The following is a 57,594-nucleotide window of genomic DNA, read 5'->3' as shown; positions in this document are numbered from 1 at the left end:
GTGAGGGAACGCTCCACAGCCGACCAATCGCTCAAAACCTACCCTTGTAAGGAGGGGGTCGGGGGGTGAGAGCATGCACCACAACAAACCGCCAATAAATCCCAACCAAGCTAAAATTTCCATCGTGTTAATCCTTATAAGCCTAATCAGGTCATGAGACGCATTCAAGCGCTTAAAAATAGCTAAAAACACTAGAGCTAATTTGATTGAGTTCGCTGTCTGCGACTGCGATACTGAAACCAACTTCCACTACGTCCCCGCCATGGTTTCGTTCCACCCCCGTGTAAGGAGGATTGTATGTCGTTGGTTCTACGTCGTTTTGGCATGATCGCATTTATGGTCATGTTCATTTTAGCATTAGCAATTGGCAGTTCTGCCAAAGCCGCGCCGCAGGCCCAGGCCGATGCGGAAAGCCTCGATCTTGGCGATGCGCCATCGTCGAACAACAATTTTGGCTTGCTGATGGATGCCTACAGCGGTGTGCCCGCCAAGTATCCAACCGTCTTCTCGACCGTGCCCAATGGCCCTTCGCACATCTTTGCCAAGCTGATTCACCTTGGCCCTGGTGTAAGCCCAGAAGCAGAAGCCGATACGGGCTTTGATGCTGATGGCCCGAATAACATCAACCCCAGCGCCAACACGCCCAACCAAGATCGCTACGACAACGCCTTCCTTAGCCCGTTGGACATCAATAGCTTGCCCAACTGCCAGCCAACCCAAATCCGCTATCAAGTAACGGTCGATCCAAGCTGGACTGGTGGCACGATCAAGCTGTACACCAACCTGTGGTTCGATTGGGATCGCAGCGGCTATTGGGGTAGCGCAAGCTTCTTCTGTAATAATACTCCCACCACCGAATGGTCAGTTCAAAATGATCTTAACGTGATCACGGGGCCTGGAACCTATATTTTTAGCACCTCGGCCTTCTTGCCAGTCAACACCAACAGCAACAAGCCATTGTGGATGCGGATTTCGCTGAGTGAAAGCCCAGCAACCAACGACGATGGTCGTGGTCCAGCCAACCGCTGGAAATATGGCGAAACCGAAGATTATTTATTGACTGGCACTGATCAGCCAACCCCAGTGCCAACCCGTACCTTTACCCCAACTCCAGTGCCAACCCGCACCTTTACCCCAACCCCAACCGCAACCGCGACGGCAACCAATACCCCAACGCCGCCACCAACCCGGACATTTACGCCAACCCCAACGCCTGCCAATGATATTATCTCCGATCTTGGCGATGCGCCGGATTCGACCAACCACTTCTCTACCAGCATGTTGGCCTATGCCCCAGCGACTGGTGCACGCTACCCAACCGTGTTCGACCCTAGCACTGGCTTGCCCGAAGGCCCGTTCCACTACGATGCCAAACAAGTTGTGCTTGGTAATTTAGCAACCTTCGAGCGTGAGGCCGACACTGGCCCCGATGCTGATGGGGTCAATAACATTCAGCCAAGCACCAACTTCCCCAACCAAGATAAAGCTGACGATACGTTTTACTTAGGCGTGCCAACTGTCAACAGTTTCTTGCCTGCCTGCCAAAGCGAAACCCTCGATTATCGCGTAACGGTCAACAGCGTGCCATCAGGTGTCAACCGCTTGTATGTCAACGTCTGGATCGACTGGAACCGCAGCGGTTTCTGGGGCGGTTCGGTGCAATGTAATGGTGCATTGGCCAATGAATGGGCCGTGCAAAACCAAATGATTCCAGTCACGAGCGGCAACTATGTTTCAACCAGTTTCCTGAGTGGCTTGCAAGCCTCGAACCCTGGCGATCTCTGGTTGCGGATTACAATTAGCGAAAGCCCAGCAACCAACGACGATGGCCGTGGCCCAAGCAGTGGCTGGAAATATGGCGAAACCGAAGATTATCTGTTGCGCTATACAACCGATGTTACGCCAACCAATACCCCAACCAATACCCCAACCAATACCCCAACCCCAACCATTACGCCGAGCATTACGCCGAGCATTACGCCAACCCCACCGCCTGCAATCAGCGATTTGGGCGATGCTCCCGATTCAACCAATAACTTCGGGGTCAACATGACGACTTACGTCAGTGGTGTGATTGCGCGCTTCCCCACCGTGTTTAGCGGTGCTGCGCCAATTGGCCCCTACCACCGCGATGCGCGCCGCTATCACCTTGGGCGCAAAGTAACCTTTGAAAAAGAGGCCGATGTTGGATTCGACATCGATTATACCCATAACATCTCGCCAACCCTCAACATGAACGACCAAGATCGCGCCGATGACGGATTAGTTAGCCCACGCACCTTGCAGGCGTATCAAAACTGTAGTGCTACGCGGTTTACATATACCGTCACCAATAATACGGCATCAAACATTACCGTCTATTTCAATTCATGGTGGGATTGGAACCGTAGCGGCAATTGGGGCGGCACGTTCCAATGCCCCAATGGCTTGTCCAATGAATGGGCTGTGCAAAATCAAGCGATTGTGCTGGCTCCTGGAGTCAATACCTTTACCACGCCAACATTCTTCCCCTACCATCCACCACAACGGGCAGGTATTTGGTTCCGCATGACGGTCAGTCCAACTCCAGCTGGCGCTGCTGATGGCCGTGGTCCAACCAGTGGCTGGGAGTTTGGCGAAACCGAGGATTATATCTTTATGCCCGATTTGGGCGATGCACCTGATAGCAATAACAGTGCAGCCGCTAATATTCTGGCCTATTCGCCAGCAACCCAAGGCTTCTTCCCAACGATTTATAATCGCGTGCCAGCAGCTTTGCCCAAAGGCCCATTACACCAAAACTTAGGCTTGCCCTATATGCTTGGCAAGACCCTGACCGCCGAAACTGAGGCCGATGTTGGGCTTGATGACGACGCGACGACCAACATTCAAACCGCGCTCAACCGTGGCAATTACGATCGGGCCGACGATGCCTTTAGTGGCGGCCCACCAACCGCCAACAGCCTTGGCCATTGCCGCGCCAACCGACTGCCCTACACCGTGACCTTGCCCCACAATCCGCCACAAACTGGCTCGATGACGGCCTATGTCAATGTGTGGATCGATTGGGGAGTCAATGGTCAATGGGGTTCAACCTATAGCTGTGTCGATGCCTTGGGCGTAACCCGGACTGCCAACGAGTGGGCGGTCCAAAACCAAGTGATCAATCTTAGTGGCCCGAATGCCTATAGCTTGTTCACATCGACGTTCTATTCGTATCAGCCAACCATGCCCTACAAGCCGCTTTGGCTGCGAATTACGATTAGCAATACGCCAGCAACCGCTGCTGATGGCCGTGGCCCAACTGGTGGCTGGGCCTATGGCGAAACCGAGGATTATCAACTCAAGGTCTTGTTGACCCACGTGGTTGGCGGCCATGTGCGCGACGTAGCTGGCTTGCCAATCGCCGATGCCAATGTCTACTTGTATCGCCGTAGCACGACTGGCAATCCAAGCCCTGAGTTTGTTGCCAGCACCCAAACCGACGAACAAGGCAATTACGAAGTGAGCGCCGAAGCCAACGGTGAATACTTGGTCTTTGTCGAGCAGGCTGGCTACCAATCAATTTGGTACAAAAATGCAGCTACCGCCGACCAAGCCCAGCCAATTTCAGTCGCCGAGCCTGGAGTCAGTCAAATTGACGTGACCCTCGTTGCCAATGGTGGAACAGAGCCAGACCCCGATCCAGAACCAACGACCCGCAAAAAATAACTGGCACTGCTCGCCAATTTAAACAATGAAGTTACCAACGCTTGCTCGGCCAATTTTGGCTTGGGCAGGCGTTGGCGTTTGCGGAGGATTATTCGATGAAAACGCGTCTGCTTCGGTGTTGCTTGCTAATCGGTTTACTTCTGAGTGCCATGCTCCCGCCAATCGTGAGCCATGCAGCACCCCAAGCAGCGCCATTGGTGGCCATCTATATTTTGGCCTACGATAATCGGCTTGATAGCCCAATGAATTTAACGCCCTACTATGCCCAAACGCTCACCAGCATTACCAATGCAACCGTCGGCCAGCCCAACCTTACCGCGATTGTGTTGACCGACCTGAGCGGCATGGGCGATACCCATGTGCGGGTTGTGCACAACGGCAATGTCAATACATTAATTGGCCTGCCTGATTACGATGGCAGCATCAATAGCACGCTTAAAGAATATGATGTGACCGATGGCAAAACCTTAGGGGGCTTCTTGCTTTGGGCCAAAAGCAGCTATCAGGCCCAAATCTATACCCTCAGTTATATTGGCCATGGCGTGCCAGTGATGCCCGATATTGAGATTGCCGCGATCACTGAGCCGGAACGTCCAGCCAGCATTAATTTGCCACCCTTGCCCACGCGCATCGGAGCTAACGCCGATGTAACCGACCATACCTTAACCATCAGCAGCACCGACTATAGCGCGCTCTCGCCTAACGATTTGGCCTTGGCCTTGGCAATTGCCGCCCCAGTTGGCCCACGCTTTGCAGTAATCGATGTGCTGATGTGTTTCGCTGGTTCGGTTGAGGCCTTGTATCCGCTTGCACCATATGCCGAATATCTCACTGCTTCGCCCAATTATGCCTTCTTCGACCCAACCATGCCCGGCAATGCCTTGATTGGCTTAAACAGCAACCCAACCTCATTGCAAATGGCGCAGCATATCGTCAACACCTACCATAATCAATTACCCAGCACTGATCACCCACGGATTTTGAGCGTGATCGCTGCCGATCAATTGGCTGGCTTCAAAACTAGTTGGGATACGCTCTCAAATGCAATCTATCTGAGTTTGCTCAATCCAAGCCAGCGCCCAGCAACCCGCACGGCCTTATACAATGCCTACATTCAAAGCAAAAAATATGATTTAACCTACTGCGAGCCAAGCGATTGGCAGCTCGATGCGCCTGATGGCTTGGTTGATCTGCGGACATTTGCCCATGCGCTGAGCCAAACATTTAGCAATCTCAATTCGCAGATTGCCAACTTGGCAATCCAAGCCCGCAACCGAATTCGCAATAGCTATGGCGATCCAATGGTTGTGGTCTATCGCGTGGTTGATAACGATTACCCGTGGTTTGACCCAACGCCAAGCCAATGGATGTTTGATGGCCCAAGCGCACTGAGCATCGACGATGATGCGGCTGGATTAAGCTTATACGCCGACTTGCAAGGCTTGCCCGTAACTGGCGCGACCGAATTAAGCTGGCATGCCCATTGGTATCACGATGATGCGACCCAGCCCGATAATCCCAACCCACTGGCATTTTTGGCCGATCTCAGCCAGCGCAATGGCTGGGATGAAGTGTTTCAGGAATATTGGCGCGATATTGATTTGCAAACTGCGTTATGTACGCCAAGCTTGCCTGCAACCCGTGATCAAGGCTTGCCACGCGCCGACATCAGCCTCAGCCAACTTGGCCCAAGCGAAAGCAGTTTGGCGCTCAATGAATCAATTCGTTTGAATGTGGGCTTGAATGTCAGCCGCGCTGTGCAACGCAGCGATTTACGCTTCGAGGTAATGAGTAGCGGAACAGTGGTATTTAGCGATAGCTTGCAATTAACCAACCTGAACCCTGGCAGCCAACGCATCTTTGCCCAAAAAATTTGGCAACCAACCACAGCTGGAGTTTATAGCGTGCGGGTCGTTGGCGATAGCGGCCAGCATGTGCAAGAAAGTAACGAGAGCAATAATCTGCTCAGTCGCTCGATCAGCATTAGTGCTAGCACACTGCGCCGCCCAATTATCAATGCCAGCAGCCAAAATAACCTGCAATTATCGAACAGCCCAACCCTCACCTTGAATGTGCAACAACAAACCAACAGCGGCAAGCCAATTTCAAGTTTGCTCATCCAAGCCTATCAATATCAAGCGAGCGCTGGCAATCCACGCGTGCAAACTCCCGTTTTACGTGCAACAACCACGATCAATCAATTAAATTTGCCCACTGTGCAGCTGAGCCTTGCGGGCTTGGAGCCAGGCGCGGTGCTGTTGTATGTCTGGGGAACATCGGCCAACGGCTCAAGTTTGATTCCGGCGATTGTGCGGACGAATTATGCGCCCTTGCCAGCGACGATCAATCCAAGCCAGAAACACGTTTTTCGCTTTACACTCAAACGCCAGCAAGTTCAAGCTTTTAAACTGCAAAGCCACGTTGGCAACAGCAACCTACACGCATGGGAGCCATATATTTGGACTGCGCCAACCCAACAAGCAACCAGCAACGGCATTGATCAGATCAGCTATAACCCAACGCCGTTAGCTGGCGAATATATTATCCAAGTTAGCAGCAGCGATAACAGTCGCTATCTATTTACCGCCATGCCCAACCCACCAACTGGGCGCACGCTGGAAGTCGTAAGTAGCAAACAACCACGCCCAAGTTTTGAGGAGCCAAATCCATTTTTGCCAACCCATCAGGTATTTATGCCCGCTGTGCAGCAGTAGCTACGGTTGGGCATTCCCTCACCCCCCAAACCCCCTCTCCCACTGAACGCGGGCGAGGGGGAGCAACCGTTTTTACCGACGCAGGGAGCAAGAACCATGGGATTAAAGCCCCGCGCACGGGAGAGGGGTTGGGGTGAGGGGATCTTAACACCTACCCTTGTAAGAAGCCCCCTCGCCCGAAAGTGGACGCGGGCGAGGGGGCTGACGGAGCCATAACAAGCTAGAGGATTATTTCCGGATTGATGAGACTGCCACCACGGGCCATACCTTTAGCAATCTTGACGGGATCGCCGTTGTAGAGCACGGTCAACGGGCCAGCCATCGCACTAAAGCGCTCGCTGGTAACTTGCCATTCATGCATGCGGCTGCCACCAAGGTAAATTGGCGAACCAGAGCGCAGCCAGCTAAACAAGTCGCGCATCAAATCGAGCACGGTTTTCGCGCCTAGCTGAAACGGCACCAACATCACGGCCAACGACCACGGCTCGGTTGGGAAGCCATCAGGATCGCGTAGTTCGGCCAACTCTTGCAAGACGGTTGCATTGGTAAATTTTGCCAAGGCTTCGCTGGCAGCTTGCCAACGATCATATTCGCTGGTGATCAGCACCAACTGACCATCGGGAATTTTGGGCGCGAGCTGCAACGCCAAATCAACCAGTTCATCACCAAATAAAATAATGCGATCGGCTGGCGATTCGGGCACAACCAACCCTTTGAAATGGGGAGCAACCAAGGTTGCATATTCGTTGCGCCGATCAGCCCGATTCTGTTCGCGCGCACCACGTCCCTTTTGACGGGCCATGAAAACTCCTTAAACTTATTGTTGTTGAGCGAGTAAATTAACTTCCAGCCGAATATCCTCGGCAGGAATTTCGACAACCATGGTTAATGCAGTCGGATTCTTGATCGGCAACGTCAGATCAAGCGTCGTATTGGCGTTGGGTGGCAAATTGGCCGCTGCATCGCCTTGGGCAGCAAAAACAGTGCCGGATTGGTCGGTAAAGCGAAATGCCGACAATGGCACGCGCAATTCTTGCTTACTAATATTGGTAACGACACCTTTAATTTGCAAACCATCGCCTACTTGTTGGAGCGATTGAATATCGACTTTGAGCTTATCATTAGTTACGACAGGCGTAATTGGCACCACAGCCTCGCCACCTTGCAAACGGGCAATCGCCGTCGAACTCCATTCCTGGACTGGCGCAGGCAACGGCAAAATCGGCGTACCAAGATCTTGGCTGGCCACTTGGGTTGCGTTGGCTTCGGCGAAGCGGCTGCGCAGCGTTTGCTCGCTATCAGGGTTACAAGAACGAGTTGAAACCAAAAAAATCAGCACCAGTGCGATAATCACCCCGATCAGCGCCGGTGGTGGGCTATTGAGTCGCTGTGAAAACATGATCAACCTCCAGCACAATCGTACCAAGTATTGTACCGTGCTTTTGCAAACCGGCGTTAATCAACGAAGGTCATACCCGCAGCATAGGACAAAAATCCATGTTTTCGTACAGCCCGATTAACGCTACAATACGCGCATCGCTCCCTGCACCCAACTTTTGCAAAAAGGAGTTCCACGCTAATGAGCTTCGAAACATACGACGACCTCTTTGAAGCGGTATCGGAGCTATACACGGCTCAGAAATATCGCGAAACGCTCGATTTACTTGATGCAGAGGGAGCGAAATTTCCCGAACATGCATCGATGATTTCCTACCTGCGCTCGTGTATGGCGGCCCGCATCGGCTTGCCCGAACATGCAATTCAGATTCTTAGCGAGGCGGTTGCCCGTGGTTTTTGGTATGGCGCAGAAACGATTCGCCAAACGCCCTCGTGGATCAGCCTCCAAGGCGACCCTGAGTTCGAGCGCTTGGCAGCGGTCTGTTTTCAACGCCAAATGGAAGCAGTCAAAGATCCCAAGATGTATATTTTGGGGCCAGATGAGCTAGGGCCGTATCCGCTGTTTTTTGCTTTGCACGGCAACGGCGATAATAGCATGCACACGCTGTATGGCTGGAACAATCTGATCGATATTGATTGGATTTTGGCCGCGCCGCAATCGGCGCAAGCAGAATCATCCGATGGCTATGTTTGGAACGATCAAGCGGTGGCGTTGCGGCAGTTGGTGCAGCAATTCACCGATGTTTCCAATGAATATCAGGTTGATCCCGAACGAATTATTTTGGCGGGCTTTTCGATGGGTGGCGAAACGGCCTTGCGCTTGGCCTTGATTGGGCCAATTGAAGCGCGTGGGTTTGTCTTGCTTGGCCCAGGCGGCCCAACCATCGACGACCCTGAGGAATGGTTGCCTGAAATTCGCGAGGCCAAAGGCCGCAATCTGCGTGGCTATATTTTGGTCGGCGAACACGATCGTACAATTCCCCACGACCAAATCAAACGCATGGTCACATTATTGAATGATAACGGAATTCCCTGCGAGCTGGAAATTATCCCGGGCCTACGCCATGCCTATCCCAGCAATAGCTTGGAATACCTGCACCGAGCGTTTAAATTTATTGGAGTTGCCTAATGCGTTTAGGGTTGCTAGCCGATATTCATGGCGATGGTATCGGCTTTCAACGGGCTTTGGATTGGTTTGCCAGCCACGCGACTGATACAATTTTGTGTGCTGGCGATGTGGTTGATCGCGGGCCTAATGCCGATGCCATTGTCCAAGAATTAATCAAGCGCGCAATTCCCTGCATCAAGGGCAACCACGAATTTACCTTGTTGCGCGAGCATAGCCGTTGGAGCCAAAGTAGCCAGCGCGAACGCTTAGCCAGCAGAGGCCGGATTGTCAGCCAAGCCACCTTAGATTATGTTGCCGCGCTGCCAACCAGCCTGCGTTTGCCAGTTGAAAATCAGCGTTTGGTGCTGGCTCATGGTGCGCCATGGAGCGATGTGGTTGATATGTTGCCCGAAGCGCGCAGCAGCAAATGGCAACGGCTGCTCAACGAACATCCGCATGATCAGATCATTGTGCTTGGCCATACCCATCGCCCGATGCATGTGCGTTGCGGCCATCTGACGGTGCTCAATCCCGGCTCGGTTTATGGCGTAACCATCCGCGATAGCCACAGCTGCGCCATCTACGACACGCACAGCGATAGCATGACCCTCTACGATCTCAAAACGCAACAAACCAGAATTTGCCCCGTGGTCGAACTTGATCATTAAACATAAGTAGCCTGCCCAAAATCCTACCCTGAATCAATCATCAATTGAGCCATTATTTCAAATACGGTAATTAATTTGTGATTAATTCACACCGAAAGGGGATACTCTATCCCATTCGACAAGTTGCAACGAGTTTGTTAGAATAGCGTTAGATTGAGAGAGCGAAGTGGAGCAAGGTTTTGCTGCGTACCGATGTGCGTAGGATTGACATATCCCTTTGTGCTCATCAGTCTTGGATTGTTTTGAGTGAAAGGGCTTTTTTATGCCTTCATCTCGTCCGTCACGCATGCTGGCCATGCTGCTGTTGACCTCGGTGCTCACCAGTCTGCTGCCGCACGCAGCCGCTGCCGCACCGACCACCCTTACCCCAACGGCCCGCGCCATTCCAGCGGTGCCAACAGTGCTCGACGAACCCCCGCCCGGCCATCGCCCGGCTGCGGCCACCTCTATTCTTACGCCTGAGGAGTATGCCGAGATCGTCAATCGCGCGATTGAGGAGACCCATCAAGCCCAGTTCGATGGCACGTTTTCGGGTGGCATCCAACACGAGGTCTTCACCCATAACACACTGTATGAAGTTACCTCCCAACAAGACCCACAACTCGAGACCAGTACAGCCTTGCCGATCATTATTCCGGCCTATGCCCACGATAGTTTTAAAGTCGATCTCGCCTTTAAAGCCTCAACCATTGGCCCCTATTTTGATGCCGCTCGCGCCGTCGTCTTTGTGAAACCCGTGGGCAGCTCTACCTGGATGCCCGCAAGCACTATTGCGGAACAATTCGATCCCATCAGTACCGACCCCACACCCACGACCACGTTTCATGTGACGTTTACGGGTGTCAACCGACTGCCCGCTGATCAGCCGATTGAAATGCGCATCGCCTGTAATTCGTTTTTTAGTACTGCTGGCTGGTGTCGCTTCAGCAACTTTCGGTTTTATGATGACGCCCCTGGTTGGACTCGCTATGAGTCTGAGTCTGAGACTGATTCGTGGTCATCAACGACCTGGACCGAACGGATTGGGGTGGTCAATGATTCATCAACGAGCGACGGCCCGTTTTTCCTCGTTGATATTCCCTCCGGTACCCGTACGGGTATTGGCCCTGGTAATGGAATAACCTATCGCGGTGGGCGGATGCGCATGCCACCCCTTCAATCTGGCGATACCTTGCAGGGAACCCTGCGCTGGGCGGAAGATTCGCGGCAACCAGTCGCCCCAGTCCTCCCACGGGGCGAAATTCGGATTGAGTTTTTGCCTGATAGTCCTCCCGGTGCGCAGCCGGTAACCTTAGCGATGGTACCTGGACGACCCAATACCACGCCATCGTCGTTGTGGCATCAAGGTGATTTGCTGACCATTCCGGTTGCAGATGTGGCCAACAAAACGGGAACCTTTGCCATTCACATTGAAACCGGTGCAAGGTCCCCTGCCTTTGTGGGGATTGATAGTTTCAAACTGTATTTGAACGGCCAAGAACTGATCTGGTCTAATACACATAATGACCAAAGCTATAATTGTAAATGTAGCAAAACCGCCGCTGGTGGATATCAATTGGTAATTGGCGATCCGGTCAACACGCTCTCTGGGGTATTGATTGAATCGGCCATCGATGCCACGATTGCCACCGCGAGCACTCCGTTGAGCATGCAACGGACGTATGTCTCAGGTTTAGCCGATCCGGCAACCGTTCCCCAAAGCCCGCTTGGCTTTGGCTGGCGCTTTAACTACGGCGAAACCCTGACCTTGCCGAGTGCAAGCGTTGGCGCTGAGCCAAACACGATTATCTATGAATCCGCTGAAGGTAACCGCTATCGCTTCCGCGATTATGGGGGAGTGTATTCTGCGGCTCCTGGGATTCGCGCAAGCTTAAGCGCGGTCAGTGGTGGCTATCGCATCACCTTCCCCGATCAAAGCTGGCGCGAGTTTGATAGTGCTGGCCGCCTCGTCAAATTAGCGGATAGTGCTGGCCGGACGCAAACCATCAGCCTCAGCATGAGTGGCAGCACCAAAGATTATCCGCTCGCGGTCACGGATGATTTCAGCGGACGCACGCTCGATTTCAGCTATACGACGGTCAGCGGCGTTGGGCTACGGCTCCAGACCGTCACTGACGATCTGAATCAGGTCACGACCTATGGCTATGATACGGCAGGCCATCTAACCTGGGTGACCAGCCCCCAAGGCACAATCACCCGCTACGAAACCAATAGCCTGCATCAAATCATTGGCATTGCCAAAGGCTTGACCAGCTACGACACCACCGCCAGCCGCCGCGATTTGGTGATGACCTACACGGCAGGCAAGGTGACCCAGCAAGTCGAACGCGATGGCCGCACATGGCAGTATGCCTACGCCACCACGCCAACTGGCGAACCGCAAACCACGATCACGATTCGGCGCAATGGCGTGATTTTGGATACCCAAATTGCCCATTATCGTAGTGATCGGACGTTGCGCTGGGTTGAACACAATAACACCTTCAGTGGCTACCAAACGAATGATATCCAGTTTGCAGCAGCAGCGCAGGCGAACCCCAATGGCACAACGGTGCGCAGCACCGCCAATGCAGTTGGCTTAACAACGCGGATCGAAGCTGGATCAATTGGTAGCAGCAACCAGCATAGTCTGAGTGGGATCGCCACCACCATTAGCTATGGCAGCAACAATCAGCCAGAAACAGTAACCGCACCGGGTAATATCGTCACCACAACCCAATATAATGCTGCGAACCAACCGATAAGTGTCCAACTTGGCAATATGTCAGCGACAACCATGACCTATCTTGCGGGCAGCAAGCTGCCCGAAACCGTCACGAGTCCCGATGGGGTCGTGACCAAATATAGCTACACAGCGTTGGGCCAAGTCAGCCTTGTCGAAGTCGGCTATGGCACCAATACGGTCCAAAAAACGGCCTATAGCTACGATGTTCTTGGCCGGCTGACTGATGTCACCATTGGGTATGACACTAGCTTAGCCACCACCACCCATAGCGACTATCGCGCCGACAACCAAGTCTGGAAAGTCACCCAGAATTATAAAAATGGCGGAACTCCTAGCACAGCCACCCAAAATGTGGTGACCGAGTATGGCTATGATAGCTATGGGCGTGTAATCTGGACTAAAGGCCCCGATGGCCGCTACCGCGATGTCACCAGCTATGATAGTGCTGGCCGCGTCCGCTGGATCGTTGATAACGCGCTCACTGGCAGTGGTGTACCAACCATCCCAACCCTCACCGGCAATCCACCAGCCTTCAGCCCCAGCTATCCCAGCGGCAATGTGGCCACCCTCTTTGGCTACGACTGGCTGGGTCGCACGACGCTCGTGACCCAAACTGGTATTCTGACCGGTACCTTCAATCCCAGCACCTTGCTCTGGAGTAGCAGCACGACCCGTGTGACCCGCACCGAGTATGATGCGCTCAGTCGTCCAGTGACGACTACCTTGAACTATCGCGCCGATATCAATGGCGGTCAGTTCAGCCCGCAATATACCGATGTCAATGTCCAAACCTATACCTACTACGATGGGGCGGGCAATGTCACCTGGACCCGTGATGCTCTGCGGCGCTGGACCCGCTTCGAGTATGATGCGCTGAGTCGTCCGGTCACCACCACGCTCAACTACGAAAATGGCAATCCGTTGACCATCGACAGCGCCAACAGCAGTTGGGCGAGCCTGAGCGATACCGATATCGTCCAGGTGACCCGCTATGACAGCGCAGGCCGCGCCGATCGCACGATTGACAACTATGTTAATGGCGTGCAAGCAACCTTTGCCCCCAATCCGACGCTGCCATGGCAGATCAGCGATGTCATCACCGACCGCATGACCCTGACCACGTTCGATAATCTTGGTCGGGCCACGCAAACGACGAACAACTCTGTAACCGCCAATCCCGGCGCGCTTGCGGAACTGAATCAAACCACCGGCACGATTTATGCGCCCAATGGCAGGGTCGTCGCAACCTATGATGTGACAGGCCAATTCACCGTACCAATCTATGATACGCTTGGTCGCGTGACCAAATCGGTCGAGAACTGTCGCAATGCGAGTGGCGTAAAAGTCAGTAGTTTCTGTAGTACGCAAACCAGCGACCGCAATGTGCTTAGTGCGCAAGTCACCTATGATGCGCTTGGCCGGGCATTTGATGTCATTGAGACCAGCAATACCCGAACCCGCACATTCTATGATGGGCTGGGCCGTGTGACCAGCGTCATCCAAAACGAGCAGCCTGGGGTAGCACCGACGTCAACTATCAATGTCACAACCCTGACCAGCTATGCCGATGCCGCAGGGATTACGGTTACTACCACCGACCCAACCGGCAAGGCCACGACCACCACTCGTAACCTCGATACAGGTGTCACCAGCACGACGGCCCCGAGTGGCTTGATCACCCGCACTGGCCCGCGCTGGAGCAAAACCCCCGATGGTCAAATCAGCGTCAGCATGATCGACGGCCTTGGGCGCACGATCCAAAGCGTGAGCAACTATCAGGATGGGCTGATCACCGGTGCTGATGGCACCACCCGCGATTTGATCAGCCGCACCAACTATGATGTGGCGGGCCGCACGGTTGCCAGCAGCGACACGGTGGGGATCATCACCCATTATCGCTATGACCTGCGCGACAACCTGATTCAGGTCATCGAAAACGCCGATGGCCCCTGTAGCCAAGTCGAAGCCAGCGACTGCCAAGTTACGACCAACTATCGCTATGACCGCGCCGGCAATCAAACCGCCGTGATCAATGGCAAGGGCATTACCAGCCGCGTCCTGCGCTACGATGCCCGCGACCAACTGCGCAACCAAGAAGATGCGCTGCGCAATGGCACCAGCACCACGTACACCGTCCGCGGCGCGGTTGCCAGTGTCCAACCAACTGGAGCCACCGCGATCACGACCGGCTACGATGAACTGGGCCGCCCGATCAGCAAAACTGGGGCCGCTGGTGCTAGCCAAAGCTGGACCTATGATAGTGCTGGCCGCATGGCCACCGCCTTTGATGCCTCGGCCCAAAACACCGCAACGGGCAAAACCGGGGTCTTGACCTATAACTACGATGCCCTCAATCGGGTCAGTGGCATCCAACAATCGTTGGCTGACGATCCCAATGCCACTTGGACCTTGGGCTATACCTATGATGCCGCTGGTCGGGTCACCCTGATTGGGGGCAATAGCTACGGCTATGACAGCGCAGGCCGCCTGCAAACGGTTGGCCGTGGTGGCTTCACGATTGCCCAATACGGCTATAACAGCACGACCGGCTGGGCTGAAACCCTGACCCGCTCGGAAGCGGGCACCAGCCGCGCCGTCGAAACCACCCTGTACGACACCCTTGGTCGGGTGAGCAGTATCACGGTCAATGGGGCAACCGGCAGTGGCACAACCCCCACCGCCCAACTAACCCAATTTGGCTATACCTATGACCGCGCCAGTCGTCGCGTTACCTTCAGCGAAGTTCAGCTAAATGGCAGCGGGACGACAGTAACCGAAAACCATAGCTATGGCTACGACAATCTGGGGCGCTTGGCGAGTGAAACCGCCGGCAGCACCACGACCGGCTATGGCTACGACCGTGCTGGCAACCGCGTGCGCGTGGGCAGCACGAATCTCGACTATCAAAACAACGACCGCCGCACGGGCTGGAGCTACGATGCATCTGGCAATGTGCTGAACAATGGCACCCAAAGCTATACCTACGATGGCTTCAACCGCCCAACCACGGTCACGATTGGAGCGAATAGCTATAGCTACCGCTACCACGATGAAAGTTTGGTCAGCAAAAGCACCAACGGAACCCTGACCAATGCCTTTGTGACCGATCGCGTCGGCACATCGTACAGCAACCTCTTACGGATCAGCACCTTTGTGGGTAGCGACCAGTACGACACGACTTATGTCACGGGCTTAGGCGGCATTGTCTTGCACAGCGACCAAGTCAAGAATGGCACACCGGTCGTTAATGGCAAGAACTTCATGGTCAGCGATGCCCAACGCACCATGCGCATGACGATCAACAGTGCCAATGGCGCGCGCGGCAAACAAGATAGCGATGCCTGGGGTCAAGCCGTAGGCGCGCCGATCTCATCAATTCGCTATACCGGCGAGTTCTCCGATGCCCAAACCGGCTTAGTCTTCCTGCGCGCCCGCTGGTACAACCCAGCGAATGGCTCCTTCTTGAGCGTTGATCCGTTTGCTGGAAAGCTGTTAGAGCCACAGTCGCTTCATTCTTATACCTATGTTCACAATGATCCGATCAACAAAGTTGATCCAAGTGGCTTATTCTACTGCACAATTGCAAGAGCATTTGAATCTTTGGCGTACAACAAGTATTGTCAGGAAAAATCCGATAAACTTGATAAAGATGCAGCATTTAATGCACTACTTATAACCGATACACTTGGAGCATTGATTTATCTCTATACTTTAGAGGATTTACCAGGAGGTTCAAAAGTTCCTCAACATATCCGTGATTACCAACCACGTATTACTGTAGCAGAGGAACGTACTGATTTTGTCTTATGGTATATTTCTAACGACCGTAGTTCGGAATTTCATGCAAAATTTGATCGTGTAAAATTCAATGATACAGGATTAGCCGCCGAATTTCGCGATAGCCACTATGGAGGTTTTACTGGTAGCAACCAAATAAATCACTTTATGTCAGGAGTACATGCTACCTTACTCCTGCCTGATGGCATTGCTAAAGAATGTATGATTGGGCACGAAATTCTTGGTCAAGCAAGTAAGTGGGACCAGTGCATAGCCGAAGTTAACTCACATCAAATGGACCTCTTCGATAGGGCAATCGAGGCGGATAGGGCAGGATCCTATAGTGAGCGTGATTGTTATTTGAATGGAATCAGCGATGTTATTCCCAACATTCCTTTTAATTTTGCTGGTCTTACTCCTGCTACCGGAGGCAGAAGCATGCAAGATCTTAGGCTTTCGCTGAAGTCGTATATCTTTGCAGACAAACTTTATGATGAAGAATTGCGTAGTCTTGCGGATGTTCGTACCTGGCTACGAAACAATCTCCGCTAGTAGACTAAATAACGGAGCGTTATTTAATCTATTCAATAGCTAGCTACGCTCGCTTACAACCGATCAATCCTTACTCTGATTGGAATCAACCAGAGTAAGGATTGATCAATCTAGTTAATTTAGTATTCGAGTATAGGATTAAATGAGATATGGTTTTTTTGGCATCATTGATTATTTAGATATATCGATATATACCTATAGCCTGATGTGAGTTAAGCTGCCTGAAGAATAGTGAATGTCAGCACATCAATGCCAAATCGTGCACGCAACACCGCTTTCAAGACCAAATGGGTCACTTTACTCGCAATGCGGGTCGCCAAGCCTTCCACCGTTTTGGCCAACAAACGCTCGACGTGCCGTCCCGTGTTTTGCAGTTCATGAAACGTCCCTTCGATCCGTTCACGGATCGCCCCGAGCAGAGCATCAAATGGCGCGGGAGTCCGCCGTTGATTGTGGCGTTTCGCTGTCCAGATGCGATTCTTCGTTGCGTCTCGTACGGCTTGTTGCCAGCGTTCACCGAGAAAGCCTTTATCCGCCCACACATCGGCATTGGTAATGTGGTCGAGAATTTCATCCGCAGCGGCGCGTTCGTCCGTATGGGCAGGCACGAGGTCATAGGCGACGGGAATGCCATCGAGGGTCGTGAGCATCACCAGTTTATAGCCAAAATAGTGCAGTTTGCGGCTGACACAGTACCCGTAGCTGGCACTGCCGGCGAAATCGCTGCGGGTTTTGGGACGGGTATACCCAACGACCGGAATCGGTTTCGTATCGAGAATGACCTGCGGACGGGTGACCGTTGCCCATGATTGGAGCCACGACCGCCGCAGCGGTTCAAGCAAGCCGCGCAGCCGATGGGCATGGCGATTGCATTGGCTTTGATGCGGCAGGGTCGGAAATAAATCACCATGGGTTGCCCGCAGAAAGCCTAGAAACCCCGTTTCGCTGGGAAACGGGACGAGATCCATGGCCAAGAGAATCGTTAACACCGCGCTTGGTGCCAGTGCTGGTCCAGGGACGGCTGGCATGGGATGGAGTATGGTCGACTGATACCAATCGTCAACCAGCACATAAACGATCGTGATCAGGTCAGAAAATGCTATACTAGCCATGGACGGAACTCCTATTGATGGTGATTAAGCACGTCCATCGTGGGACTTCCGTCGTTGTTTGTCAAGCGATCCTTTCGGAATAACTCACATCAGGCGTACCTATTGTTTAAGGCATCCATAAAGTCATCATCTGAATCATAAATATGCTAATTATAGTTTGGTAAGGATACCCTATGACTACAAAGCAACTGAATTGTCCGCTGCCGAGAATCGCCAACGTATTCAGCAGTTAAGGTACGGTGTTTGGCTAATAGGTATAGTAGTGATGCTATGTGTATGTATATTACTTATGACTCTGCCCATTGAGCTTCCCCCAGATGATAATGCAAGGCCTAAAACTAACCAGATCCTTCAATAATCTTTGTTCAGCAACAGAAATAGGTAAACGCGGAGCAAGATGTATCTTGAGCAGTACCCCAACCGAGAAGCAACCATCGAACTCCCATCACTGGCGCTCCTTACTGCTCCAGGCGATCAGCGCTCGGTCGTTGGCATGGGCACAGTCTTGCGCAATATTAAGGGTGGGCAGGTGTTAATCGGCCTGCTCGCGCAATCCATGCGAATCGGTAAATAAGTTTGATCCACGAAGGACACGAAGAGCACGAAGAACGGGAACCGCGAAGATCGCGAAGTTAAGTTTTTTGGCTCTTGGCTCTTGGCTTTGGGCTGTTGATTTCTGACTTTTGCATTCATCCCTCATCCCTCATCCTTCATTCTTCGGTTGCTCTGCGCCGCTGCGTTAAAACTCCAATCCACGAAGGACACGAAGAACGGAAACCGCGAAGCACGCGAAGATCGCGAAGGTTGATTTTTTGCCACAGATTCCCACAGATTGGTTTGATTATCTGCCCAAAGCCCATAGCCTATCGCCAAAAGCCATCGGTTCCTCTGCGCCGCTGCGTTAACATTCCGCTCCACGAAAGCAGTGAACCAATCCTCGCTAGAGCAAGTATAGCAATCTGACGATAATCCACAGGAGCGCCTATGACTACCAGCCTTGATGAGGCCTTAGAATACGTATTAAGCCGTCTATCGCCGCATACACCGCCAGTCTTTTTTGCCGAAATCATCGACCAGTTGACTTGGCTCGTTGATGAGAAGCGCGTAAGTATGTATCGGATTATGCGCGACTGGCTCCATTCCGATAATAAGGAGAAAGTGAAAATTGCCCTCTCGACAACCGAGGCGTTCGCTGTACCATCGGATGCAGCATCTCATGCAATCATTAATCGAATTATCGAGCGCTGGCCCGACCTCGCCCTACTGTGCAATAAATAGCAAGCTTAGGAACGGCATAAACGCTAACAGTTATCGTAGCTAGATTTCCTAATTATGCGAAAAAACAATGTCTAGGAGCAAGCACGTTGGTACATACGCAACAAGGAGATTCGATGAGCCTAACTATGGATGCAGCCATTGACTCGCTGTTTGGACACCTAGCTCCTCATACTCCACCAGAATTTTTTGCCGAAATCCTCGACGATATGATCTGGCTGATTGATGATCCTGAAATGGATTTGCAGCGGGTTGTCCGTGGTTGGATCTCCGCTAATCATGTGAAAAAAGCCCAAGTTGCCCTTTCAATCAGAGGAATGGCCTTGCTGGAATCGGATGCAGAACGCCATGCAATCGCTGAACAGATTGTTCGCCGTTGGCCCGAACTTGAGCCGCTGTGCCGGACTTCGCTCCAACTGTGAAGAGCAACCCCTTCTTGCACCCATAACGAGTTGCTGTCTAACAAGAGATTAGGGAGATATAGTTATGTCCACTAGCGATACAATTGTTGCTCACGCAATTGAACAGTTTAATCTGATCGCCCCGGTTCAGGTGGTTGCTCAGCTTCCTAGTGTTAATCATCAGAATCTGCATCTTCAGACGGCGAATGGCGATTTTGTATTGAAGTACTACGCCGTGGATCATGATGAAGCGGCGCTATTCTATGAACAGCAGTTGGTGCGCTGGCTATCGTGGCGACCAACCTCGTTTGCCGTGCCGATGCCGCTACGAGGACGATCTATCTATTATACGCTTAACGTTGGGGATATTCTCTATACCCTGACCCCTTTTATTGCTGGAGAAGCGCCAGAATTTCGGCTGCTGCCCAACGGCCAGCATCACCCAGCAATAAACCAATGGGCCTACGCCATGGGTACGGCACTTGGAGAATTGCAGACGCTGCTGCAAGCCCGTCCCGTACAGCATCGTCGCCCCTATGCGTTGTTTCAGTCCTTGCTTAACTATGCCAAGCCCCGCTATGACTCGCTGCAACTAGCGGCTGCTCAGTTTGGCGGCTCGGCCAGCGACGCGGAACTCTGGGCGTGGTGGCGCAGCGAAGCAGCCAACCTCATGGCATTTGTAGCGAATGAATATCCCGCCTTGCCTCAGCAAGTGTGCCATAACGACTTTGCACCACCAAACATCCTCATGCGCGACGAACGGGTAACCGCGATTCTCGATTTTGAATTTTCCTGCCCAGCGGCGCGTGCGCTCGATGTGGCTATGGCCTTGCGTATGACCATGCAACTCGATAGCAATCCGGCCAATCCGTGGGTGGTGGCTGAGCAATTTTGCCGTGGCTATGCAGAATGGATTAAGCTCACCCCTCAGGAAATTGTCGCCATGCCCCAGTTAATTGGCTTGCGCACCGCTATCCCGCTGATTTGGGCCATCAGCAAGCCCGAACTGCCGAGCCACACGAGTTTGGCGCAGGCAATTGGCCGCATGCAAGCGAGCAAAACATGGATGAACAACCATCAAGACCAATTGAGCGAATTACTGCAAACCTGTTTTGCTTAAGCTTTGTGGAGCTTTATGGCTCAAATGAGCACTCTATTGCCCAAAGTCGAGCACGCACTGAAACGAGGGAAATACCATGAACAATCTAGCCTTTGATATAGTCAATGTGGAACAGCGTGGTTCAACCGAGTGGCACGTCGCTGGACGGGCACTCACGGATATTTGTATCGGGGATATCCTCGAAATTCGCCTTCCCGACAAAACGTCCATGGCGAGCAAGGGCGCTTTTGTGGTGATGGCGATTAGCGCGTATAACGTGAGCATGCCCAAACTCCATTATGGAATGACGGGAATGTTAACCCTTCAAGATAACTACGGTGATCTCCTCACTAAGGGGGCGAAGCTCTTGCACGCCACCCCAGAATCATCTCCGGACGATGAACAGTATAGGAGAATCATAAAAGCCATGGTGAGGATTCAGGTTGAGGGCGACGTACGAAACGAAGTTCTTGCGTTCAAGCAATCGCTGGAAGCCCACGCCGAGGATCTCCTATTTCAGCGTATCACGGCGGTTGGAGAGCGGTTCGTGATCTACGGGGCGGTGTTACGGCGCGCCATGCCATCGACCATTGAGAACTTTATCGATATCCTGCGACGCTTTAATGAGAAGGTGGATACGCTGTTGGGCTTATCCTTTGTCCAACACATCAGGGAGCGCGAGAAAGAAGCCAAACTATGGGAAGATCGCACCTACAGACTCCAGAATCGATCTCAATGGAAATTGTCCTTTGTCCAGTCCCTAGTAAAACGTCGGAACGAAGCCAAAATACGGGCAGCGCGTGCAGCCAATGACCAGTATCTGTCCAATGCGCTAGCCCTAGGACCCAGCTCTGAAGTAACCGCTGCGTTTGTGCTGACCATGCGGTGCTTCCTCGACGATAGCGAAGAATGTTCACTGGAAAATCTCGCGCAACACTACCAAGCTGCAACGATTGGCACCGAGCATGCCCGCCGCTATCTCGCGAATCGAAATGTGTACAATATTGCATTGGATGGAGTTACGGAGCTGGTTAATCGAGAGCAGGTCATCGATACCGATGGGAACGTGATCGGCAGTATCGACAAGCCGCTCACCCAACGGCAGGTGTTTGATCTGTGGGTCTATGGGGGTCTCTCGCACGCCAAGCGAACCAAAAAGCAACAGTTTGATGCGCTCGTTGGCGACCCCGTAACGCGGGCGCTGCTCTGGCAGAGCTTTGTTGATACACTGGATGAGTATTGCGGTCTTTTGGAAATACAGAGAAACATCAGCAGAGCGATGCTCTTGGAGTTGGAAAAGCCTGTTTGAGTGATGGGAAGGATTGCCTCAAAAAGACGCATCCTGTGGGGAGACCACAAACAAGTCAGGGGCATCGGCCTCAAGGGTTGGCTGCTCCAGCTGCGGGCACATCGGCCAGATATAAGCTTGGCTTCGCTATTCCCAGTATCCTGCCTCCAATCGAGCTTTGATTAAGATTTTGTAACAATTTTAGGCAAAAACAGCCAGTACAACGAACAAATGTGGTGCTGGCGAGCGATCATGCTGCGGTTTGACATGCCAAACCAGTACCAAACAACGCACATCAACGAACATTTATACCGATGAGTGTATAGAAATGTTAGGAAATATTTTCCTTGTAGCGCTATGTTCAATTTAGCATAATGATCATAATGCTCGTGGCAATTGACCCAAGTTTAGAGAAAAATGCGCCTAAATGGAGAGAATATAGAGAAACTTGGAGAAAATATCCCCCATTAATCATCCCACATAAAGGGGATACGAAACTGCTTATGGTGTAGGATCAGAGGGATAACACCAAGGGATTAATCTGTATCACGTATCAGCTTGACACTACCTAGCAAAACGTCTATGATACGGCAGGAAACGGAATTCTTAGCAAACTCTTAACACAGCTTATCATCGTGCCATTTCGTCGGTGAACCTTAACAATTGAGCCAGGAGGAAACCCTGTGGACTTTATCCTTCCAGCTCTGGCTTTACTCATTGGCCTAGCTGCAGGCGCAGGCGGTGCCTATGTTTGGTTAACAAAAAAATCTGGTGTAGCACTCGCCCAAGCTGAAGCAGCAGCACAACTACAATTAGAACAAGCCAAGACTGAGTACAAACAATTGCAATTAAAAGCCCGCGAAGAACAACAACAGTTGCGGGAAGTTGGTGAAAACGAACTCCGCGAAGCCCGCGTCCGCTTGCAAAAACAAGAAGAACGGGTCAATCGCAAAGAAGAAACTCTAGAACGTAAGCTCGACCAAACCGAAAAGCGCGATCGGCAGTTAGGCCAGCGCGAGCGAGCGGTCGAAAACTTACACACTGAAGCCGAACGCCTCCGCACAGCCCAACAAGCTGAGCTGGAGCGGGTCGCAGGTCTCACTAACGAACAAGCACGTGAAATCATTCTGACTCGTGTTGAACAAGAAACCCGTGCCGAAGCTGCTCGCCGCATCCACGAAATCGAAGCGGCAGCAAAGCTCGATGGTGACCGGATTGCACGCAAAATCGTTGGGTTGGCGATCCAACGCTGTGCATCGGATTATGTCGCCGAAATTACTGTAAGCACGGTACAACTGCCCAGCGAGGAACTCAAAGGACGGATTATCGGGCGCGAAGGCCGCAATATTCGAGCCTTCGAACAAATTACCGGGGTCGATATTATTGTCGACGACACGCCCGAAGCGGTCACGCTCTCATGTCACGACCCAGTACGTCGTGAAGTGGCTCGCCTAACCCTGAACCGCCTGTTGAAAGACGGTCGGATTCACCCCGCCCGCATTGAGGAAGTCGCTGATAAAACCCGCCAAGACCTTGAGCAAATAATCCGCGAAGAAGGCGAACGCGTGGCCTACGAAGCCAACGTCCAAGGCCTTCATCCAGATCTGATGAAGATTCTGGGGCGGTTGAAATATCGTACCAGCTACGGCCAAAATGTGTTGCAACATTCGTTAGAATGTGCCTTTTTGGCAGGAGCGATGGCAGCAGAACTGGGCGCGAATGTGCAGGTTGCCAAGACCGCAGCCCTGCTCCATGATATTGGAAAAGCCATTGACCACGATGTACAAGGGCCGCACGCGTTAATCGGCGCAGATATTGCCCGACGGCTTGGCCGCAACGCGGCGGTAGTTCATGCAATTGCTGCCCATCATAACGATGAGGAACCTCAAACTGTTGAGGCCTTTCTTGTTCAAGCCGCCGATGCCATCTCTGGGGGTCGCCCAGGTGCCCGCCGCGAGACCATCGATCTCTACATCAAGCGGCTCGAAGCTCTTGAACATGTCGCCACATCGTTTCCTGGTGTTCAACGGGCATTCGCAATTCAAGCAGGTCGGGAAGTCCGGGTTATGGTGCAACCCGACGCGCTTGACGATCTCGAAAGTATCCATTTGGCCCGCGAAGTGGCCAAAAAGATCGAGAGTACCCTGCAATATCCAGGTCAAATCAAAGTTACCGTCATCCGCGAAACCCGTGCGGTTGATTATGCACGGTAAGTAGGCGAAGCTCTGTGTCTGAGGGAAAGGGCAACGCTGGCCCAAAACCAGCGTGAACATGCTGCTTGGCAAGCGGCTGTTCAACGCTCTTTCCCTCAACCTGAGAAGGCGCGATGCGTGCATGACAGCAATCTCTACCGTTCCTTTTCAAGGAGGCAGCAATGGCGTATCAACTTGATCGCTTTAGCAACGACGACCAACGGACCACTTCAGCCGATGCGCCCAGCAATGCTGGCGCAGTACACAACGATGCAGAAGTTTTAAAGGTCTCAACCCGTTCACGCCCATCGGCTGTTGCCGGGGCCATTGCCGGAGTTATTCGCGAAGCTGGCCATGCCGAAGTTCAATCGATCGGCGCTGGTGCAACCAATCAAGCGATTAAAGCGGTTGCAATCGCACGTTCATACCTTCAAGAAGAAGGCATCGATATTGTTTGCGTCCCATCATTTATTGATGTTGCCATCGATGAAGAGGAACGCACGGCAATTCGCTTGTTGATCAAAAAAGGCTAAAGCAGGTTGGGGCGGTTGCATGCCGAGCAATTGCTGTTGGCACCATAAATCAAGGCGATTGGGCTGATGCTCGATCGCCTTGATGCGTTTTAGGCTACATCTGAAACCCACCAGGGTTCTGTATTTTTTTGGTAAACCAGTAGCGAAAATCAGCAACATGGCGGCTGAGCTTGACGCTGAGTTCTTGCCATTCGTTGCTTTGCAAAAATGAGCGTAGTTCAATCTCTTCATCCGAGGTGATCCCGAGGATCATCTCTGGGGCCTCAGGCGTTCCGCCCAGCGAAAGCCAAGCATCGCTAATTGCGCCATGCTTCATCAGGGCTGGAACAAACTCACTCGTGACATACTCAAGATGAGCTTGCTCGCGGCCTTCTGCTATATTCCAACTCATCAGTAGTTTTATCATAGTTCTATTGTAGCAGAATTCACAGCCAGCGGCAGCATTTTGAGCTGCTTTAACAGCCAGATGGCCAAGGGTCGTGGGTCGCAATATAGGCCTGATTATCCATTGCATTGGGCCACATACTTGGTGTAGGCTAGGGCTATTGGTTCGCTTGGTTTACGACAGGTGGCTCTATGTCGATCAACTGTTATGCATGTCAAACCGTTGTGGCAGCAACGGATGTTCGTTGTCCACAATGCCATCAACCCTTGCTGCTGCGCAATCGCTATCGCGTCAAAAGCCTGCTTGGCCAAGGCGGTTTTGGTGTGGTTTACGAAGCATTCGATGTCGATTTAGCCCGCCATTATGCGATTAAATTGATTACTGCAAATTCGCCAGCTATGCGCGAACAGGTCACGGTCGAGGCCCAAATTCTGGCCCAACATGCGCGCCATTTGCCCTTTATTCCCGAGGTCTATGATATTTGGAGCGAGGGCAACATCATTGCTTTGGTGATGGAGTTTGTCAGCGGCACAACCGTTGGTTCATTAATCGAGGCCCACGAGCGCTTAGCGGCAAACGTGGTCGAGCATTTTCTAAACGTGATGCTTGGTCAATTAGCCCAATTGCATGCGCTCAATATTATTCATCGCGATATTAAGCCCGAAAATATTAAGCGGACCGCCGACGATCGCTTGGTACTGCTCGATTTTGGCATTGCCAAACGGAGCCAAAGCACCGAAACCGCCGCCAAAGCGTTTTCGCTGTTTTATGCCTCGCCTGAGCAATCGCGCGGTCGCGCCACCGATGCCCGCTCCGATTTGTATAGCCTTGGCGCAACCGCCTACCACATGCTAACCGGCCATTCGCCAGTTCCAGCAGAATCACGTATTTCCGGCCATATTCGGCTGCGTCGCCCGAGCGAGTTGGCCGATAATGTGCCAGCAGCGTTAGATGCACTTATGTTGCAATTGCTCGAGCTTGATCCAAATAAACGGCCTGATTCGGCCCAAAAAGCCTTGCAATTACTCAAAAACCCAAGCCCAGCCAGCCCAGCCATCAACGAAAACAATACAATTCGTGGGCCACAGCTCGCCTCGAGTGCAGGCAAGGCGACGATTGCACTCAACACCCCAAGCCTAGCCGAAGCTGCGCCAGCCAAAAGCAAAGCCCGCTGGTATATTGGCATTTTTGGCTTGTTGATTGTGGTTGGCTTAATTGGCACACAAGTTATGTTGAGCATGCGCTCGGCGGGTGCAGTTGATTCGACTGCCACGGCTCAGGTTATTGCAATTATTAATTTGCCATCGACTGAACCAACTGCCAGCATAGTTCCCGCTACCAGCGAGCCAACTCCGAGCACAGCGCCAACGCCCGAAGCGCCAACCGCTGTTGTTGAACCAACTGCCGAGCCAACCCTCGTGCCGCCAACCGCTGAACCAACTGCCGAGCCAACTCAAGCCTTAGCGCCCGAAATTAACCAATTGGCCGATTTAATCAATCAATTTCGCAGCCAAAATGGGCTACCACCTTTACTTTTGCAACCCCAAGTGCAAAGCGTGGCCCAAGCCCATAGCGCCGATATGGCCAACAATAACTATTTTAGCAACATGACCCCTGCTGGCCAAACAATTGGCGATTTGTTGCGTCAAGCAAATCACATTAGCAGCTTCTGGAATGTGCATATTAGCGCTGGCCATAGCAATGCCCAAGCTGCCTTCGACGCGCTGATCAACGACCCCGGCTTGCAGGCCAATTTGCTCAGCCCCAACATTAGCGAGTTTGGCATCGGCCATGCCCAAAATGCCCAAGCAACCTACGGCCATTATTGGGTCGTTGTCTATAGTCAACCCTAAATCATTGCCCTTTTGCATGACCATGGTATGATCGCTTGACAAGCCTACTACATTCAGGCTAAGATGCTCTGAAAACGTTTCCATGGCTCATTCGAGAGGACACCCCCATGGCATATACGATTAAAGATGTGGCAAAACGGGCGGGTGTTGGCATCGCGACAGTTTCGCGGGTGCTCAACGAATCGCCGAACGTCCTGCCGGAAACTCGGGCCAGAGTTCTGGCGGTCATTGATGAGCTTGGCTATCGGCCAAATCATGCTGCGCGGCAATTAGTAACTGCCAAAACCAATGCAATTGCAATTATTCTGCCCTTCCTCACGCGGCCATTTTTTATTGAAGTTCTGCGCGGCATCGAATCGGTTGTAGCCAATTCCGACTATCAGCTGATTATTTTTAATGTTGATTCGCCTGAGCAACGCACGCGCTACTTTAATACGCTGCCATTTTTGGGCCGCACCGACGGCTTGTTGATTGTTTCGCTGCCCTTAGCACCACCAGAAATCAAACGTTTGCAAGCAGCCAACTTGCCCGCCGTGATGATCGATACCCAAGCCAGCAATTTGCCTTCGGTGGTCGTCGATAACGTGGGCGGCGCATTCAAGGCGGTCGAACATCTGATTAGCCAAGGCCATCAACGAATTGGCTTTATCTCTGGGCAGTTGGAGCCAGATTTGGGCTTTACCGTCAACCGCGATCGGCAGCGCGGCTACGAGGCTGCCTTAACCGCCCATCATCTGCCAGTGCAGGCCGAGTATCTGCGCGCTGGCTTTGACCGTCGCGATTGGGGCCATCAGGCAGCGCTTGAACTGCTCGATTTGGCCGAGCCGCCAAGCGCGATCTTTGCAGCCAACGACGATCTGGCGTTTGGTGTCATTGATGCTTTGCGCGAACGCGGCTTGAAGGCAGGCGAGGATTTGGCCGTGGTTGGCTATGACGATCTTGAAATGGCGCAGCTGATTGGGTTAACCACGATTCATCAACCAATGGAGCAGATGGGACGCAAAGGAGCAGAGGTGCTGCTCGCAGCGCTCAACGAAGGCACGCGCCGCCCAACCCTACATACCTTGGCGGTCAGCTTAATCGAACGGGCCAGCAGTGCCAAGCCAAGCAAGGCATAGGAGATCGCATGACACAGGCGTTATGTCTTGGTGAATTATTGGTTGATTTTGTGCCAACCGAAGCAGGTTTGGGCGTGGCAAATACGCCATTGTGGCAACGAGCAGCTGGTGGCGCGCCAGCCAATGTCGCGGTAGGCTTGGCTCGTTTGGGCGTTAGCAGTGCTTTTTTGGGCATGGTCGGGGCCGATGCTTTTGGCGATTTTCTGGCTGAAACCTTGGCAACCCACCAGGTTGACATCCAAGGCCTGCGCCGCACTGAACAAGCCCGCACCGCCTTGGCATTTGTGGCCTTGCAAGCAGATGGCGAGCGCGATTTTATGTTTTATCGCCATCCAAGTGCCGATATGTTTTTTGCGCCAAGCGACCTCGACCCACGCCAATTTGCCAAGGCCAAACTGCTGCACTTTGGCTCGATCAGTGCCAGCAACGAGTTGGGCTATCAAACCACCTTGCAGGCAATTGAGTTGGCGCAAGCCAATAACATGCTGCTTTCGTTTGATCCCAATTTGCGGGCAGCGCTGTGGCCATCGTTGGAAGCAGCGCGCAGCATGATGCTGAAACTGCTGCCCTATGCCCAAATTATCAAACTTAGCCGCGAAGAAGCCGAGTTCCTGACGGCGCTGGCTGATCCCTTGGCGGCAGCGCAAAGCTTGTGGCATGCTCGCAGCCAAGTGATTGTTGTAACCGATGGCAGCGCAGGCTGTTGGTATCAGACGGCAGCTGGATCAGGGCGAATTGCCGCGCCCACAGTGCAGGCGATTGATGCAACTGGTGCTGGCGATAGCTTTGTGGCCTGCTTGTTAGCCCAATTGATTCAGCAACCAACTTTGGCCCACAATCAAGCACATTTTGAACATGCGTTACACCGTGCATCGATTGCAGGAGCCTTAGCCACCTTAGTGCGCGGGGCGATTCCTGGACTGCCAACAGCAGCGCAAATCGAGCAATTTCGCCAACAATAGCGCCTTGGCTTTGCTAAGCCAAATCGTAGTGCCAGCACCCAAAAAGCGGTTGCTGGCTGCTAATTAACCCCAATTAAGCCAAAATACGCTCGTGATAGACAAGACCAAACGCTGATGGTATGGTACAATTCGGCGCGAGATATATGTTGTGAAATAAGTGTATGACACCACGAATTATTGCAGTAGCAAATCAAAAAGGCGGCGTTGGCAAAACCACCTCGACCGTGAATATCGCTGCGGAGCTTGTAGCCCGCGGCCAACGGGTATTGGTGATCGATCTTGATCCGCAGGGCAATGCCACGACCAGTTTGGGAATTAATAAAAAAGCGCTTAAAGCCACGATTTATGATGTGCTTTTGGGCAATGCGCCGACCGAAATTGTCGTAACCGCAACTGGGCGTGAGCAATTGCAGCTGTTGCCAGCAACGGTTGAATTGGCTGGCGCTGAAGTTGAATTAGTCGATGAGCATCGGCGTGAGCATCGTTTGCGTGATGCCTTAGCTCCGATTGGATCATCCTTCGACACCATTATGATTGATTGCCCGCCATCGTTGGGCTTGCTCACCTTGAACGCCTTGTGTGCAGCGCATGGGGTCATTATCCCATTGCAATGCGAATATTTGGCCTTGGAAGGCTTGGCGCAGCTCAAAAACACCATCGATCTGGTGCGCACATCGCTCAACCCCGATTTGAATATTTTAGGGGTGGTGATGACGATGTACGATGGGCGGACGAACTTGGCGCAACAGGTAGTGGCCGAAGTGCGCCAATATTTCCCGCAACGAATTTTCAATACCTTAGTTCCGCGCTCGATTCGCTTGAGTGAAGCCCCCAGCCATGGCCAAACGATTCGCGAGTATGACCCAGCCAGCAAAGGTGCGCTGGCCTATAGCATGTTGGTCGACGAACTAAGTCGCAGGCTGGAGGCAGCATGAACCCCAAAAAACGCGGTTTGGGTCAAGGCTTAGGTGCGTTAATTCGCCCTGATCCAAGCACACAGGCTCCAATTGTGGGCGCATTGCAGACCGTGCCGATTGAATCAATCGAAGCCAATCCGCATCAACCCCGCCAAATTTTCACTCCCGAAGCGCTTGAGGAATTGAGCGCTTCGATTGCGATCCATGGCATTTTGCAGCCTTTGGTGGTAACGCGCACTGCCACTGGCTATGAGTTGATCGCTGGCGAACGCCGCTGGCGGGCAGCGCAACAAGCTGGGCTAAGCGAAGTTCCGGTTATTATCAAAGAGGTTACGCCCCAAGAGCGGCTTGAATTGGCCTTGGTCGAAAATATCCAACGCGCCGATTTGAACCCCTTGGAAGAAGCCCAAGCCTATCAGTTGTTGCACGATGAGTTTGGCCTAACCCAGCAAGCAATTGCCGAGCGGGTGGGCAAAAGCCGCCCGGCAATTACCAATGCCTTGCGTTTGCTCAAAATGCCTGCGGCCTTGCAACAAGCAGTGATGGAGCAGCAACTAACGGCGGGGCATCTCAAGCAACTCATCACGATTGACGATGAGCGAACCCAAATTTTGGCCATGGAGCAAATTTTGGAGTTTCGGCTTTCGGTGCGCGAGGCCGAAAAAATGGCCCAATTGATTAAGCACGAAGATCAAACGCCAGCCCAAGCACGGATTGCAATTCAGCAACGTGGAGCTGCTCCCCGAGCATCGCGGCGCAATGGTGTGCCAACGCCAACGCCAGCCACGCGCAATGTTGCGCCAACAGAGCCAGTTGTGCCAAGCGTTGACGATACTGATGCGGTTGATCAACTGACCCGTCAGCTTGGAACCAAAGTTGAGGTTAAACGCCAAGGCAACGGCGGCTATGTGCGCATCGATTTCTACTCCGACGAGCAGCTCATTGCCTTGATTGAGTCATTGCTCAATGGAGAAAGCTTGTGAGGAGCAACCTATGGCCAGCGATTCATTGCATATTGCCCTCGTGTGGCCATACGATGCTGCCTATGCTGGCGGCGTTACCGAGCATGTCAATCAACTAACCCACTATTTTCGGGCGTGGGGCCATCGGGTAAGCCTGATCGCCCCCTATTCCAAGGGCAAGCCAGCTGATCCCGATTTTATTCCGCTGGGCCATGTCACGCCAGTGGCGGTTAATGGCTCGGTAGCACGGGTTAGCCTCTCGCTGACGCTTGGCCCCAAAATTCGCCAGATTCTGCAAAAGCAACATTTTGATTTGGCGCATATTCACGAACCATTTTCGCCAACCCTCCCAACCACCTTCCTGAGCCGTTCGAGCGTACCAAACGTGGGCACGTTTCACGCTGCGGGCACGCGCTCGCTTGGCTACACCACCATTCAAGCTCTGCTGCGACGCTTGGAACCAAAATTGCATGGACGAATTGCAGTTTCGGCAGCGGCCCAAGAATTTGCCCATCGCTATTTTCCAGCAGAGTATACAATTATTCCCAATGGGGTTGATGTTGCCACCTATGGCACGCAGCAACCAAGCTATGGCCTGAGCAGCACCAGCCCAACAATTTTGTTTGTTGGGCGCTTCAATGAAGAGCGCAAAGGCTTTCGCTATTTGCTCGAAGCCATGAGCTATGTGCAACGAACCCGGCCTGATGCGCGTTTAGTTGTTGCTGGCAGCGGCGATCCTACGCCGTTTTTGGCGGCAATTCGCCAATGGCAAATACGCAATGTTGAATGGCTGGGCTATGTGAGCAAGACTCAACTTGCTGCTCTTTACCAACAAACCACCCTCTTTTGTGCACCTTCGACTGGTGGTGAAAGCTTTGGCATTGTCTTGCTTGAAGCCATGGCCGCTGGGGCAGCAGTGGTAGCTGCTGATAACCCAGGCTATCGTGATGTTTTAGACCATCGCGTGCAAGGGTTGCTGGTGCCAGCGCGCAATGCCCAAGCATTGGCGGTTGCGATCTTGCAACTGATCGAGGATCAATCCTTACGCGCTGCAATGGCAGAAGCGGGTACAATCAAAGCGCAACTGTATGCTTGGGAGCGAGTTGCACAACGTGTGATTGCCTTCTACCGTGGCATTCTCTCTGGTTAGGATGTTCAAGGAGGCTCTATGTACAGCTCCGGCATTAAACGCTGGGCCCGTCGCTTGATGGAAGACTTTGTAGCTCCAATTCTCGGTCGCTTGGGCATTACGCCAAATATGGTGACTCTCATCGGCGTTTTGCTGACCGCAGGAGTGGCGGCTGTGTTGGCCAATGGCAATTTGCAGGTCGGTGGCGTATTGCTGATTTTGGCCAGTATTTTTGATCTCTTTGATGGTGCTCTGGCGCGAGCCACCAATCAGAGTAGCCGCTTTGGCGCATTCTTCGATTCAATTATGGATCGCTACAGCGAGGCGGTTGTTTTCTTCGGCTTATTGATGTTTATTCACACCAAAATGACGGGCAACACAACCTTGGCCCTCACCTTGGTCTATGCCTCAATTATTGGCTCGATCATGGTCAGCTATGCTCGGGCGCGCGCCGAAGGCTTGGATATTCCATGCGAAACTGGTTGGCTTGGGCGGCCAGAACGCATCACAATTCTCAGCACATGTTTGATTTTTGGCTGGCTAATGGCAGCATTGTGGATTTTGGCAATCTTCACCAATTTCACGGCCATTCAACGAATTTATCATGTGTGGCGGACTGAACAAGCAGCCAACCCGCAACCCAAGCCAGTCAAAACCAGCCGCTGGAATATCAGCCGCAAACAGCCCTAAATTGCAAAACGTAAAAGCCGTGATCAGCAAAACTGATCACGGCTTTTTTTGGCGACTCCGGCGCGACTCGAACGCGCGACCTTTTGCTCCGGAGGCAAACGCTCTATCCACTGAGCTACGGAGCCAAATCTATCGCTGTGTAGAATACGGCCAAGCCAGCTAATTGTCAAGTTGCCAAGCTCGATTAATGATATTCTAGACCTAGAATAATCGCAATAAGCTGATTGATTAAAAGGTAAAGCTCAATGACAAACACCTCAACCCGCGAACAACAGATTAAAAAAGCCCAACGCCTTGCCAATCTTCAACGCTTTGCCAGCAAAATCCAAGGCTTTTTCTACCGTTTCAAGCGCTCGGTTGGCCGCCAAGAATTACTGATCGAGACGGAATTTGGCAAGGTTCGGGTTTTAGGCTATGGCTTGCAAAATTCTCAGCGCACGCCAATTCTGTTTGATTTGCATGGCGGCGGCTTTATTTTAGGCAACGCCGATATGGACGAAGCCATGAATTTACAATTTCAACAGCAGGTTGGGTGCAAAGTTATCAGCATCGATTATGCTAAAGCGCCCAAATTTCCGTATCCGACAGCGGTTAATCAAGTGTATGCTGTAGTCAAGCATTTTTATGATAATGCTGGGCGGTATGCAATTGATCGCACTAAAATGGCAATTGGTGGCCATAGCGCTGGCGGCAATTTAAGTGCCGTAACCTGCCTCAAAGCCAAGCAAGCAGGCCAATTTCAATTTGTCTGCCAAGTGCTCGATTACCCGCCGCTGGATCTTGCGACCAGTCCATTTGCCAAGCCTAATCCCAAAGGCGCAATTCCACCGCAGATGGCAGCGATGTTTGATACCAGTTATCGCGAGGAAAGCCAAGCCAAAGACCCCTATGTTTCGCCAGTCTATGCAGAGCTTGCTGATTTGGTGGGGTTGCCACCAGCTTTATTTATTTTGGCAGGGCGCGATTCGCTGCACGCTGAGGGGTTGCGCTACGAGGCGCTGCTCAAACAAGCTGGGGTGATAACTGAATGTTACAGCTACCCTGAGGCTGCTCATGGGTTTACCTACAAAGCTTCAGCAGATACCAGCGCTGCAATGGCCAACATGGTGGCTTTTTTGCAAAAATATTTGCAATCGTAATGTTCCTTATCAATTGCTTATAGTGTGTTATTGACGGCAGGAGCAGGGGTTTTCAGCCCTTATGGGGTAGGTTTTTAATTCAATACTGTGGGTTAACGTTCCCTCACCCCAACCCCTCTCCCGTGGCGCGGGCGAGGGGCTTTAAGCCGTGGTTCTCCCCAATTCCTTCGTACAAAAGAGTCGGCTCCCCCTCGCCCGCGTTTTCGTGGGCGAGGGGGCTGGGGGGTGAGGGAACGTTCCACAGCCGATCAATCGCTCAAAACCTACCCTTGAAAGGCTGGGAGGTGAGGGGAAGTGGGCAAACGTTTGATTTGCGATTGCAGCGTAACGTAGCCTTAGAAGGTTTCGCCGCTGGCTAGATCTTGATCAACAAAACTGCGGGCACTCACCACAACATTGCGGCCAATCGTATGGCCCGAGCTAATTCGGGCAGCCTTGCCAATCACGGTTAAGCCGGTATTCAGCAATTGCGGTTGGGCAACATTGGGCGTGCCAATTGGGCCTTCGCCCACTTTGCAATCGCGGCCAATCACCACCTGTTTATCAACCACACAGTTATCGAGCACAACGCCTGGCTCAATCACACTATCGGGCATAATCACCGAATCGCGGATAATTGCGCCTGCGCCAACCACAACCCCTGTGCCAATCACCGAGCCTGAAACATGGCCATCGACCCGACAACCATCGCACAGCAAGCTGCGTTCGATGCGAGCCGAAGCGCCAAGTTGGGCGGCTGGGCGTTCAAACGAGCGCGTCCGCACCACCCACTCAGGATCATACAAATCGAGCGCTGGAGTTTCGGCCAGCAAGGCAATATTCGATTCGTAATAGGCTTGCACGGTGCCAACATCAGCCCAATAGCCATTGAAGGTATAGGCGCTAACATTGGCTTCGCTGACAATCCGTGGCAACATTTCGCTGCCAAAATCAACCGATTGATCGCGATAGAGCAGATCAACCAGATATTCTTTGCGGAAGGCATACACGCCCATCGAGGCCAAGGCGCTGCTTGTACGGCGCGGCTTTTCCTCGAAGTTGGTCACGCGGCCTTCGCCATCGACTGTGACCATGCCATAGCGATAGGCTTCGTGCGGCGGCACGCTATGCACTGCCAAGGTAACATCAGCACCGCGCTGCATATGCAAATCGAGCAAAGGCCGATAATCCATCTTGTAGACATGATCGCCAGCCAACACCATCACATAATCAACAGGCCGTTCTTCGATCACATCGAGGTGATAGCGAATTGCATCGGCAGTGCCGCGTTGCCAACCGCCGCCATCAGGCGTTGGAAACGGGTGCAACACCCGCACGCCGCCTTGCAAGCGGTCGAGATCCCACGGCTTGCCCACGCCAATATGCTCGTGCAACGAACGGGGCTGATGCTGCGAAAGCACGCCAACATCGTAAATACCCGAATTAACACAATTCGAAAGCGTAAAATCGATAATCCGATATTTGCCAGCAAACGGCGTTGCTGCTGCTGCTCGGCCAGCGGTGAGCACACTTAACGAAGGGCTTGCACCACCAGCCATAATCAAAGCTAAAACACGCATACTACACTCCCCAGCACTAGATCGATTCGCCGCTGGCGACATCGCCGTTGAAGCGGTCTTCATCGCAATCGGATGGAATCACAACATTGCGGCCAATGCTAATGCCTGCGGGAATATGCGCACCTTTGCCAACAATGCTAATGCCCGTGGTCAGTTTATCGGGCTGCAAACGATTGGGAACGTTCTCAGTGCCAACCCCAAGTTGCACATTCGCCCCAATCACCACATCTTTATCAACAATCACCCGATCAAGCACCGCGCCGGGGCCAATCCAAGTATCGGTCATAACGATCGAATCGCGCACTACTGCGCCAGGCGAAACATAGACCCCAGGCGAAAGCACCGAATGCTCAACCGTGCCGCGTACCACGCAGCCATTGCAAATCATTGAGCCTTCGACTTTGCTTTGGGGGCCAAATTTGGCTGGCGGGCGTTCCTCGGAGCGGGTGTGAATCCGCCACTCTGCATCAAACAAATCGAGTGTACAATCGGGATCAAGCAATTCCATACTGGTTTCCCAATACGATTGCACCGTGCCCACATCAACCCAATAGCCTGAGAATGGGTGTGCATACACATTGTCATTGGCGATCATGGTGGGGATGACGTGCTTACCAAAATCAAGATTTGGATATTGGCTGCTAGTTTCGCGCAGGCGGTCAACCAAGCGCTTGGCATCGAAAACATAAATACCCATCGAGGCCAACGTGCCCTTATCGCGGGCCTTGGGTTTTTCGGTAAACTCGACCACCTGATCGCTATCGTTGACCGTCATAATCCCAAAACGATCGGTTTCTTCGAGTGAAACGTGCATCACCGCCACGGTCAGATCGGCATTTTTAGCCAAGTGGGTGGCGATCAACTCACGATAATCCATCTTATAAATATGGTCGCCGGAGAGAATCAGCACCAGATCGGCACGTTGTTCACGGATGTAATTGATATTTTGCAGAATGGCATCGGCGGTGCCGCTATACCAACTCTGATCATTGCGACCTTGGTAGGGTTGTAGCAAGCGTACCCCACCGCGATTGCGGTCGAGATCCCATGGCTTGCCAATGCCAATGTGGTCGTTGAGCGAATGAGGCCGATATTGAGTGAGCACCGCAACATCGAAAATATTGGAGTTAACACAGTTGGAAAGCGTAAAGTCGATAATGCGATACTTGCCAGCAAATGGAACCGAGGGCTTGGCGCGTTTTTCGGATAGCACGCTTAAGCGTGTCCCCTCACCGCCAGCCATAATCATCGCGACTACGCGCATAGAACCTCCTTTGGTACCGGGGATTCGCGCACCATTATACTCAATTTCGTCCGTGCTCACGCCAAATGCTACTAAGCTATTTCAGCCAAATTATCTAGCCCCAAAACTGGCAGAGTTTGCTATGCTTAGAAGTATTGATTGGTGTGTTACGAGGAAACCCTTATGAGCAATCACGATCAATTAGCATTATTACGCCAAAAACATATCGAACTGATGCGATTGACCCTCGATACGCTGGGCCATGTGCTCAGCAACGTCAGCCAAGATCAAGCCACCAGCTTGCGCGATGGCTCCAATGGCTGGACGGTAGTTGAAGTGCTGTGCCATCTCCGCGATTACGACCAGATTTTTCTCGAACGAGCGATTATGATGCGCGATCAGGATTTTCCGTTGCTGCCAGGCTACGATCACGAAGCAATGGCGATCGAGCGCAACTACAACAGCAACGATCTCCGTACCGTCTACGCAGCCTTGCAGGAATCACGCCCTCGCTTTATCGCCTTTTTTCAAGCGCTCAGCCCTGAACAATGGGCAAAAGCTGGCACGCACCCAGAACGCGGCTACTTTTCGCTCACCGATGCAGCCATGCAAGTCGGCATTCACGATGTAATTCACCTTGAGCAAATCAGCCGCATTTTGTTGCAAGCAAAGGGGCAATAGCCATGACTGATACAACCTTAATTGATTCGATGTTGCGCTGGCATTTGCCACTGATGAGCCGCACGCTCGAAACCTTGGGCCATATTTTAGCCCGCGTCAGCCAGCAACAAGCCACGACGCACCGCGATGGCCCCGATGGCTGGACGGTGCTCGAAGTTGTCTGCCACTTGCGCGATTACGACCAGATTTTTCAAGAGCGCGCGACGAGCATCATTGAGCAAGATAATCCGTTGTTTCAAAGCTACAGTCCCGATCAATTGGCCCGCGAGCGCAACTATAACGCCAGCGATTTACACGCCGTCTATGCTGAATTATGCGTTTCGCGCACCCGCTACGTGGAGTTTTTCCAAAGCCTTAGCCCTGATCAATGGCAACGCCAAGGAACCCACGCCAAGTTGGGAGCATTCTTGTTGGCCGATGCGTTGATGCAGGTAACTGGCCACGATCTGATTCACTTGGAGCAAATTACGCGCATTCTGTTGCAAGCTGAATAGCACACGAGGGGTTAGGGGCCAGCAGTTAGGGGTCAGGTGACGGCAACCGCGAAGAACGCGAAGAGCACGAAGATGATAAGGCTATTGGCTTTGGGCTAAAGGATGAGGGATGAAGTTGCGAGAACCGCGAAGAACGCGAAAGATCTGTTTAGGATCCCCTCACCCCAACCCCTCTCCCGTGCGCGGGCGAGGGGCTTTTACCCCGTGGTTCTTACGCAATTCTTAGTAAAAAAAGCGTGCTCCCCCTCGCCCGCGTTTTCGTGGGAGAGGGGGTTGGGGGGTGAGGGAATATCGTTAGGCAGTTTCAAGTGGTGCTGGCGCACCAAATTGCACCACCAACTCACCATTGCGAAATACCGCGCGCAAGGCTGGTCGATCAGCCAACATCGTCGGCAAAATCATTTCGCGGCGGAAATTGCCAATTTCGATAAACAGCTGATCGCCACGCTTGGTCATATTAACTTTGTTGACTTCGACGTGCGGCAAGGGCAAGCGTAACTCGTATTGATCGCCTTGCTTGGTAATATCCATGGTTTTGCCCACATAAAACACATCAAGCGGATTGCGATCGCCAAACAGCGCCGCGCCAACATCGGCCAAATCATCAAGCCCTTTGATTTCGCGCGAGTACATTGGCGCTTCCCAAATTGGTAGCGGCGTGAAAATATCGTGAACTTGAGCACGATAGCTGGCCTGCACTTCTTGCATTTGCTCAATAAAGCTATGGCCACGCACATCGCTTGGCATCACCCGATTAAGCACTACGCCATCGACTGGATAGCCATACAACGCCAAGTAGGTTGCTGCCCGCTGGGCCTCTTTGATGACCATACGCTCTGGGTTGACCACCAAACGATAGGAGCTAATCTTGGGGTCGGCCAAGGTTGCGCGGAGTGCTTCGACCTGCTCAACAAAGCGTGGCAAGGTGTCGAACATATCCGAGGCTGGAACCAAAGCTCGAATCAAGGGTTTGGCCACTTTCATGGTGCTGGTTTCCCATTGCATCACCCGCGAAGCATACCACGTGAAGGTTTCGGGCATGGTCAGCAAGCGCACGGTTTCGCCAGTTGGCGCAGCATCAACAATCACCGCATCGTAGTTGCCTTCTTTGGCTTGCTTGCGAATATGCAACAAGCTAACAACTTCTTCCATGCCTGGAATGACAGCCAGTTCTTCGGCGGCAACTTCGTTGACACCCTTACGCTTGAGCAAATTGGAAACAAAGCCTTGCAACTCGCCCCAGTGTTGGCGCACTTCTTCGAGCACATTAATTTCTTGCGCCCAGAGATTATCGCTCAGCTTGGTTGGGCTAGCCCCAACTTGGCAATCAAGTGCATCGGCCAAGGAGTGAGCCACATCGGTGCTGACGACCAACGTTCGATAGCCCATGCGCGCTGCCCGCACGGCGGTTGCCGCTGCGGTTGTGGTTTTACCAACGCCACCCTTGCCAAGATATAAAATCAAACGCATTGTATGTTCCTTTCGCTGCATTGCGAGAATACATGAATCGCTCGCTGCACTGCTACATTGGACGTTATGGTCAACTGGGTAGTTGCAGCCTAGTGGTATTATCGCATATCGTTGCTACGCAAATCGGCCTGGCGAGGTTTTTTTGATTAAACCCACAGCACTGCCGCGCCAATTGCTGCATAACGCAAAGCCTTGCCAAGCGTAATCCAGGCCATACTTGGCAGCCATGGCAGCTCCAAGGCTCCAGCCACGGCCACCAACACATCACCAATCACTGGCAACCAAGCCAAAATTAAGGCTGGCGTGCCCCAACGCCCAAGCCAACGCTCAGCTCGTTGCATGCGTTCAGCCATTTTGTGATTACGCTGATCAATGACGTGACGCGCGCGCTGGCCTAGCCAAAACGTCGTGGCTGAGCCAAGCACATTGCCCAGCGTTGCAATAAACAACGGCAACCACAACGATTCAACATGCACGACCATTGCGACCAACGCTGCCTCCGAACCAAGAGGCAAGACCGTTGCCGCCAAAAAACTAACCCCAAATAAACTCAAATAGAGCCAAATCATTCATGTCGTCCTTGTTGCCAACGCTGCCAGAGCAAGCCAATTTCCGCATTTCGGCCCAATGCCAAAATCAGAATAAAGCCGATCAAGCCAAGCAGCGAGGCACTCGATAAACTCAGGAATAAGCTGCTGGTGCTGATTGGTTGCCACGCTTGCATCACCAGCCATGCTGCCATGCCCGCCACGCCGCTAGCAAAGCCTACCTGACAAGTAAAACGCCAATTCAGCTGCATTGGTTGCTGCACAGTTTTTTGGGCCAACCATGCCAAGGCCAAGGTTTCGGCCCATAACGAAACCGTGGTGGCCCAACCAAGCCCAGCCAAGCCCCAACGCCGCCACCACAAGGCCAAGCCAATTTGCAGCAACGCCCCCAGTACCCGCATCACGCTCGGCCAGCGCGTATCGCCCATAGCATAACTGAAGCGAATTAACAAGGTGCTGAGCGCCAAAGCTGGCAAGCCGGGCAACGCCGCCCAAAGTGCTGTGCTCGTCATCTGCACCGATTGTTGGTCGAATGCGCCGCGTTGCAGCAACAAAGACACAATCTGCTGGCACAAAACCATGCCCAACACCATCAGCGGCAAGGTCAGCAGCAACGACCAACGCCAACAGCGGGCCAGCCATTGCTGTAAAGCCTGATAATTGCGCTGCAACACCAAGCCCGTTAACAGGGGAAATAACACCCGACCAAGCACCTGTGGCAACAAAATAATCGGCACTTCGACAATCCGCCGCGCATAGGTTTGGGCCGCGACCGCGCCAGCGCCAACCGTCGAAGCAATTGCGTTCTCAATCACGCTGATCAAATGCACCGAAACTAGCGAGGTTAATAATAATGGATAGGCATGGCGCAAAACCGTGGTTAATTGCGCTCCCCGCCAGCGCCAGCTTGGCAACCACGGCACATCTGCTTGCAACAAGGGAATTAATCGCAATACCGCGCCCACCACCAAGCCCCACGCCAAGCCATAGACGCTGCCGGTTGCAATCAAAGCAATCACTGGCACCAATTTCAACATCAAATCGGCCAAAGCTGGGCGCGTAAATTGCTCACAGGCCTGATACCAAGCGCCCAGCACCGCCGAAAAACACATCACTGGAAAGGCCAACAAGCCAATCCGAATAATGTTGGCGGTCATCAGCAAGGTTGGTTGATCGAAGCCAGGCCCAAATAAACGCGCTAATTGCGCCGCGTACAGCCAGCCCAAGCAGGTTAATGGCACTGCCGCCAAACCAACCAAGCCCAAACTGGCGCGCAACGTGCGTGGGCTAGCCGCACGATCATGCAAAATCATCGGCACTAAGCTTGGGCCAGCAATATCGCCCAACAAAAAGCCCATTAGCAAAACAACCGCCGCACCCGCCAAATAGGCATCAGCGGTGGTGCTCGTGCCAAAAAAGTGAGCCAAAGCGAGCTTTTCAGCAAAACCCAGCAGCTTATAAGCAGCAGTAGCGGCGATCAGAATCAGTGAGGTTCGAACGATGGTTGCAGGCTTCATAGATACTCATTTAATCAAATTGCTCGTATAATTGACATTATGCAACACCAAACCGAACAATTAAGCGATGGGCAGCGCCTAAACGCAGCTCAAATTTGGGCATTTTTAGCCAAAGCCTCGGTCGGGCGCTTGGCAACACACGATCATGCCCGCAATCAAAGCAACCTCGTGCCGCTGTTTTTTGTTTGCGAAGCGCCGCATATTTATTTTGCAACTCAGCCAGGCCATAAGCTTAATTTGTTGCGTCGCTATCCCCAAGGCGTTGGTTTGCAAGCAGATGCCTTTGAGCCAACGGGCGTAACCAGCGTTTTTGTCTGGGGGCGTTACCGCGATGTGCCACTTGGCACAGAGTATGCCCATGCCACCCGCTTGCTAGCCTTCAAATATGGTACTGGCTTTTGGCAACAAATTCTCGATCAAGCAAGCAAAGCCTTGAAAGCTGGGCCACGCGCCGTCATCAATACCATTAGCCAAGCCACCACTGGCTGCATTCAGATCGAACGCATCGGCGGACGACACTGGGAGCATAGCCTATGATGCGTATTTTAGCGCCAGCAGAAGCCTTGGCCTTGCTCGATGAACTACAAGTGCTGCGCATTGCTGGCTTTGATCAAGCGCGCGCGGCTAGTTATGCAGTGCCCTTGGCCTTTGTGCGCCGCGATCAAACCTTGTTGATTGCACTCCGGGCAGCAGGCCGCTTGGCGCAACTGTTGCAGCAGCAACCCACTGGTTGGTGCATCGAAGCAGATCAGATTAACCCCGATTGGACGTTTCGCTCAGTCGTGGCCGAAGCTAGCGCCCAGCCCTTGGCCGATAGCAGTATTGCCCTCGTGGCCTTGGCCGAACGCTATGGCCGCAATTGGCCACAATGGCGACCAAACGCCCCAATTCAAGCCTTTTCATTAGAGCTAGCGGCGATCCAAGGCCGCCATAAACGCTAAGGAGCGCCGATGATCACTGTGACCCGCGAACGCCAGCTACGCCGCCCAATCAGCGAATTATGGCAACTGTTGGCCAATCCGCATAATTTGCCGCGCATTTTGCCGCAAATCGCCCGAGTTGAAGTCAGCGAACCAACCAGCGACTCGCAGCCATTAACCGCCTATTTCGATTTTGGTGCGCATCTTGGCACGCAGGCAGCCCAAGGCACATTTAGCACCATCGAGCAACAATCGATTCGCTTTGAAGCTGAGCAACCCTTGCCAATTGTCGCCCACTGGCAACTCTACCCCAACGCCAATAGCACCAAAGTCCATGCCAGCCTGAGCTTCGATCTCAAGCCAATTTTAGGCCCAGCCGCCAAAGTTGTGCCGATCAGCATGGTCAAAAACGAAATTACCCGCGAGCTAGAGCAAGCCTTGCGCCGCATCGAACGCTTGGCATTGAGCTAAAGGAAATCTATGCAAGCAACGCCGCTGGCTCCAAGTAAACGCTGGTTTGATTTGATTGTGGCTGGATTTGCGCTCGTACTGCTTAGCCCATTGTTGCTGCTGATCGCTGGAGCAATTAAATTAACCTCGCGTGGCCCGATTTTCTACAATCGCCCACGGGTTGGCTTGGCTGGCCGAGAATTTCCCTTCTATAAATTTCGCACCATGGTCGTTAATGCAGAACGCCAAGGCTTAGGCATCGAAATCGCTCACAACGATCAGCGCATTACCCGCGTTGGCCAATGGCTGCGCCGTTGGAGCTTCGACGAATTGCCGCAATTATTAAATGTGGTGCGTGGCGAGATGAGCTTAATCGGCCCCCGCCCGAGCTTGCCCGAACAAGTAGCGCGCTATACGCCCGCACAGCGCCAACGCCTCGCGGTTCGACCAGGTATCACCGGTTGGGCGCAAGTCAATGGCCGCAACGACATCGCTTGGGAAGCCAGAATTGAGCTTGATTGTTGGTATATTGCCCATTGGAGTTGGCGGCTCGATCTGCTGATTCTCTGGCGGACAATCGGCGCAATCGTGCGGCCTATGGGCATTTATGGGCGCGATGGTGTGGCCAAAGATTTGCGGAGTAAATAATGCGCCCAGTGATTATTGTGGGCACTGGTGGCCATGCCCGCGAAGTTGGCGAAATTGTGCAAGCTCAGCATGCAGCGGGCCAAGGCGGCGCTTTGTATGGCATGCTGACCGATGATCAAAGCCAACATGGCACAACCAGCCTAGGGATTCCGATTTTAGGCCCAATTGCGTGGCTAGCAACCCGTTTGGCCCAATTTAGCGTGATTATTGCCATTGGCGATAATGCCACTCGCCAACGAATTGCCCAACAATTTGGCTCAGAACTGCACGCCGCCAAGGCGATTTCGCCACATGCTATCATCTCGCCGCATGCCACAATTGGCGCAGGCGCAATGCTTTTCCCCAATGCGGTTGTTGGCCCTTTAGCCAGTATTGGCCCACATAGCATTGTGAATGTTGGATCCAGCGTCAGCCACGATAGCACTGTTGGCGCGTATTCCAACCTCAACCCAGGCTCGCACGTGGCGGGCAATTGCCAGCTTGGCGAAGGCGTTGCGCTTGGCATGGGCGCGAATGTCATCCAAGGCCGCTCGCTTGGCGCATGGACGGTGGTTGGCGCTGGAGCCGTGGTTATTCGCGATTTGCCAAGCCATGCCAAGGCCGTTGGAGTGCCAACCAGATTGTTACTGTGATCCACGAAGGGCACGAAGCACGGAAACCGCGAAGAGCGCGACGAGCACGAAGAATGATTTTTTGGCCACAGATTGGCACAGATTGCTCAGATTATTGTTCCCATATCCATCAGCCCATAGCCTAGAGCCATATTCCTCTGCGCCTCTGCGTTAAAGTTGATCCACGAAGAGCACGAAGAGCACGAAGAGCACGAAGCACGGAAACCGCGAAGATCGCGAAGAGCACGAAGAATGTTTTAGTCATAGATTCCCACAGATTTTTAGGATTAGGCTTTTGATTTTTGATTTTTGACTTCTGCCCTTCATCCCTCATCCTTCATCCTTCATCCTTTCGGTTAGCCAAGAGCCAAAGATAGGAGCATTGGTGCTTGCTAAATTTCCCTAATAGTACGATTATGTGTAGAATAGAACATGGCCCCCAGCCTATGGGTTGACCAGAGAAGCGAAGGCTGCGATCAATCATTGACGATTTTGCCTGTGGGGGTTGCGATGGCAACTCAGAAAAAATTGCTCGCTTCACGGGCTCAAATAGCCTTAGTTAAAATGAGCGAACAATCTGTGCAACAACGAATTACCGGCACTCTCGCCGACGAAATTGGGGAGCGCCCAGCAACCTCAACTGCCGAGGCGCGCGCCGCTGCGGTGATTGCGGCCCAAATGCGCCAAGTTGGCCTCGAAGTTGGGGTACAAACCTTCTCGGCGGCAGCTGCTCCTAGCGCAGGCTTAGGCTTGCTTGCTGGCATCGGTTTGGTGGCGCTTGGCTTGGGCTGGTGGTTGCCCTATCCTTCAATCGCCTTAATCGTGCTGCTGCTGTTGCTTGCAGTGCGCGAATTGCATGGCCCGCCAATTCTGGCCAGTTTATTGCGCCAACGCCCCAGCCAAAATGTGATTGGCACTCGTGCTGCCACCCGCACACCACGCGCGCGCATCGTGCTGTTATGTCATCTTGATTCGCCGCGCATGCTTTCGCCGCGCCGCGCCAGTTGGCTGCGCGTTTGGCTGCTAAGCATCCCCTTGGGCTTTAGTTTGGGCTTAGCCACGCTTGGAATTGCTATTTTTCTGCCTGCTTGGCATAGCGTGGTATTCATTCCTGGTTTGTTGCTCTTGGCGTGTTTATTGGTTGTGCTGCGGCGCGAATCACGAGCAGCATGGACGGTTGGCGCGGTTGATGCAGCTGCCGTGGGAACCGCAATTGCTCTCGCCGCCGATTGGCCGCAACGCGATGATGTTGAGTTGTGGGTCGTGGCCCTCGGTGCAGGAGCCGCCGCAGGCTCAGGCATTCAAGCGCTGCTCAACAGCTATCCCTTCCCCAAAGATGAAACGTGGTTTATCAACCTGCCATGGCTTGGGCGTGGCAATTTGACGGTTGTGGCTGGCGAAGGGTTGTGGCGCGAACGCAAGCCCGATCAGCAACTAGCCAAGATGTTCCACGAACTGCAATCTGCCAGCGCGCCACTGATTCGCTCGGCCTATCGTGGCGAACGGCTTGATAGCGCTCGCCTTTTGGCCTTGGGCTACCATGCAATTAGCGTGGTTGGGCTTAAATCTGATGGCACGGCAGCGGGCTTCCGCCAGCCAGATGACGAAACCCGCTTGCTTTCTGTGCCCCAAATGGAATTGGCCTTGCGCGTGTTGCGGCGCGTGCTCGATCGCTTTGCCCGCAACCAAAGCAACGAGCCGCAACTGCCCTAGAAATGTTTACAATTAGGCGAAGCGCTGTTTCAAACGTGGCGCAAAGCGAAACAGCGTCAGATCCAACACCAACATAAACAAGAGCGATGCGCCAACCAACGGAAAGGCCAAACTCGCCAAGGCAACCAGCAACAGCACAGGCTTCCAATGTGGGAAGTTGGCTGGTAAATTTGGCGCACCCAAGCGCCCAGCAGGTCGGCGCTTCCACCACAACACCACACCTGAAACCGAAAGCAACAACACCGTCAACGCCCCAAATAAGGCCAAAAGTTGGTTGGGCAAGCCAAAATATTTGCCTTCGTGCAGCGAAATCCCCATACTGACTGCTTTGGGAACCAAGGCATAATCGCGCCAACGAATATCAGCCAAAATCGCCCCGCTATATTGATCGACGTGAATGGTGGCTTCATCAGCAGGATCGTTGGCGACCGCCGCGATCGTGTACACGCCTTTTGCGCTGCTTGGCGGCGTAACCGTAAAGCTGGCAATCACGCCGCGCGCTTTGGCTACATCAATCACTGAATCAAGCGTAACCGGCGTGGCAGCTTGCGGCCCTTCGGTGGCGCTGCTTGGCACTGACGCACCAGTTCCGTTGCCGCGATGCTCAGCATGATCAGTATTCGATTGCGGCAACGGCGCTTGCTCAACTGCCCAAGGCACAACTTTATCAGTCGTGGTATTGAGGCTGCCAGTTAAGGCCGTCGATTCGGGAATATTGCTCCACAGCTGGTTGGGATATTTGCTCGAAATATTGGCAAAGTTTTCGCCCCAATAGCCCGTCCAAGGCAAGCCCGTAATCAGCAAAAACAGCACAATCAACGAAGCATACATGCCTGGCACAGCGTGCAAATCGCGCCAGAAAATACGTTTATTTTTGCTGCGCAAACGAGGCAACCACGTGCCCCAGATGCCGCTTTTCGAGCGTGGCCACCACAGGTAAATGCCCGAAAGCGTCAGCAAAATCGCCCAGCAAGCAGCCAATTCAATAATTCGATCGCCAAGCGTGCCAATCAGCAACTCGCCGTGCAATTTCAAAGCAACCGCTTGCAAGTTCCAATCTTCGTCGCGCTCACCAAGCACTTGGTTAGTATAAGGATTGACAAAAACCGTCAGATTGCGCCCATCGCTGGTGCTCATGCTCATTTCAGTGCTGCGATCGTGGGCATCGCTTGGCCGAATTTTGCCAACACTCGCGTCAGGATAGGCAGCTTGGGCCGCAGCAACTTGGCTGGTGTAGCTCTGCGCCGAGCCGCTGGTATGCACCACGTTCATCAAATTGCCATACATTAAGCGATCAAGTTGTGGCTTGAAGAGATAAATGCTGCCAGTTACGGCCAGCACAATCATCAAGGGCACAACAAACAGGCCTGCGTAAAAGTGCCAGCGCCAAATTGCCCGATAAAAAACCGATTGCGCCCGCCGTTCGTCGCTGGTTGCTCCATCGTTGGTGGTTGTCGTCGTCATTTAAAAACCTCGGTATGCTGAAGGATTTAGCTGCTGCGCTCACACCTATTTGAGTGAGCGCAGCAAAAAGCTACTTAATCGATTTACTGCAAACTTAATAAATAGGCCACAACATCATCGACCTGTTGAGGTGTGAGCGCATCGCCATAGCCCGCAAACATCAAGCCTTGGGCAAAGCCATCGACGAAGAAGCTATTGGGATCGACAATTGAGCTGTGTAAATAGGCGTTGGCGGTTTGGCCTGCAACCCTGGTTGCTGCATGCACGCCAATTCCGGCCAGATTTGGCCCGACGGTTTGCGGTTTGGCGGCATCGACCACATGGCAACTCAGGCAGGGCGGCGCACCAGCAATTGCGGTTGTGCCATCGAAAATTGCCTTGCCAGCCACGGTATCGCCAGTGCTTGCAGCATTATTACCAGCTACAGGAACCGTCGTTGAAACCCCAGTAAAGCGCCCGACATTGCTATCGGTTGTTGCTGAGCCACAGGCGGCCAAGCCCACAAGCGCCAAACCAGCAACGGCAGAGCGCAAACGTAAAAAGATTGGCATTGCAGAAAACTCCCAAACTCAAATATCCTCAGCGTAAAGCCACGCTGAGATCACAAACCATTGATTGTGGATTGAGTTGGGTTTAGCGGGGAGGGGGTGTGCTTAATCGATGTTGAAACGAAACTAAGGGGTGTTGAATAAGCCAATTCAAACGGCGCAAGCTGCGCAAACCAAACATGAGGCTTGGCCAAAAACCAAGCAGTGCAAACATTGCCACCAAGCCACTGCCCATGCTACTCGCGGCTAAGCCACTCTGGGTTCCATTGGGCATCGAATCGGCTTGAGTCATCAGGGCACAGACAAACATGCTTGCTGGCTGCGTTTCTGCTTGCATCAGCATTGGTTGGTGTTGCAGCAAACAGTGAATCACACAGCCCAATGGACACACCAAAGCAAGCTGAACAACCATTGCCCAACCAAAAAGTGTGCGCCATGTAAGCATTTTGACTTGTTGCTTGAACATTCCAAGCATACCGTGTTGTTTCCGCCTGTTGTTGCCGCTGAACTGCGCGTTATCTTAACACAGTTTCAGTTTGCTGCGATCAGGCATTAACTCGATTATGCTCCCTCTCAGGTCGGATGTGGATTGAGCCACAAGTTGGTATGCTCGGCATCTTTCCTATTGCAGGAGTTTTAATCATGCACGATACAACTCTTGGGCAGATTCGCCCCTACACTGAAGCCGATTGGGCTGTGGTCAGTCAAATTCACGATGCAGCCCGCCCCGACGAACTGCGCGGCGCGTGCGATCCACGAGCATTTATCCCGCTTGCAGACGATCAAGCATCGCTCAGCGATTTTGAGCAATCGCAAAAATTCGTCGTCAGCATTGATGATCACGTGGTGGGCTTTGTTGGAATTAATGGCAAATACCTTGGCTGGCTGTATATCGCGCCAAGCCATTATGGCCGTGGCTTGGGCCGCCAATTGCTGAATTTTGCCCTCGAGCAGATTGGGGCTGGTGCTTGGACGATTGCCCTTGCCGAAAACCGCCGTGCCGTTGAACTCTATCAACGGGCTGGCTTCGCGATCAGCAAAACTTTTGAGAGCGATAATGCTGGCTATCCTTGCACCTGTGCCCGTTTAGAGCGCGCCTAGCTGCTTTCGATTTTCCAGCAAGCACGGTATCATGCTTGCTGGAAAACTCTCCCAGTTTGAGGTATCGCCAATGCGAATTTTATATTTAGGCACGCCCGAAATCGCGGTTGCGCCACTTGAGTTGTTGCACGCCAGCGGTCATGAGATTGTCGGCGTAGTGACCCAACCAGATCGGCCTGCTGGTCGCAAAAATGTGCTTACCGCGCCGCCGGTCAAACTTGCCGCCGAACGGCTTGGGATTCCGGTGTTTCAACCAGAAACCCTCAAAGATCCAGCTGTGGTCGAGCGTTTGCGGGCTTTTGCACCAGAAGTTGGGGTTGTGGCAGCCTATGGCGAGATTTTGCGTAAAAATGTGTTGCAAATTCCAGCCTTGGGCTATTTGAATATTCACCCATCGATTTTGCCGCTCTACCGTGGGCCAGCACCAATTACGGGGGCAATTTTGGCAGGTGATGATTTAGTCGGCGTGTCGATCATCAAGCTAACGGCCAAAATGGATGCTGGGCCAATTTTGGGTCAAGTGGTCATGCCCTTGGCCAAAGATGCGCGGGCTGGTGAATGGACGGCCCAACTGATGCGCCAAGGTGGCGAGTTGCTAGCTCAGCTCTTGCCAGCATATGCTGCGGGCCAAATTCAAGCCCAAATTCAGGATGATAGCCAAGCTACCTACACCCAAATGATCAGCAAAAACGATGGCTTGATTGATTGGAGCTTGCCTGCAATTGTGATCGAACGCATGACCCGCGCCTACGATCCATGGCCTGGGACTGCGGTAAAACTCAACGATCAGCCGTTTAAAATTCTACGCTCCAAAGCGCATAGCAGTTGGAGCGGCAATGCGCAGCCAGGCACGCTGATCGAACAGCAAGGCCAAATTTTGGTCGCCACTGGCAGCGGCGCACTCGAATTGCTCGAAGTTCAGCCAGCAGGCAAACGCCCAATGGCCGCCAGCGATTGGCGGCGCGGAGCCAAAGAGCTAGAACGCTTGTAAAGGCTGGGGGTCGGTTGTTGGGGTACAACGTGCCCTCACCCCCCAAGCCCCCTCTCCCACTGGACGCGGGCGAGGGGGAGAACCCTGTTTCACCGACAAATTGAGCAAGAACCACGCAGTTAAAGCCCCTCGCCCGCCGCGTGGGAGAGGGGTTGGGGTGAGGGGGTTCACAACCAATCTTCGCCAAGCTTACTCAGCCAAGGCCAAGCTGCCAGCAAAAATCAACTGCTTCAAGCGCTCGATATGCGGATACATCACGGTATCTTCGGCCAAAAATGGCACAACCTGCCGAATTGCCTGCTGCGCCAAAGCTGTGCCTTGGCCAAGTTGCAAATGCTGGTGTTTTTGCCAGCGTAAATCAATCGCTTGGGCGGCACACAAGGCTTCGCAGGCCAAAATTCCCACGACGTTATCGTGCATTTCGACCGCTTGACGAGCGGCGGTTGGCCCCATGCTAACGTGATCTTCTTGATTGCCCGAGGTGGGAATCGTATCGGCAGCAGCGGGATGCACCAGCACTTTATTTTCACTCGCCAACGCCACAGCCGTATATTGAATCAACATCATGCCAGAATGCAAACCGCCTTGTTCAGTTAAGAATGGCGGCAGCAAATTGCCATTCAAGCCAGCATCAACCAAGCGGGCAGTACGGCGCTCGCTAATGTTGCCAAGCTCGCTCAAAGCCACTTTGAGAAAATCCATCGCCAAGGCCAATGGCTCGCCATGGAAGTTACCGCCCGAAATCGCCTCGTATTCGCCAGCAAGTTGCGCAGGATCAACCGGCACAATCAAGGGATTATCGGTGGCGCTATTGAGTTCGATTTCGGTGGCCCAGCGCCCATAACAGGCAGCATCGCGAATTGCGCCATGCACTTGCGGCACGCAGCGCAACGAGTAGGCATCTTGCACTTTATGCGGCCCATAGATCGCCGGATCAGCTTCGCCGTTGGGGTAGACAAAGCTGCTACCCTGCAACAGTTCGCGAATACTGCGCGCGCTATCGATTTGGCGCGGATGCGGACGAATCGCATGCAGCCGTTGATCAAAGGCCGAAGGCAAGGCCGCCAAAGCTTCCATCGACAAGGCAGCCACAGTTTCAGCAGTGCGACACAGTTGCTCTGCATCGTAAATTGCCAAGGCTGCAAGCCCGCTCAACAAGGCGGTGCCATTGGTAAGCGCCAAACCTTCTTTGGCCTCTAAAACTAAGGGTTTTTGATTCAAACGGGCCAAGACTTCGGCTCCGCTGATGCGTTGACCATGGACTGGCGATTGCCCAGCCTCAACCGCCTCGCCTAAACCAAGCAAAATCAAGCTGGCATGGGCCAGTGGTGCAAGGTCGCCGCTCGCACCAAGCGAGCCTTGGCAAGGAATAATTGGCAACATATCGGCGTTGAGCAAATCGAGCAGGGCTTGGGCAACCAAGGGGCGAATGCCCGAAAAGCCCTTGGCCAAGGTATTGACCCGCACAATCAACATTGCCCGCACTTGGTCGCGGCGCAACGGCGTGCCTGTGCCAGTGGCATGGCTCATAATAATATTGCGTTGCAATTCGCGCACATGGTCGCTATCAATTGTGCGATTCTGAAAATGGCCAAAGCCCGTGGTAATGCCATAAACCACTCGACCTTCGGCCACAAAACACTCGACAGCGGCCCGCGAATAGTGCATTCGTTCAATTGCTTCGGGAGCTAATTCAACCTTAATTGCTGGATTTCGAGCGGCAGACACCAAACCATCGACAGTTAACTGCTCGCCATTGAGCACTAAACGTTCCACAATGCTACCTCGCTAGCTTAATTCGCTTTCGGCGTTAGTATACCAGTCGCCAGCAATGGTTCCTGCTTGCGAATCGAGCGTAGGTGCTATAACACGGCAAATTCAGCTTGGATTTGGGTTTATCCGCTATTCACACACAGGGCCATTGGTTGTTGATTTTGGTTCGATGGTTGCCAATAAATCCAACAACGCCTGTGGATCGCCAAGCTGATATTGACCCTGCAAATCGATTGGCCAATTGGGCGTTGATAGATTGTTAAACGCCGCCGTGGCTTGGACAGGATCAAGATTCAGCGCAATCAGCCGGGTATCTGCTGGCTGATCAAGGCTGTTCGTTTCGAAGATCAGTAATGTTGCTTCGCTGGCGCTGATTGGTTGGCTGGATTTTGGATTGCCCATTGTATCGACAAACTGCTTAATAAAATCTTGATCACGAATCGTCATACAACTTCTCGTGGTAGGGTTATACCATTCAATTTCGAGCGATTCGCGCAATTTGCTCACACGCAGAAATTCTTCCAAGCTTGCTGGTTCAACAACGTCGCCTGGCGCAACTTGAGTAGAATCGGGCGGATTCGTAGGAAGTTTCGTGGTGCTACAGCCCAAAAAGACGCTGCTGCACAATAATAGCAACAAGCTGCCTCGATATACTAAGCGAAACATAACGAATCCTTCTTAAAAAATTAAATGTTTGCAATAATATTATTCACTATATCAAACATACGAGTGCTGAAACATTATTTATAGCCAGCAGAAATAATCATCTAAATCAATTGTAGATTTAAATGCTACACATAGTTTTAAAAAATTAAATAATTGCTTGCATAAACAGCGTATGTTTTATTGCATTAAGAAAGAAGAGCTAGAATGGAGTGTATTGATGGAGGATAGGAATATTGATGATCTTTCTCGAAAAAGAGCATAGCAAACAACACTATACCTGTCAAGCACACGAGCTTACTCGAAAAGCTGTATGAATGCGGCATAATCTATATTCAATATCACATTAAATTCATAATCAGAGGAGATTAATAATGCGCTACAACCAACGTCGCTCTCTCTTCTCAGGAGCTATGAGCCGACGCAGATTTAGATTGTGAGCATGGTATGGAAGTGGGCACGATAGGGCGCGTAGCTGGCTAGCTCACGCACATAATCGCATACTTCGCTGCGCAAAATCGGGTCGTTGTAGGTCTGAATTAACAACTCCAAGGCATTAACCACATACGCCCGCGGTTGATAGTGATAACACGATGATTTGCCTTCACCGGCGACGGAAAGAATCCCTGCTTCACTGAGCTCTTTGAGCGCACGCTCAATGCTCCAAATATCGCGCCCTAGCTGGCGGGCGATGTGAGCAGCCGTGCCTTGATTGACTGTTCGTTGTGCAAATAGTATGACACAATGCAGCTTTTCGGGAGTATCGATCGCTTGCTCAAGCAACATATATACGCTTGAAGAGATCATGCTCGCCTCCTTGCAATCCTCTTTGACTGCGCGGAAAAGAGACCCCGCTATCATGGCGGTTTACAGGCTCCTCGGCCTGTTGGTGTATCTTCCGTTCCTTCGCTTTCTGGGTCAATAGGTCAACCGACAGCGGACAGTGGTGGTGGTAAGTAGATGGGATATAGAGGTGGAAAATTGCTGGTATTATGTTATGTCTCCCCGATTATATCACAGTTTCCATGAATAGCTAGATTAAAACAGGGTAAAAAAAGTGTGATCTAGGTATATAGCTGAATTTGAGTTTAACACGCAAAAACCCGTTGCACATCAGGTATGCAACGGGTTTTTCGCAAGTGAATTGCTTAAAAAGCTTAAGCAGTGAGGGTTACTGTGCCGGGGCTATCGTTGGCATCCGAATCGTCGCTCTTGTCGTCAACTGGAGGTTCAGCCGAGACTGCCGCAACTAAATCTTTCTTGTCAAGATTGATTACGTTAACGCCTTGGGTCGTTCGCCCATACTTAGAAATCTTGTCGGCACGGGTGCGCATCACTACGCCATTGCGAGTAATTGTGGTAACAATATCGCTATCAGTCAGCACTAATGCGGCGGCAATAATATCGCCTGGCTTAAGCCGCATGGTAATCACACCTTGGGTTGCCCGCCCCTTGACTGGATAATCTTCAAGGTCGGTGCGCTTGCCCATGCCGTGTGACGTAATTACCAAAAGCTGTGAATCTGGTCGAACCAAATCCATCCCCACAACTTGATCTTTGGCCGACATTTTGATGCCAATTACGCCACTTGCTGGCCGCCCCATTGGCCGCACTTCAGATTGGCTGAAGCGGATGGTTTGACCCTGTTGGGTTGTCATCAAAATATCTTCATCGCCATTGCTGGTCTTGACCCAGCGCAGTTCGTCGCCAGCATCAAGCCCAATTGCAATCAGACCATTCGAACGCACCGAGCTATATTCGCTCAATTTGGTACGCTTGATTCGGCCTTTGACGGTGGTCATCACCAAATATTCGCCATCGTCGAAATCGGGAACGGCAATCAATGATGTGACCAATTCGCCTGGCTCGAGCGAGATCAAGTTGACCAACGGCAGGCCTTTGGCCGTGCGGCTGGCATCGGGTACTTCGTGTACTTTGAGTTGATAGACTTTACCACGGTTGGTAAAGAACAGTAAGTCGTTCAGCGTATTACACATCAAGAGGTGTGCCACCACATCGTCTTCTTTGGTGGTCATGCCTTTAATGCCCCGCCCACCGCGATTTTGCACCCGATAGGTATCGCCAGGCAGTTTCTTGATGTAACCGCGATCAGTCACCGTTACCAACACATTCATGTCGGGAATCAGGTCTTCGGTGCTGATATCGCCAGTCGCATCGGCAATAATTCGCGAGCGGCGGACATCACCATATTTTTCCTTGAGTTCGGCCACATCGTCTTTGATGATCGTGAAAACCCGTTCTGGCTTGGACAAAATATCTTCGAAGTCGGCAATTGAGCGCAATACTTCTTTATATTCGTCCTCGATCTTTTTGCGTTCGAGGCCAGCCAAACGGCGCAATTGCATTTCCAAAATCGCTTGCGATTGCAATTCGCTCAGTTTGAAATTTTTCATCAAGTTACTGCGCGCTGTTTCAGCAGTGCGGCTGGCGCGAATCGTCGCAATCACTTCGTCAAGCTGATCAAGCGCAATCTTCAAGCCTTCGAGAATGTGCGCCCGCGCTTTGGCTTTGGCCAGATCAAACTCGGTACGCCGTCGAATAACGATTTGGCGATGTTCGATGTATTCTTGCAACGCTTTTTTGAGCGAAAGCGTGCGTGGCTGCTTGCCATCTTCGACCAAGGCCAACATATTGGCCCCAAAGGTCGTTTGCATGCTGGTGTATTTGAACAGATGATTGAGCACCTTTTTGGGCTGGGCATCTTGTTTCAAAATAATCACCATCCGAATCCCAGAGCGGTCGGATTCGTCGCGCACGTCGCGAATACCTTCGATGCGTTTATCCTTGACCAACTCGGCAATCCGTTCAATCAAGCGTGATTTATTGACCTGATAGGGCAATTCGGTCACGACGATATGGTATGCGCCACGGGCTGCTTCTTCGATATGGGCTTTGGCGCGAATCAAGATCCGGCCACGGCCACTAGTATAGGCACTGACAATGCCTTCAGTACCCAAAATCGAGCCGCCGGTTGGAAAGTCGGGGCCAGGGATGAACTTAATCAAATCTTCAACAGTCGCATCGGGATTATCGACCAAGTAGCTAATGCCATCGCAAATCTCGCCAAGGTTATGCGGCGGAATATTGGTGGCCATGCCGACGGCAATCCCCGATGAGCCATTGAGCAGCAAATTGGGCAAGCGCGCTGGCAATACTAGCGGTTCTTGATAGCCGCCATCAAAGTTGGGGCCAAAATTCACTGTATCGCGGTCGATGTCGCGCAATAATTCTTCGGCAATTTCCTTGAGCCGCGCCTCAGTGTATCGATATGCGGCAGCAGCGTCGCCGTCGACAGAGTTATGCACAACACAACCATTGGCCAGCATAAAGTTATGATATTCATTAACTGTAATATCATAAACATCAGCAGTTTCATCGAGCCAGCGCAACCCAACCACGCGATGATTATAGGTTGATGCGACTTGAACTAACTCATCAAATGTACCAAAGGCTTGGATTGCTTTCGCGCTGTTAGGAATTGTTTCAATGCGTTTCGCATCGTAAAGCGCAGCACTTAACTCTAACTTACCAAATTGAGCAAGCAATCGCGAGGTATGCTGAAGCATTAAACGATGATCACTATTCCAGCTATGAGTTGAGGATTTGGTAGTGCTAGATTTGGGCAGCTGGAGATTTTCATATACGCCAGTTTGAGGTTGTAAAACCATCAATGGATTAGAATCATCAAAATAGCCAGCCATTAAGCTATCATCGATCGTTAAATGCTGGGCCTCTTTCCACGTCTGATCACGTAGCATAAACTTATGATCAGGCGTACAGCGAACTACTGAGCCATCATCAAAGGTCAATTCAACCAACTGCGCTTGGCGGCGAGTAATCCGTGATGATCGGCCTTCACCAACCACAATCTTGCCTTGTCGATCAACTGAGTAAACATAGAAGATCTCGTCATATGGTAGTTGAGCAAGTTCTTCAAAGCTTTTTTCAGTGCCATCAAGGAGCTTGATTTTGGTATCGCCAGTAAAACAGCCGAAGTTGCCTTGGCCATCGACCAGCGGGTAGCGCATATTCCATGGTTGGGCGAGCCGCACGAGCGCATCGTACACCGAAGAATCGCCGTGTGGGTGATACTTCTTGAGCACTTCGCCGACAACACCTGCACATTTGGAATAGCGAACGTTGTGCAAAAGACCTTCGCGGAACATTGCATATAAAATCCGCCGTTGCACTGGTTTGAGGCCATCGCGAGCATCAGGTAACGCCCGCGAGACAATCACACTCATTGCATAATCGAGATAGGCAGTGCGCATCTCATCGACAATTGCAACTGGCTTGACAATCCCTATTTCCATGAATTTTATCCCTTACGTAAGCGCTAAATCCCTAAAGTTAATCTGCTTGTATTATACCGTGAAATAGCCATAATGTCGAATATTTTTAGCACAAATATGCTGAATTTCGTTAATCTGCGCAGCGATCAGCATATCGTTGCTATACTACGCTTAACAAGCAAACGATGGTTGAGGCCAAGAAATTGAGCGGTATGCTAGCACTGTTTTTATTTGAACAACACGATAGCGTTTTGCGCCGAGCTGAGCTGACGCAGGTGCTGGAACAAGCAGACCAGATGCGCCAAGCTTTGCGTTTACAAGGCTACACGGCGCTTGGCCCAGCCTTGCAAACCTGGAATCCAGCAGCCCAACGCATGCTCTATCAGCCGATTGCCCATGTGTTTGACCCCAAGCTAACCGCCGAATATAGCGTGCAACAAATCGAGGCCCGTTTGGTGGCTGAAATCTGGTTGACGCTTGATGCTCAGCAGCGCTACAACCTTGCGGGCATCTACGATCAATTGGCCGAGCAAGGGCTGGAGCCACTGAGTGCACCCTTGATTCCAGTGTTGCCCTTGGTTGGGGTCGAGCCACTGGTGCAGGCCTATATTCCGGTTGTGCCGCTAGGCGCGCGGGCATTGTGGCCACGCCATAGCTGGTGGGTGCGTAAACTTGGCTGGCAACGGCCAGTGCCTGAGCTTGGGCAACAATTGACATGGCGCGATCAATGGCAGCACACATGGCCACCATTTTTACGTTTGCAATTGGCCGCAATCATAAGCATTTTGCTCTTGAGCATGCCATGGGCTTTGGTTCAATGGTGGTTGGGGGCTGAGCCACAGGTGCTTTTTTTGCAAAGTTTTGCGATCTTCACAGCGCTGCGTTGGTTTGGTATCATTGGAAGCATGCTATTGGGAGTGGTGATTTGGCAACAACGCCGGAGTGCAATTCAGGCCTGGAACCGTTTTTGGGCAACGACCCCAACACCACCCCTCTTGATCATTGAGCTAGAGTCGGAGAAACAGCGTGAGCAATGACTTTCCCATCGAACAACTAATTGCCCAACAGCTACCTGAGGCGATGGCGCTTCAACTGCATATTTTGCCAGCCCACCAAGAATTGATTGCCCCATTGCCGACGGGCTATGTTGGGCCAGTTATGGCCGCAGCAGAACAGTGGCTCAAAGTCCATGGCTATCGC

Annotated in this window: 48 protein-coding genes, 1 tRNA gene and 2 pseudogenes (1 of these 51 cut by a window edge); 32 read left to right on the top strand and 19 right to left on the bottom strand. The window is 52.4% G+C overall.

All coding sequences use genetic code 11. The annotated features are described in order from the left end of the window. Nucleotides 1–297: 297 nt before the first annotated feature. A complete protein-coding gene (locus C5S61_RS06780) occupies nt 298–3,690 on the top strand; it encodes a carboxypeptidase-like regulatory domain-containing protein (protein WP_110514299.1) in 3,393 nt (1,130 codons plus the stop codon). 18 nt (nt 3,691–3,708) lie between these two features. On the opposite strand, the gene C5S61_RS26785 is transcribed toward C5S61_RS06780, so the two are convergent. Then, nucleotides 3,709–3,885 (bottom strand): hypothetical protein, encoded by a 177-nt coding sequence (locus C5S61_RS26785; RefSeq protein ID WP_164689262.1) that lies wholly within the window; start codon nt 3,883–3,885, stop codon nt 3,709–3,711. A 2-nt stretch (nt 3,886–3,887) separates the two neighbouring features. Between C5S61_RS26785 and C5S61_RS06775 the strand changes: the two genes are divergently transcribed. Continuing rightward, nucleotides 3,888–6,404, top strand: a complete 2,517-nt coding sequence (locus C5S61_RS06775; RefSeq protein ID WP_164689261.1) for a clostripain-related cysteine peptidase — start codon at nt 3,888–3,890, stop codon at nt 6,402–6,404. Between the two features lie 220 nt (nt 6,405–6,624). On the opposite strand, the gene C5S61_RS06770 is transcribed toward C5S61_RS06775, so the two are convergent. Together C5S61_RS06770 and C5S61_RS06765 are read right to left on the bottom strand one after the other, a co-directional pair. Further along, entirely contained in the window at nt 6,625–7,206 is a 582-nt protein-coding gene (locus C5S61_RS06770) for a hypothetical protein (RefSeq protein WP_110514297.1), read from the bottom strand. 15 nt (nt 7,207–7,221) lie between these two features. Continuing rightward, the gene (locus tag C5S61_RS06765; RefSeq protein WP_110514296.1) at nt 7,222–7,803 is read right to left on the bottom strand and encodes a hypothetical protein; all 582 of its coding nucleotides are present in this window, start codon (nt 7,801–7,803) and stop codon (nt 7,222–7,224) included. 180 nt (nt 7,804–7,983) lie between these two features. On the opposite strand from C5S61_RS06765, the gene C5S61_RS06760 reads away from it, so the two are divergent. From C5S61_RS06760 to C5S61_RS06750, 3 genes are all read left to right on the top strand, one after another. Then, nucleotides 7,984–8,931: an alpha/beta hydrolase gene (locus tag C5S61_RS06760; protein WP_110514295.1), complete on the top strand. Its 948-nt coding sequence runs from the start codon at nt 7,984–7,986 to the stop codon at nt 8,929–8,931. Further along, a complete protein-coding gene (locus C5S61_RS06755) occupies nt 8,931–9,578 on the top strand; it encodes a metallophosphoesterase family protein (protein ID WP_110514294.1) in 648 nt (215 codons plus the stop codon). Before C5S61_RS06760 ends, C5S61_RS06755 begins: the two co-directional genes overlap by 1 nt. A gap of 262 nt (nt 9,579–9,840) precedes the next feature. After that, complete coding sequence (locus C5S61_RS06750; RefSeq protein ID WP_110514293.1) at nt 9,841–16,632, top strand: RHS repeat-associated core domain-containing protein; 6,792 nt, start codon at nt 9,841–9,843, stop codon at nt 16,630–16,632. Between the two features lie 212 nt (nt 16,633–16,844). Here the strand turns inward: C5S61_RS06750 and C5S61_RS06745 are convergent, their stop codons facing one another. Further along, entirely contained in the window at nt 16,845–17,744 is a 900-nt protein-coding gene (locus C5S61_RS06745; RefSeq protein ID WP_164689260.1) for an IS982 family transposase, read from the bottom strand. 397 nt (nt 17,745–18,141) lie between these two features. Between C5S61_RS06745 and C5S61_RS26780 the strand changes: the two genes are divergently transcribed. The 7 genes from C5S61_RS26780 to C5S61_RS27390 all read left to right on the top strand — a co-directional run bounded on the left by C5S61_RS26780 (nt 18,142) and on the right by C5S61_RS27390 (nt 24,532). Continuing rightward, a complete protein-coding gene (locus C5S61_RS26780) occupies nt 18,142–18,318 on the top strand; it encodes a hypothetical protein (RefSeq protein WP_164689259.1) in 177 nt (58 codons plus the stop codon). Nucleotides 18,319–18,728: 410 nt separating this feature from the next. Continuing rightward, nucleotides 18,729–19,022 (top strand): hypothetical protein, encoded by a 294-nt coding sequence (locus C5S61_RS06740; RefSeq protein WP_110514292.1) that lies wholly within the window; start codon nt 18,729–18,731, stop codon nt 19,020–19,022. Nucleotides 19,023–19,135: 113 nt separating this feature from the next. Then, nucleotides 19,136–19,441 carry a hypothetical protein gene (locus C5S61_RS06735; protein WP_110514291.1) on the top strand — a complete coding sequence of 102 codons (306 nt, stop codon included), beginning with the start codon at nt 19,136–19,138 and terminating at the stop codon, nt 19,439–19,441. Between the two features lie 64 nt (nt 19,442–19,505). Next, complete coding sequence (locus C5S61_RS06730; protein ID WP_110514290.1) at nt 19,506–20,540, top strand: phosphotransferase; 1,035 nt, start codon at nt 19,506–19,508, stop codon at nt 20,538–20,540. Between the two features lie 76 nt (nt 20,541–20,616). Then, nucleotides 20,617–21,828 (top strand): hypothetical protein, encoded by a 1,212-nt coding sequence (locus tag C5S61_RS06725; RefSeq protein WP_110514289.1) that lies wholly within the window; start codon nt 20,617–20,619, stop codon nt 21,826–21,828. A 662-nt stretch (nt 21,829–22,490) separates the two neighbouring features. Further along, on the top strand, nt 22,491–24,020 hold the full coding sequence (gene rny / locus C5S61_RS06720; protein ID WP_110514288.1) for a ribonuclease Y: 1,530 nt from the start codon (nt 22,491–22,493) through the stop codon (nt 24,018–24,020). A 161-nt stretch (nt 24,021–24,181) separates the two neighbouring features. After that, nucleotides 24,182–24,532: a stage V sporulation protein S gene (locus C5S61_RS27390; RefSeq protein WP_012192314.1), complete on the top strand. Its 351-nt coding sequence runs from the start codon at nt 24,182–24,184 to the stop codon at nt 24,530–24,532. A 94-nt stretch (nt 24,533–24,626) separates the two neighbouring features. Here C5S61_RS27390 and C5S61_RS06710 read toward each other — a convergent pair whose 3' ends face one another. Further along, nucleotides 24,627–24,923 (bottom strand): hypothetical protein, encoded by a 297-nt coding sequence (locus tag C5S61_RS06710; RefSeq protein WP_110514287.1) that lies wholly within the window; start codon nt 24,921–24,923, stop codon nt 24,627–24,629. Nucleotides 24,924–25,108: 185 nt separating this feature from the next. On the opposite strand from C5S61_RS06710, the gene C5S61_RS06705 reads away from it, so the two are divergent. The 7 genes from C5S61_RS06705 (at nt 25,109) to C5S61_RS06675 (ending at nt 32,548) form a co-directional block, all read left to right on the top strand. Then, nucleotides 25,109–26,770 carry a protein kinase domain-containing protein gene (locus tag C5S61_RS06705; RefSeq protein ID WP_110514286.1) on the top strand — a complete coding sequence of 554 codons (1,662 nt, stop codon included), beginning with the start codon at nt 25,109–25,111 and terminating at the stop codon, nt 26,768–26,770. A gap of 107 nt (nt 26,771–26,877) precedes the next feature. Then, nucleotides 26,878–27,888, top strand: a complete 1,011-nt coding sequence (locus tag C5S61_RS06700) for a LacI family DNA-binding transcriptional regulator (protein WP_110514285.1) — start codon at nt 26,878–26,880, stop codon at nt 27,886–27,888. An 8-nt stretch (nt 27,889–27,896) separates the two neighbouring features. Then, nucleotides 27,897–28,850 carry a PfkB family carbohydrate kinase gene (locus C5S61_RS06695; RefSeq protein ID WP_110514284.1) on the top strand — a complete coding sequence of 318 codons (954 nt, stop codon included), beginning with the start codon at nt 27,897–27,899 and terminating at the stop codon, nt 28,848–28,850. 161 nt (nt 28,851–29,011) lie between these two features. Further along, nucleotides 29,012–29,785, top strand: a complete 774-nt coding sequence (locus C5S61_RS06690) for a ParA family protein (protein WP_110514283.1) — start codon at nt 29,012–29,014, stop codon at nt 29,783–29,785. Further along, nucleotides 29,782–30,750: a ParB/RepB/Spo0J family partition protein gene (locus C5S61_RS06685; protein WP_110514282.1), complete on the top strand. Its 969-nt coding sequence runs from the start codon at nt 29,782–29,784 to the stop codon at nt 30,748–30,750. The genes C5S61_RS06690 and C5S61_RS06685 overlap by 4 nt, the downstream gene beginning before the upstream one ends. 10 nt (nt 30,751–30,760) lie before the next feature. After that, nucleotides 30,761–31,879, top strand: a complete 1,119-nt coding sequence (locus tag C5S61_RS06680; RefSeq protein ID WP_164689258.1) for a glycosyltransferase family 4 protein — start codon at nt 30,761–30,763, stop codon at nt 31,877–31,879. A gap of 18 nt (nt 31,880–31,897) precedes the next feature. After that, nucleotides 31,898–32,548, top strand: coding sequence for a CDP-alcohol phosphatidyltransferase family protein (locus C5S61_RS06675; RefSeq protein WP_205701372.1), 651 nt, complete (start codon nt 31,898–31,900; stop codon nt 32,546–32,548). 49 nt (nt 32,549–32,597) lie between these two features. On the opposite strand, the gene C5S61_RS06670 is transcribed toward C5S61_RS06675, so the two are convergent. After that, nucleotides 32,598–32,673 (bottom strand) — tRNA-Arg (locus C5S61_RS06670). 120 nt (nt 32,674–32,793) lie between these two features. Here C5S61_RS06670 and C5S61_RS06665 point away from each other — a divergent pair. Further along, nucleotides 32,794–33,687, top strand: a complete 894-nt coding sequence (locus C5S61_RS06665) for an alpha/beta hydrolase (protein ID WP_110514280.1) — start codon at nt 32,794–32,796, stop codon at nt 33,685–33,687. Nucleotides 33,688–34,022: 335 nt separating this feature from the next. Here the strand turns inward: C5S61_RS06665 and C5S61_RS06660 are convergent, their stop codons facing one another. Together C5S61_RS06660 and C5S61_RS06655 are read right to left on the bottom strand one after the other, a co-directional pair. Next, nucleotides 34,023–35,246 (bottom strand): glucose-1-phosphate adenylyltransferase family protein, encoded by a 1,224-nt coding sequence (locus tag C5S61_RS06660; protein ID WP_110514279.1) that lies wholly within the window; start codon nt 35,244–35,246, stop codon nt 34,023–34,025. 16 nt (nt 35,247–35,262) lie between these two features. Further along, entirely contained in the window at nt 35,263–36,510 is a 1,248-nt protein-coding gene (locus C5S61_RS06655; protein WP_110514278.1) for a glucose-1-phosphate adenylyltransferase, read from the bottom strand. Nucleotides 36,511–36,672: 162 nt separating this feature from the next. Here C5S61_RS06655 and C5S61_RS06650 point away from each other — a divergent pair, with 162 nt between their 5' ends. Beyond that, nucleotides 36,673–37,170, top strand: a complete 498-nt coding sequence (locus tag C5S61_RS06650) for a DinB family protein (RefSeq protein ID WP_110514277.1) — start codon at nt 36,673–36,675, stop codon at nt 37,168–37,170. Between the two features lie 2 nt (nt 37,171–37,172). Further along, on the top strand, nt 37,173–37,664 hold the full coding sequence (locus tag C5S61_RS06645; protein ID WP_110514276.1) for a DinB family protein: 492 nt from the start codon (nt 37,173–37,175) through the stop codon (nt 37,662–37,664). A gap of 294 nt (nt 37,665–37,958) precedes the next feature. On the opposite strand, the gene C5S61_RS06640 is transcribed toward C5S61_RS06645, so the two are convergent. The 3 genes from C5S61_RS06640 to murJ form a co-directional block, all read right to left on the bottom strand. Beyond that, complete coding sequence (locus C5S61_RS06640; protein ID WP_110514275.1) at nt 37,959–39,134, bottom strand: ArsA family ATPase; 1,176 nt, start codon at nt 39,132–39,134, stop codon at nt 37,959–37,961. A 146-nt stretch (nt 39,135–39,280) separates the two neighbouring features. Then, complete coding sequence (locus tag C5S61_RS06635) at nt 39,281–39,703, bottom strand: YqaA family protein (protein WP_110514274.1); 423 nt, start codon at nt 39,701–39,703, stop codon at nt 39,281–39,283. Then, nucleotides 39,700–41,199 (bottom strand): murein biosynthesis integral membrane protein MurJ, encoded by a 1,500-nt coding sequence (gene murJ, locus C5S61_RS06630; RefSeq protein ID WP_110514273.1) that lies wholly within the window; start codon nt 41,197–41,199, stop codon nt 39,700–39,702. The genes C5S61_RS06635 and murJ overlap by 4 nt, the downstream gene beginning before the upstream one ends. A 39-nt stretch (nt 41,200–41,238) precedes the next feature. Here murJ and C5S61_RS06625 point away from each other — a divergent pair, with 39 nt between their 5' ends. The 6 genes from C5S61_RS06625 to C5S61_RS06595 all read left to right on the top strand — a co-directional run bounded on the left by C5S61_RS06625 (nt 41,239) and on the right by C5S61_RS06595 (nt 45,541). Beyond that, nucleotides 41,239–41,736: a pyridoxamine 5'-phosphate oxidase family protein gene (locus C5S61_RS06625; protein ID WP_110514272.1), complete on the top strand. Its 498-nt coding sequence runs from the start codon at nt 41,239–41,241 to the stop codon at nt 41,734–41,736. Continuing rightward, the gene (locus C5S61_RS06620) at nt 41,733–42,140 is read left to right on the top strand and encodes a pyridoxamine 5'-phosphate oxidase family protein (protein WP_110514271.1); all 408 of its coding nucleotides are present in this window, start codon (nt 41,733–41,735) and stop codon (nt 42,138–42,140) included. The genes C5S61_RS06625 and C5S61_RS06620 overlap by 4 nt, the downstream gene beginning before the upstream one ends. A gap of 9 nt (nt 42,141–42,149) precedes the next feature. Continuing rightward, the gene (locus C5S61_RS06615) at nt 42,150–42,590 is read left to right on the top strand and encodes an SRPBCC family protein (RefSeq protein WP_110514270.1); all 441 of its coding nucleotides are present in this window, start codon (nt 42,150–42,152) and stop codon (nt 42,588–42,590) included. 9 nt (nt 42,591–42,599) lie between these two features. Then, nucleotides 42,600–43,217: a sugar transferase gene (locus C5S61_RS06610; protein ID WP_110514269.1), complete on the top strand. Its 618-nt coding sequence runs from the start codon at nt 42,600–42,602 to the stop codon at nt 43,215–43,217. Next, nucleotides 43,217–43,849, top strand: a complete 633-nt coding sequence (locus tag C5S61_RS06605; RefSeq protein WP_110514268.1) for an acetyltransferase — start codon at nt 43,217–43,219, stop codon at nt 43,847–43,849. Before C5S61_RS06610 ends, C5S61_RS06605 begins: the two co-directional genes overlap by 1 nt. A gap of 558 nt (nt 43,850–44,407) precedes the next feature. Continuing rightward, nucleotides 44,408–45,541: a hypothetical protein gene (locus C5S61_RS06595; RefSeq protein ID WP_124033398.1), complete on the top strand. Its 1,134-nt coding sequence runs from the start codon at nt 44,408–44,410 to the stop codon at nt 45,539–45,541. 12 nt (nt 45,542–45,553) lie between these two features. On the opposite strand, the gene C5S61_RS06590 is transcribed toward C5S61_RS06595, so the two are convergent. From C5S61_RS06590 to C5S61_RS06580, 3 genes are all read right to left on the bottom strand, one after another. Further along, nucleotides 45,554–47,005, bottom strand: coding sequence for a PepSY-associated TM helix domain-containing protein (locus tag C5S61_RS06590; RefSeq protein WP_110514265.1), 1,452 nt, complete (start codon nt 47,003–47,005; stop codon nt 45,554–45,556). Between the two features lie 83 nt (nt 47,006–47,088). Beyond that, nucleotides 47,089–47,556, bottom strand: a complete 468-nt coding sequence (locus C5S61_RS06585) for a c-type cytochrome (RefSeq protein ID WP_110514264.1) — start codon at nt 47,554–47,556, stop codon at nt 47,089–47,091. Between the two features lie 82 nt (nt 47,557–47,638). Next, nucleotides 47,639–48,019, bottom strand: a complete 381-nt coding sequence (locus tag C5S61_RS06580) for a hypothetical protein (RefSeq protein WP_124033397.1) — start codon at nt 48,017–48,019, stop codon at nt 47,639–47,641. A 176-nt stretch (nt 48,020–48,195) separates the two neighbouring features. On the opposite strand from C5S61_RS06580, the gene C5S61_RS06575 reads away from it, so the two are divergent. Both C5S61_RS06575 and fmt read left to right on the top strand, forming a co-directional pair. Next, nucleotides 48,196–48,654 (top strand): GNAT family N-acetyltransferase, encoded by a 459-nt coding sequence (locus C5S61_RS06575; RefSeq protein WP_164689257.1) that lies wholly within the window; start codon nt 48,196–48,198, stop codon nt 48,652–48,654. A gap of 70 nt (nt 48,655–48,724) precedes the next feature. Further along, the gene (gene fmt / locus C5S61_RS06570) at nt 48,725–49,645 is read left to right on the top strand and encodes a methionyl-tRNA formyltransferase (RefSeq protein ID WP_110514261.1); all 921 of its coding nucleotides are present in this window, start codon (nt 48,725–48,727) and stop codon (nt 49,643–49,645) included. A gap of 189 nt (nt 49,646–49,834) precedes the next feature. Here the strand turns inward: fmt and hutH are convergent, their stop codons facing one another. The 5 genes and pseudogenes from hutH to C5S61_RS27565 form a co-directional block, all read right to left on the bottom strand. Further along, nucleotides 49,835–51,421, bottom strand: coding sequence for a histidine ammonia-lyase (hutH, locus tag C5S61_RS06565; RefSeq protein WP_110514260.1), 1,587 nt, complete (start codon nt 51,419–51,421; stop codon nt 49,835–49,837). Between the two features lie 126 nt (nt 51,422–51,547). After that, complete coding sequence (locus C5S61_RS06560; protein ID WP_110514259.1) at nt 51,548–52,084, bottom strand: hypothetical protein; 537 nt, start codon at nt 52,082–52,084, stop codon at nt 51,548–51,550. A gap of 426 nt (nt 52,085–52,510) precedes the next feature. Further along, the gene (locus C5S61_RS06555; RefSeq protein WP_124033396.1) at nt 52,511–52,888 is read right to left on the bottom strand and encodes a hypothetical protein; all 378 of its coding nucleotides are present in this window, start codon (nt 52,886–52,888) and stop codon (nt 52,511–52,513) included. A gap of 440 nt (nt 52,889–53,328) precedes the next feature. Next, nucleotides 53,329–56,079 (bottom strand): annotated as a pseudogene (gene gyrA / locus C5S61_RS06550) (DNA gyrase subunit A); the annotation flags it as partial. Next, nucleotides 56,074–56,415, bottom strand: a pseudogene (locus C5S61_RS27565) (DNA gyrase subunit A); the annotation flags it as partial. The pseudogenes gyrA and C5S61_RS27565, both read right to left, overlap by 6 nt. A 191-nt stretch (nt 56,416–56,606) precedes the next feature. Between C5S61_RS27565 and C5S61_RS06545 the strand changes: the two are divergent. Beyond that, on the top strand, nt 56,607–57,431 hold the full coding sequence (locus C5S61_RS06545) for a hypothetical protein (protein ID WP_124033395.1): 825 nt from the start codon (nt 56,607–56,609) through the stop codon (nt 57,429–57,431). Further along, nucleotides 57,421–57,594, top strand: the start of a protein-coding gene (locus C5S61_RS06540) for a hypothetical protein (protein WP_110514255.1). It continues 714 nt past the right edge of the window; only the first 174 of its 888 coding nucleotides appear in the window; it begins with the start codon at nt 57,421–57,423; its stop codon lies beyond the right edge, outside the window. The genes C5S61_RS06545 and C5S61_RS06540 overlap by 11 nt, the downstream gene beginning before the upstream one ends.

The sequence above is a fragment of the Herpetosiphon llansteffanensis genome (genome assembly GCF_003205875.1).
Lineage (GTDB): Bacteria > Chloroflexota > Chloroflexia > Chloroflexales > Herpetosiphonaceae > Herpetosiphon > Herpetosiphon llansteffanensis.
The sequence above is the reverse complement of the archived record's forward strand: the minus strand, read 5'-3'. Positions and strand labels throughout refer to the sequence as shown.

What these genes read in the sequence shown, in the direction of transcription:
- C5S61_RS06780 (WP_110514299.1), top strand. Translation starts at nt 298, where the DNA reads ATGTCGTTGGTTCTACGTCGTTTTGGCATGATCGCATTTATGGTCATG.
- C5S61_RS26785 (WP_164689262.1), bottom strand. Translation starts at nt 3,885, where the DNA reads ATGGCGCTGCTTGGGGTGCTGCATGGCTCACGATTGGCGGGAGCATGG.
- C5S61_RS06770 (WP_110514297.1), bottom strand. Translation starts at nt 7,206, where the DNA reads ATGGCCCGTCAAAAGGGACGTGGTGCGCGCGAACAGAATCGGGCTGAT.
- C5S61_RS06765 (WP_110514296.1), bottom strand. Translation starts at nt 7,803, where the DNA reads ATGTTTTCACAGCGACTCAATAGCCCACCACCGGCGCTGATCGGGGTG.
- C5S61_RS06760 (WP_110514295.1), top strand. Translation starts at nt 7,984, where the DNA reads ATGAGCTTCGAAACATACGACGACCTCTTTGAAGCGGTATCGGAGCTA.
- C5S61_RS06755 (WP_110514294.1), top strand. Translation starts at nt 8,931, where the DNA reads ATGCGTTTAGGGTTGCTAGCCGATATTCATGGCGATGGTATCGGCTTT.
- C5S61_RS06750 (WP_110514293.1), top strand. Translation starts at nt 9,841, where the DNA reads ATGCCTTCATCTCGTCCGTCACGCATGCTGGCCATGCTGCTGTTGACC.
- C5S61_RS06745 (WP_164689260.1), bottom strand. Translation starts at nt 17,744, where the DNA reads ATGGCTAGTATAGCATTTTCTGACCTGATCACGATCGTTTATGTGCTG.
- C5S61_RS26780 (WP_164689259.1), top strand. Translation starts at nt 18,142, where the DNA reads ATGTATCTTGAGCAGTACCCCAACCGAGAAGCAACCATCGAACTCCCA.
- C5S61_RS06740 (WP_110514292.1), top strand. Translation starts at nt 18,729, where the DNA reads ATGACTACCAGCCTTGATGAGGCCTTAGAATACGTATTAAGCCGTCTA.
- C5S61_RS06735 (WP_110514291.1), top strand. Translation starts at nt 19,136, where the DNA reads ATGAGCCTAACTATGGATGCAGCCATTGACTCGCTGTTTGGACACCTA.
- C5S61_RS06730 (WP_110514290.1), top strand. Translation starts at nt 19,506, where the DNA reads ATGTCCACTAGCGATACAATTGTTGCTCACGCAATTGAACAGTTTAAT.
- C5S61_RS06725 (WP_110514289.1), top strand. Translation starts at nt 20,617, where the DNA reads ATGAACAATCTAGCCTTTGATATAGTCAATGTGGAACAGCGTGGTTCA.
- C5S61_RS27390 (WP_012192314.1), top strand. Translation starts at nt 24,182, where the DNA reads ATGGCGTATCAACTTGATCGCTTTAGCAACGACGACCAACGGACCACT.
- C5S61_RS06710 (WP_110514287.1), bottom strand. Translation starts at nt 24,923, where the DNA reads ATGAGTTGGAATATAGCAGAAGGCCGCGAGCAAGCTCATCTTGAGTAT.
- C5S61_RS06705 (WP_110514286.1), top strand. Translation starts at nt 25,109, where the DNA reads ATGTCGATCAACTGTTATGCATGTCAAACCGTTGTGGCAGCAACGGAT.
- C5S61_RS06700 (WP_110514285.1), top strand. Translation starts at nt 26,878, where the DNA reads ATGGCATATACGATTAAAGATGTGGCAAAACGGGCGGGTGTTGGCATC.
- C5S61_RS06695 (WP_110514284.1), top strand. Translation starts at nt 27,897, where the DNA reads ATGACACAGGCGTTATGTCTTGGTGAATTATTGGTTGATTTTGTGCCA.
- C5S61_RS06690 (WP_110514283.1), top strand. Translation starts at nt 29,012, where the DNA reads ATGACACCACGAATTATTGCAGTAGCAAATCAAAAAGGCGGCGTTGGC.
- C5S61_RS06685 (WP_110514282.1), top strand. Translation starts at nt 29,782, where the DNA reads ATGAACCCCAAAAAACGCGGTTTGGGTCAAGGCTTAGGTGCGTTAATT.
- C5S61_RS06680 (WP_164689258.1), top strand. Translation starts at nt 30,761, where the DNA reads ATGGCCAGCGATTCATTGCATATTGCCCTCGTGTGGCCATACGATGCT.
- C5S61_RS06675 (WP_205701372.1), top strand. Translation starts at nt 31,898, where the DNA reads ATGTACAGCTCCGGCATTAAACGCTGGGCCCGTCGCTTGATGGAAGAC.
- C5S61_RS06665 (WP_110514280.1), top strand. Translation starts at nt 32,794, where the DNA reads ATGACAAACACCTCAACCCGCGAACAACAGATTAAAAAAGCCCAACGC.
- C5S61_RS06660 (WP_110514279.1), bottom strand. Translation starts at nt 35,246, where the DNA reads ATGCGTGTTTTAGCTTTGATTATGGCTGGTGGTGCAAGCCCTTCGTTA.
- C5S61_RS06655 (WP_110514278.1), bottom strand. Translation starts at nt 36,510, where the DNA reads ATGCGCGTAGTCGCGATGATTATGGCTGGCGGTGAGGGGACACGCTTA.
- C5S61_RS06650 (WP_110514277.1), top strand. Translation starts at nt 36,673, where the DNA reads ATGAGCAATCACGATCAATTAGCATTATTACGCCAAAAACATATCGAA.
- C5S61_RS06645 (WP_110514276.1), top strand. Translation starts at nt 37,173, where the DNA reads ATGACTGATACAACCTTAATTGATTCGATGTTGCGCTGGCATTTGCCA.
- C5S61_RS06640 (WP_110514275.1), bottom strand. Translation starts at nt 39,134, where the DNA reads ATGCGTTTGATTTTATATCTTGGCAAGGGTGGCGTTGGTAAAACCACA.
- C5S61_RS06635 (WP_110514274.1), bottom strand. Translation starts at nt 39,703, where the DNA reads ATGATTTGGCTCTATTTGAGTTTATTTGGGGTTAGTTTTTTGGCGGCA.
- murJ (WP_110514273.1), bottom strand. Translation starts at nt 41,199, where the DNA reads ATGAAGCCTGCAACCATCGTTCGAACCTCACTGATTCTGATCGCCGCT.
- C5S61_RS06625 (WP_110514272.1), top strand. Translation starts at nt 41,239, where the DNA reads ATGCAACACCAAACCGAACAATTAAGCGATGGGCAGCGCCTAAACGCA.
- C5S61_RS06620 (WP_110514271.1), top strand. Translation starts at nt 41,733, where the DNA reads ATGATGCGTATTTTAGCGCCAGCAGAAGCCTTGGCCTTGCTCGATGAA.
- C5S61_RS06615 (WP_110514270.1), top strand. Translation starts at nt 42,150, where the DNA reads ATGATCACTGTGACCCGCGAACGCCAGCTACGCCGCCCAATCAGCGAA.
- C5S61_RS06610 (WP_110514269.1), top strand. Translation starts at nt 42,600, where the DNA reads ATGCAAGCAACGCCGCTGGCTCCAAGTAAACGCTGGTTTGATTTGATT.
- C5S61_RS06605 (WP_110514268.1), top strand. Translation starts at nt 43,217, where the DNA reads ATGCGCCCAGTGATTATTGTGGGCACTGGTGGCCATGCCCGCGAAGTT.
- C5S61_RS06590 (WP_110514265.1), bottom strand. Translation starts at nt 47,005, where the DNA reads ATGACGACGACAACCACCAACGATGGAGCAACCAGCGACGAACGGCGG.
- C5S61_RS06585 (WP_110514264.1), bottom strand. Translation starts at nt 47,556, where the DNA reads ATGCCAATCTTTTTACGTTTGCGCTCTGCCGTTGCTGGTTTGGCGCTT.
- C5S61_RS06580 (WP_124033397.1), bottom strand. Translation starts at nt 48,019, where the DNA reads ATGTTCAAGCAACAAGTCAAAATGCTTACATGGCGCACACTTTTTGGT.
- C5S61_RS06575 (WP_164689257.1), top strand. Translation starts at nt 48,196, where the DNA reads ATGCACGATACAACTCTTGGGCAGATTCGCCCCTACACTGAAGCCGAT.
- fmt (WP_110514261.1), top strand. Translation starts at nt 48,725, where the DNA reads ATGCGAATTTTATATTTAGGCACGCCCGAAATCGCGGTTGCGCCACTT.
- C5S61_RS06560 (WP_110514259.1), bottom strand. Translation starts at nt 52,084, where the DNA reads ATGTTTCGCTTAGTATATCGAGGCAGCTTGTTGCTATTATTGTGCAGC.
- C5S61_RS06555 (WP_124033396.1), bottom strand. Translation starts at nt 52,888, where the DNA reads ATGATCTCTTCAAGCGTATATATGTTGCTTGAGCAAGCGATCGATACT.
- C5S61_RS06545 (WP_124033395.1), top strand. Translation starts at nt 56,607, where the DNA reads ATGCTAGCACTGTTTTTATTTGAACAACACGATAGCGTTTTGCGCCGA.